The 57,671-nt window shown below is 42.6% G+C and carries 58 protein-coding genes, 1 riboswitch and 2 other annotated features (2 of these 61 cut by a window edge); of the genes, 52 read left to right on the top strand and 6 right to left on the bottom strand.

Annotated features, from left to right (window positions below; genetic code table 11):
- The 13 genes from mutM to MHB79_RS13030 form a co-directional block, all read left to right on the top strand.
- A protein-coding gene (mutM, locus tag MHB79_RS13090; protein WP_003216358.1) for a DNA-formamidopyrimidine glycosylase crosses the window boundary here: on the top strand, positions 1-623 show its 3' portion. Its footprint begins 211 nt before the window's first position; the window shows 623 of its 834 coding nt (coding positions 212-834); the start codon falls outside the window, past its left edge; the stop codon is at positions 621-623.
- A 174-nt stretch (positions 624-797) separates the two neighbouring features.
- Positions 798-1,430 carry a sporulation membrane protein YtaF gene (gene ytaF, locus MHB79_RS13085; protein ID WP_106029040.1) on the top strand — a complete coding sequence of 211 codons (633 nt, stop codon included), beginning with the start codon at positions 798-800 and terminating at the stop codon, positions 1,428-1,430.
- A 14-nt stretch (positions 1,431-1,444) separates the two neighbouring features.
- Complete coding sequence (coaE, locus tag MHB79_RS13080) at positions 1,445-2,050, top strand: dephospho-CoA kinase (RefSeq protein WP_050943596.1); 606 nt, start codon at positions 1,445-1,447, stop codon at positions 2,048-2,050.
- Positions 2,051-2,219: 169 nt separating this feature from the next.
- Positions 2,220-3,242 carry a glyceraldehyde-3-phosphate dehydrogenase gene (locus tag MHB79_RS13075; protein ID WP_226803823.1) on the top strand — a complete coding sequence of 341 codons (1,023 nt, stop codon included), beginning with the start codon at positions 2,220-2,222 and terminating at the stop codon, positions 3,240-3,242.
- Between the two features lie 234 nt (positions 3,243-3,476).
- Positions 3,477-3,857 carry an adenosylmethionine decarboxylase gene (gene speD / locus MHB79_RS13070; protein WP_003216492.1) on the top strand — a complete coding sequence of 127 codons (381 nt, stop codon included), beginning with the start codon at positions 3,477-3,479 and terminating at the stop codon, positions 3,855-3,857.
- A 186-nt stretch (positions 3,858-4,043) separates the two neighbouring features.
- Positions 4,044-4,430 carry a hypothetical protein gene (locus tag MHB79_RS13065; RefSeq protein ID WP_003216254.1) on the top strand — a complete coding sequence of 129 codons (387 nt, stop codon included), beginning with the start codon at positions 4,044-4,046 and terminating at the stop codon, positions 4,428-4,430.
- Between the two features lie 4 nt (positions 4,431-4,434).
- Positions 4,435-4,893 (top strand): transcriptional regulator NrdR, encoded by a 459-nt coding sequence (gene nrdR / locus MHB79_RS13060; protein WP_003216720.1) that lies wholly within the window; start codon positions 4,435-4,437, stop codon positions 4,891-4,893.
- A 102-nt stretch (positions 4,894-4,995) separates the two neighbouring features.
- A complete protein-coding gene (locus MHB79_RS13055) occupies positions 4,996-6,420 on the top strand; it encodes a replication initiation and membrane attachment family protein (RefSeq protein ID WP_050943597.1) in 1,425 nt (474 codons plus the stop codon).
- A 17-nt stretch (positions 6,421-6,437) separates the two neighbouring features.
- A complete protein-coding gene (gene dnaI, locus MHB79_RS13050; RefSeq protein WP_034620615.1) occupies positions 6,438-7,367 on the top strand; it encodes a primosomal protein DnaI in 930 nt (309 codons plus the stop codon).
- 33 nt (positions 7,368-7,400) lie between these two features.
- On the top strand, positions 7,401-8,039 hold the full coding sequence (locus MHB79_RS13045; protein ID WP_340989929.1) for a TVP38/TMEM64 family protein: 639 nt from the start codon (positions 7,401-7,403) through the stop codon (positions 8,037-8,039).
- 60 nt (positions 8,040-8,099) lie between these two features.
- Positions 8,100-8,969 (top strand): putative sporulation protein YtxC, encoded by an 870-nt coding sequence (gene ytxC / locus MHB79_RS13040; RefSeq protein WP_050943599.1) that lies wholly within the window; start codon positions 8,100-8,102, stop codon positions 8,967-8,969.
- A gap of 43 nt (positions 8,970-9,012) precedes the next feature.
- Positions 9,013-9,261: a binding site (T-box leader), on the top strand.
- 45 nt (positions 9,262-9,306) lie between these two features.
- Positions 9,307-11,247, top strand: coding sequence for a threonine--tRNA ligase (gene thrS / locus MHB79_RS13035; protein ID WP_050943600.1), 1,941 nt, complete (start codon positions 9,307-9,309; stop codon positions 11,245-11,247).
- Between the two features lie 170 nt (positions 11,248-11,417).
- Entirely contained in the window at positions 11,418-12,338 is a 921-nt protein-coding gene (locus MHB79_RS13030; protein WP_340989928.1) for a methyl-accepting chemotaxis protein, read from the top strand.
- Between the two features lie 57 nt (positions 12,339-12,395).
- On the opposite strand, the gene MHB79_RS13025 is transcribed toward MHB79_RS13030, so the two are convergent.
- The gene (locus MHB79_RS13025) at positions 12,396-13,175 is read right to left on the bottom strand and encodes an HAD family hydrolase (RefSeq protein ID WP_113387222.1); all 780 of its coding nucleotides are present in this window, start codon (positions 13,173-13,175) and stop codon (positions 12,396-12,398) included.
- 175 nt (positions 13,176-13,350) lie between these two features.
- Here MHB79_RS13025 and MHB79_RS13020 point away from each other — a divergent pair, with 175 nt between their 5' ends.
- The 8 genes from MHB79_RS13020 to MHB79_RS12985 all read left to right on the top strand — a co-directional run bounded on the left by MHB79_RS13020 (position 13,351) and on the right by MHB79_RS12985 (position 18,927).
- Positions 13,351-15,108, top strand: a complete 1,758-nt coding sequence (locus tag MHB79_RS13020) for a sensor histidine kinase (RefSeq protein ID WP_284906667.1) — start codon at positions 13,351-13,353, stop codon at positions 15,106-15,108.
- Complete coding sequence (locus tag MHB79_RS13015; RefSeq protein ID WP_340989927.1) at positions 15,105-15,842, top strand: LytR/AlgR family response regulator transcription factor; 738 nt, start codon at positions 15,105-15,107, stop codon at positions 15,840-15,842. Before MHB79_RS13020 ends, MHB79_RS13015 begins: the two co-directional genes overlap by 4 nt.
- A 137-nt stretch (positions 15,843-15,979) precedes the next feature.
- On the top strand, positions 15,980-16,423 hold the full coding sequence (gene lrgA / locus MHB79_RS13010; RefSeq protein WP_284906670.1) for an antiholin-like murein hydrolase modulator LrgA: 444 nt from the start codon (positions 15,980-15,982) through the stop codon (positions 16,421-16,423).
- A 14-nt stretch (positions 16,424-16,437) separates the two neighbouring features.
- Positions 16,438-17,133, top strand: a complete 696-nt coding sequence (gene lrgB, locus MHB79_RS13005; protein WP_170966027.1) for an antiholin-like protein LrgB — start codon at positions 16,438-16,440, stop codon at positions 17,131-17,133.
- Positions 17,134-17,262: 129 nt separating this feature from the next.
- Positions 17,263-17,394 (top strand) — a sequence feature (ribosomal protein L20 leader region).
- A 71-nt stretch (positions 17,395-17,465) separates the two neighbouring features.
- A complete protein-coding gene (infC, locus tag MHB79_RS13000) occupies positions 17,466-17,981 on the top strand; it encodes a translation initiation factor IF-3 (protein WP_034620611.1) in 516 nt (171 codons plus the stop codon).
- A gap of 24 nt (positions 17,982-18,005) precedes the next feature.
- Positions 18,006-18,206: a 50S ribosomal protein L35 gene (gene rpmI / locus MHB79_RS12995; RefSeq protein ID WP_003216324.1), complete on the top strand. Its 201-nt coding sequence runs from the start codon at positions 18,006-18,008 to the stop codon at positions 18,204-18,206.
- A gap of 31 nt (positions 18,207-18,237) precedes the next feature.
- Positions 18,238-18,597, top strand: a complete 360-nt coding sequence (rplT, locus tag MHB79_RS12990) for a 50S ribosomal protein L20 (RefSeq protein ID WP_003216409.1) — start codon at positions 18,238-18,240, stop codon at positions 18,595-18,597.
- Between the two features lie 63 nt (positions 18,598-18,660).
- Complete coding sequence (locus MHB79_RS12985; protein WP_003216616.1) at positions 18,661-18,927, top strand: DUF1294 domain-containing protein; 267 nt, start codon at positions 18,661-18,663, stop codon at positions 18,925-18,927.
- Between the two features lie 17 nt (positions 18,928-18,944).
- Here the strand turns inward: MHB79_RS12985 and MHB79_RS12980 are convergent, their stop codons facing one another.
- Positions 18,945-19,349: a hypothetical protein gene (locus MHB79_RS12980; RefSeq protein ID WP_003216690.1), complete on the bottom strand. Its 405-nt coding sequence runs from the start codon at positions 19,347-19,349 to the stop codon at positions 18,945-18,947.
- 179 nt (positions 19,350-19,528) lie between these two features.
- Here MHB79_RS12980 and MHB79_RS12975 point away from each other — a divergent pair, with 179 nt between their 5' ends.
- Together MHB79_RS12975 and cstA are read left to right on the top strand one after the other, a co-directional pair.
- Positions 19,529-20,617: a M42 family metallopeptidase gene (locus MHB79_RS12975; protein ID WP_050943605.1), complete on the top strand. Its 1,089-nt coding sequence runs from the start codon at positions 19,529-19,531 to the stop codon at positions 20,615-20,617.
- 352 nt (positions 20,618-20,969) lie between these two features.
- A complete protein-coding gene (gene cstA, locus MHB79_RS12970; RefSeq protein WP_050943606.1) occupies positions 20,970-22,766 on the top strand; it encodes a carbon starvation protein CstA in 1,797 nt (598 codons plus the stop codon).
- A 41-nt stretch (positions 22,767-22,807) separates the two neighbouring features.
- On the opposite strand, the gene sspI is transcribed toward cstA, so the two are convergent.
- Positions 22,808-23,029, bottom strand: a complete 222-nt coding sequence (gene sspI, locus MHB79_RS12965; RefSeq protein WP_003216243.1) for a small acid-soluble spore protein SspI — start codon at positions 23,027-23,029, stop codon at positions 22,808-22,810.
- 113 nt (positions 23,030-23,142) lie between these two features.
- Here sspI and MHB79_RS12960 point away from each other — a divergent pair, with 113 nt between their 5' ends.
- The 3 genes from MHB79_RS12960 to pheT all read left to right on the top strand — a co-directional run bounded on the left by MHB79_RS12960 (position 23,143) and on the right by pheT (position 27,728).
- Entirely contained in the window at positions 23,143-23,886 is a 744-nt protein-coding gene (locus MHB79_RS12960) for a TrmH family RNA methyltransferase (protein ID WP_137055308.1), read from the top strand.
- A gap of 377 nt (positions 23,887-24,263) precedes the next feature.
- Positions 24,264-25,298, top strand: coding sequence for a phenylalanine--tRNA ligase subunit alpha (gene pheS, locus MHB79_RS12955; protein WP_050943608.1), 1,035 nt, complete (start codon positions 24,264-24,266; stop codon positions 25,296-25,298).
- A gap of 15 nt (positions 25,299-25,313) precedes the next feature.
- On the top strand, positions 25,314-27,728 hold the full coding sequence (gene pheT, locus MHB79_RS12950; protein WP_340989924.1) for a phenylalanine--tRNA ligase subunit beta: 2,415 nt from the start codon (positions 25,314-25,316) through the stop codon (positions 27,726-27,728).
- A 38-nt stretch (positions 27,729-27,766) separates the two neighbouring features.
- Here pheT and rnhC read toward each other — a convergent pair whose 3' ends face one another.
- Positions 27,767-28,690, bottom strand: a complete 924-nt coding sequence (gene rnhC / locus MHB79_RS12945; protein WP_340989921.1) for a ribonuclease HIII — start codon at positions 28,688-28,690, stop codon at positions 27,767-27,769.
- 134 nt (positions 28,691-28,824) lie between these two features.
- Here rnhC and zapA point away from each other — a divergent pair, with 134 nt between their 5' ends.
- The 15 genes from zapA to MHB79_RS12870 all read left to right on the top strand — a co-directional run bounded on the left by zapA (position 28,825) and on the right by MHB79_RS12870 (position 45,713).
- Complete coding sequence (zapA, locus tag MHB79_RS12940; RefSeq protein WP_012010831.1) at positions 28,825-29,082, top strand: cell division protein ZapA; 258 nt, start codon at positions 28,825-28,827, stop codon at positions 29,080-29,082.
- 7 nt (positions 29,083-29,089) lie between these two features.
- Positions 29,090-29,623 carry a CvpA family protein gene (locus MHB79_RS12935; RefSeq protein ID WP_003216761.1) on the top strand — a complete coding sequence of 178 codons (534 nt, stop codon included), beginning with the start codon at positions 29,090-29,092 and terminating at the stop codon, positions 29,621-29,623.
- A 114-nt stretch (positions 29,624-29,737) separates the two neighbouring features.
- Complete coding sequence (polX, locus tag MHB79_RS12930; protein WP_335343176.1) at positions 29,738-31,450, top strand: DNA polymerase/3'-5' exonuclease PolX; 1,713 nt, start codon at positions 29,738-29,740, stop codon at positions 31,448-31,450.
- Between the two features lie 21 nt (positions 31,451-31,471).
- Entirely contained in the window at positions 31,472-33,829 is a 2,358-nt protein-coding gene (locus tag MHB79_RS12925; protein WP_340990605.1) for an endonuclease MutS2, read from the top strand.
- Positions 33,830-33,843: 14 nt separating this feature from the next.
- The gene (locus MHB79_RS12920; RefSeq protein WP_008345990.1) at positions 33,844-34,248 is read left to right on the top strand and encodes a DUF350 domain-containing protein; all 405 of its coding nucleotides are present in this window, start codon (positions 33,844-33,846) and stop codon (positions 34,246-34,248) included.
- Positions 34,249-34,411: 163 nt separating this feature from the next.
- Positions 34,412-34,867 carry an immunity 63 family protein gene (locus tag MHB79_RS12915; protein WP_340989919.1) on the top strand — a complete coding sequence of 152 codons (456 nt, stop codon included), beginning with the start codon at positions 34,412-34,414 and terminating at the stop codon, positions 34,865-34,867.
- A gap of 101 nt (positions 34,868-34,968) precedes the next feature.
- Positions 34,969-36,690: an AMP-binding protein gene (locus tag MHB79_RS12910; protein ID WP_226803814.1), complete on the top strand. Its 1,722-nt coding sequence runs from the start codon at positions 34,969-34,971 to the stop codon at positions 36,688-36,690.
- Between the two features lie 167 nt (positions 36,691-36,857).
- The gene (locus MHB79_RS12905; protein ID WP_003216590.1) at positions 36,858-37,442 is read left to right on the top strand and encodes a TetR/AcrR family transcriptional regulator; all 585 of its coding nucleotides are present in this window, start codon (positions 36,858-36,860) and stop codon (positions 37,440-37,442) included.
- A 26-nt stretch (positions 37,443-37,468) separates the two neighbouring features.
- On the top strand, positions 37,469-38,248 hold the full coding sequence (locus MHB79_RS12900) for an enoyl-CoA hydratase (protein ID WP_003216795.1): 780 nt from the start codon (positions 37,469-37,471) through the stop codon (positions 38,246-38,248).
- 31 nt (positions 38,249-38,279) lie between these two features.
- A complete protein-coding gene (locus MHB79_RS12895; protein WP_012010823.1) occupies positions 38,280-39,053 on the top strand; it encodes an electron transfer flavoprotein subunit beta/FixA family protein in 774 nt (257 codons plus the stop codon).
- A gap of 44 nt (positions 39,054-39,097) precedes the next feature.
- Positions 39,098-40,075 (top strand): electron transfer flavoprotein subunit alpha/FixB family protein, encoded by a 978-nt coding sequence (locus MHB79_RS12890; protein WP_003216494.1) that lies wholly within the window; start codon positions 39,098-39,100, stop codon positions 40,073-40,075.
- Between the two features lie 75 nt (positions 40,076-40,150).
- A complete protein-coding gene (locus MHB79_RS12885; protein ID WP_113387212.1) occupies positions 40,151-41,629 on the top strand; it encodes an alpha-N-arabinofuranosidase in 1,479 nt (492 codons plus the stop codon).
- Between the two features lie 245 nt (positions 41,630-41,874).
- On the top strand, positions 41,875-42,189 hold the full coding sequence (gene trxA / locus MHB79_RS12880) for a thioredoxin (protein ID WP_003216330.1): 315 nt from the start codon (positions 41,875-41,877) through the stop codon (positions 42,187-42,189).
- Between the two features lie 139 nt (positions 42,190-42,328).
- Positions 42,329-44,101, top strand: coding sequence for an excinuclease ABC subunit UvrC (uvrC, locus tag MHB79_RS12875; RefSeq protein ID WP_050943614.1), 1,773 nt, complete (start codon positions 42,329-42,331; stop codon positions 44,099-44,101).
- Positions 44,102-44,164: 63 nt separating this feature from the next.
- A riboswitch (Lysine riboswitch) is annotated at positions 44,165-44,342 on the top strand.
- A 141-nt stretch (positions 44,343-44,483) separates the two neighbouring features.
- Entirely contained in the window at positions 44,484-45,713 is a 1,230-nt protein-coding gene (locus MHB79_RS12870; protein ID WP_061409010.1) for an aspartate kinase, read from the top strand.
- 165 nt (positions 45,714-45,878) lie between these two features.
- Here MHB79_RS12870 and MHB79_RS12865 read toward each other — a convergent pair whose 3' ends face one another.
- Entirely contained in the window at positions 45,879-46,322 is a 444-nt protein-coding gene (locus MHB79_RS12865; RefSeq protein WP_003216293.1) for a YslB family protein, read from the bottom strand.
- Between the two features lie 280 nt (positions 46,323-46,602).
- Here MHB79_RS12865 and MHB79_RS12860 point away from each other — a divergent pair, with 280 nt between their 5' ends.
- The 5 genes from MHB79_RS12860 to MHB79_RS12840 all read left to right on the top strand — a co-directional run bounded on the left by MHB79_RS12860 (position 46,603) and on the right by MHB79_RS12840 (position 51,156).
- Entirely contained in the window at positions 46,603-47,211 is a 609-nt protein-coding gene (locus MHB79_RS12860) for a succinate dehydrogenase cytochrome b558 subunit (RefSeq protein WP_003216544.1), read from the top strand.
- Positions 47,212-47,248: 37 nt separating this feature from the next.
- Positions 47,249-49,009 (top strand): succinate dehydrogenase flavoprotein subunit, encoded by a 1,761-nt coding sequence (gene sdhA, locus MHB79_RS12855; protein ID WP_003216403.1) that lies wholly within the window; start codon positions 47,249-47,251, stop codon positions 49,007-49,009.
- Position 49,010: 1 nt separating this feature from the next.
- Positions 49,011-49,775 carry a succinate dehydrogenase iron-sulfur subunit gene (sdhB, locus tag MHB79_RS12850; protein WP_003216443.1) on the top strand — a complete coding sequence of 255 codons (765 nt, stop codon included), beginning with the start codon at positions 49,011-49,013 and terminating at the stop codon, positions 49,773-49,775.
- Positions 49,776-49,896: 121 nt separating this feature from the next.
- Positions 49,897-50,358 (top strand): acyl-CoA thioesterase, encoded by a 462-nt coding sequence (locus tag MHB79_RS12845; RefSeq protein WP_340989917.1) that lies wholly within the window; start codon positions 49,897-49,899, stop codon positions 50,356-50,358.
- Positions 50,359-50,436: 78 nt separating this feature from the next.
- Positions 50,437-51,156: a biotin--[acetyl-CoA-carboxylase] ligase gene (locus MHB79_RS12840; protein WP_340989915.1), complete on the top strand. Its 720-nt coding sequence runs from the start codon at positions 50,437-50,439 to the stop codon at positions 51,154-51,156.
- Between the two features lie 27 nt (positions 51,157-51,183).
- Here the strand turns inward: MHB79_RS12840 and MHB79_RS12835 are convergent, their stop codons facing one another.
- Positions 51,184-52,314, bottom strand: coding sequence for a 2-methylaconitate cis-trans isomerase PrpF family protein (locus tag MHB79_RS12835; protein ID WP_340989913.1), 1,131 nt, complete (start codon positions 52,312-52,314; stop codon positions 51,184-51,186).
- Positions 52,315-52,449: 135 nt separating this feature from the next.
- On the opposite strand from MHB79_RS12835, the gene MHB79_RS12830 reads away from it, so the two are divergent.
- From MHB79_RS12830 to MHB79_RS12805, 6 genes are all read left to right on the top strand, one after another.
- The gene (locus MHB79_RS12830) at positions 52,450-53,310 is read left to right on the top strand and encodes a LysR family transcriptional regulator (protein ID WP_061409004.1); all 861 of its coding nucleotides are present in this window, start codon (positions 52,450-52,452) and stop codon (positions 53,308-53,310) included.
- 153 nt (positions 53,311-53,463) lie between these two features.
- The gene (locus MHB79_RS12825; protein WP_113387207.1) at positions 53,464-54,780 is read left to right on the top strand and encodes a CitMHS family transporter; all 1,317 of its coding nucleotides are present in this window, start codon (positions 53,464-53,466) and stop codon (positions 54,778-54,780) included.
- 205 nt (positions 54,781-54,985) lie between these two features.
- Entirely contained in the window at positions 54,986-55,210 is a 225-nt protein-coding gene (gene gerE, locus MHB79_RS12820) for a spore germination transcription factor GerE (protein ID WP_003184172.1), read from the top strand.
- Positions 55,211-55,359: 149 nt separating this feature from the next.
- On the top strand, positions 55,360-55,800 hold the full coding sequence (locus tag MHB79_RS12815; RefSeq protein WP_003216546.1) for a MarR family winged helix-turn-helix transcriptional regulator: 441 nt from the start codon (positions 55,360-55,362) through the stop codon (positions 55,798-55,800).
- Positions 55,801-55,807: 7 nt separating this feature from the next.
- Positions 55,808-56,626 (top strand): glutamate racemase, encoded by an 819-nt coding sequence (gene racE / locus MHB79_RS12810; protein WP_340989910.1) that lies wholly within the window; start codon positions 55,808-55,810, stop codon positions 56,624-56,626.
- Between the two features lie 101 nt (positions 56,627-56,727).
- A protein-coding gene (locus tag MHB79_RS12805) for a GerMN domain-containing protein (RefSeq protein ID WP_212046196.1) crosses the window boundary here: on the top strand, positions 56,728-57,671 show its 5' portion. 118 nt of this gene lie beyond the right edge of the window; 944 of the gene's 1,062 nt are visible here — the first part of the coding sequence; the start codon lies at positions 56,728-56,730; the stop codon falls past the right edge of the window.

Raw genomic sequence — 57,671 nt, 5'->3', positions numbered from 1 at the left:
TGGTCTCCCATTTAAGGATGGAAGGGAAATATCGTGTACATGAAGCGCATGAGCCTTATGATAAACACGTACACGTCGTCTTTACGTTTACAGATGGGACGGAGCTTCGGTACCATGATGTGCGTAAATTTGGCACGATGCATTTATTTCAGCCGGGTGAAGAGGAAAGGGAACTCCCGCTATCACAGCTGGGATATGAACCATTCGATGAACAGTTTACTCCTGAGTATTTATGGGAGCAATTGAAAAAAACAACCCGCGTGGTCAAAACAGCACTGCTTGATCAAAAGATTGTCGTAGGACTTGGTAACATTTACGTAGATGAGGTCCTGTTTAAATCAGGGATTCATCCAGAAACGAAAGCGAATCAGCTCAGCCTGGAATCTTGCAAAGTGCTTCACAAACAGATCATCGATACGCTTCAGGTGGCGGTAGATGCGGGAGGAAGTACAATTCGTTCTTATATCAACTCACAAGGAGATATTGGCACATTTCAATTGCAGCTTCTTGTATATGACCGGCGGGGAGAGCCTTGCCAAACATGCGGAAGCATCATTGAGAAAACAGTAGTCGGAGGGCGCGGTACACACTTTTGTGTGACCTGCCAAAAACGTCCTCAATAAAGCTTAGCCATGAGCATGCTTCCTTTTTGCAATGCATACGATAAAAAACATTCATTTTTCAGCAAGGTGTAGACTGACACACAGCCCACCTGCTCTTCATATAGTGAAGAAGAGTCTAAGAACGCCTAGAGACTCTTGATCATCGTTGCATGAACAGAAAGGAAGAGTTCAGGTATGATTTCGATTTCGCTCCTGTTTTTAGCTATTGCAGTCAGCATCGACAGCTTTTCTGTAGGCTTTACGTATGGTCTCCGCAAAATGAGGATCCCATTTAAAGCCATCGTCATTATTGCATGCTGCTCAGGGATTGTGCTGCTCATTTCTATGCTGATTGGCAGCTTGCTGACGACATTTCTCCCTGTCTCAGTGACCGATAAACTGGGGGGAGGCATCTTAATTGCCATTGGCCTTTGGGTCCTGTATCAATTTTACAAACCAGCGAAAGAGCGTGATTTGCTTCTTCATGAAAAGACATTGCTCAATGTGGAAGTGAAATCACTTGGGCTTGTCATTCACATTTTAAGAAAGCCGACAAGTGCAGATATAGACCGATCTGGGACGATTAATGGAATAGAAGCGGTACTTCTTGGAATTGCTTTATCCATTGATGCATTTGGCGCAGGGATTGGCGCAGCGATACTAGGCTTTTCTCCAATTGTCATGAGTATCACGGTCGCAGTGATGAGCTCACTTTTTGTATGTATCGGTCTGCGTGCCGGTCATTACTTGGCAAATTGGCGCTGGATCGATAAACTCGCATGCTTACCAGGGCTTCTGCTCATATTAATTGGGGTTTGGAAGCTGTAAAAGGAGGAAATCAATTGACGCTTGTCATTGGATTAACCGGCGGGATTGCTAGCGGAAAAAGCACAGTCTCGCAGATGATAAAAGAGCAGGGCATCCGGGTTGTGGACGCAGATGTGATTGCAAAAGAAGCGGTCGCCAAAGGAACACCCGCCCTTCATCATATCGTTCAAACCTTTGGTGAGGGTGTCCTCCTGCCAAATGGAGAGCTAGACCGGCAGCAGCTGGGAGCCATTATTTTTTCTAATGAAGAGAAAAGAAAGCAGCTAAATGCGATCGTTCACCCAGAAGTGCGAAAGGAAATGCTCAGGCAGCGAGATGAAGGAATCGACAGCCGAGAAACATTCGTTGTCCTGGATATCCCGCTTTTATTTGAGAGTCAGCTGGAAAGTCTCGTCGACCGCATTATTGTGGTGTATACAACACCAGAATTACAGCTATCACGACTCATGAATCGAAACGACCTTAGCGCGGAAGAAGCGCTGAATCGGATTCACTCTCAGCAGCCTCTTGAGGAAAAATGTAAGAAAGCAGACCGGGTGATAGAAAATACACAAGATCTTGCTTTTATTAGAAAGCAATTGCAGAACATATTAAATGAATGGGAACATACTGATAAGTAAGAGTACATACACGTACTCTTCTTTTTTTATGCTTTTATATTTCTCATGAAAAGAACAGCCCTTTTTAGAAAATATACGTTTATATACTGGCAATTACAATCTAATGTGATATACTAATTTCATAAATAAATTTATTGAGTATAACACATAATAGAGGAGTGACCTGTTCATGAAGGTAAAAGCAGCGATCAATGGGTTTGGCAGAATTGGACGCATGGTCTTCAGAAAAGCAATGCTTGATGATCAAATTCAAATTGTAGCGGTGAACGCAAGCTATCCTGCCGAAACGCTAGCACATTTAATTAAATATGATACAAATCATGGACGTTACGAATGCGATGTGATAGCAGAAGATGACGCACTGATTGTAAATGGGAAAAGAGTGCTTTTGCTCAATAACAGAGACCCAAAGCAGCTTCCGTGGGGAGAGCTTGGGATTGATATCGTCATAGAAGCAACCGGAAAATTTAATTCAAAAGATCAAGCGATGGGCCATATAGATGCCGGAGCGAAAAAGGTCGTACTTACAGCTCCAGGTAAAAATGAAGACATTACAATTGTGATGGGTGTCAATGAGGATGATCTTGATCCTGAAAAGCACGTCGTTATTTCAAACGCATCTTGTACAACAAACTGTTTAGCACCAGTTGTCAAATTGTTAGATGATGAATTTGGCATCGACAACGGTTTAATGACAACGGTTCATGCGTATACAAATGATCAAAAAAATATCGATAACCCGCATAAGGATTTGCGCCGGGCAAGAGCATGTGCCCAGTCCATTATTCCAACGACGACGGGTGCCGCTAAAGCGCTTTCTTTAGTGCTGCCGCACATGAAAGGGAAATTGCATGGACTTGCACTTCGCGTGCCAGTTTCCAATGTATCGATGGTTGATCTTGTTGTCGACTTGAAAAAAGATGTCACAGCAGAAGAAGTCAATGCAGCCTTCTCAAATGCATCAAAAACTTCTCTTTCCGGTATTTTAGATTACACGGATGAGCCGCTTGTTTCTACAGACTTTAATACGAACCCTTATTCAGCTGTCGTAGATGGACTGACAACGATGGTGATGGGGGATAGAAAAGTAAAAGTTCTTGCATGGTATGACAATGAATGGGGTTATTCATGCAGAGTGGTGGATCTTGTGAAGTTTGTCGGATCGCAGATGAAAGAGCTTTCTGCTGTTTGAAATGAAGAAGACGAACGTCCCTTTTCAAGGAATGAGAGAAAATCCCATTGAAAACACAGCTTGCAAAATGGGTCTAAACAAAGTATACTATTTTTCGTGAACTTCTTGTTCGCAGACTCATTCGGGTATACTTAAAGGGTTAGGACCTCTTTGGACTAACTTTCCCCCGTGGTATATGTCCGGTCCGGCTGCTTAGAACTTCACTCTTTCATTCTTGTTTAAGGGGGGTCCATGATGGAAACAATCGGACGTCACGTTATCTCCGAGCTATGGGGATGCGACTGTGATAAACTGAACGACATGGATTTTATTGAAAAAACGTTTGTAAATGCAGCTTTGAAATCAGGAGCTGAAGTAAGAGAGGTTGCTTTTCACAAATTTGCACCTCAAGGAGTAAGTGGAGTTGTCATTATTTCTGAATCTCATCTGACAATTCACAGCTTTCCTGAACATGGTTATGCGAGCATAGATGTTTATACTTGCGGCGACCTAGATCCGAATATCGCAGCAGATCATATCGGAGATGAATTAGGTGCTGAAACAAGAGAAAACATTGAAATTCCTCGAGGCATGGGACCTGTACAAGTGAAACAGGCGCAAGCCAAAGCACTGTAAACATAAAAAAAGATCGCAATGGGAGCTGGCCAAAAGCATTGAAATGCCTTTGTGTTATGCTCCTTTTTATATTTGTTTGATAGAGAAAATCCAACATTCCCCAACTCGCCTATACTTTTGTTCTAGGAAAACAAAGGTTTTTTTTATAAAATAAAGAAGAGGCATTATGGCAAAGGGGATACGTAGATGATTTTAGGACAAAAGTTCAAACGGTTCATGTCAAACCATACAGAAACATCTGACGAGCATCCAGTGTCAGAACTGAAAAGCCATTACTACAAATCGACGAATGCGCAAGTTTTTCAAGCGGTGGAAGCCATGCTTTCTGGGCACGCTTCCTATCAAGTGACATCTGTTTCAGCAGAACGAGGTGAAATCAGCGCAAACATCAGTATGCCGAAAAAAGCCTTTCTCGTAGCGACTGTCATTTCAATTCGTCCTTTTGAAACAGCTGTCGATTTTAATGTGACAACAGAAACAGCCTTGCCAACAGATTTTGGCTATAGTGAGAAAACGGTTTTTTCCCTTTATGATGAACTAGACAAACAACTTCCAAGAATAGATCGGAGCTGATGAAATGAAATGTCCCACATGTCAGCACCTTGGCACAAGGGTGCTTGATTCAAGACCAGTAGATGAAGGGAAATCCATCCGTCGTAGAAGAGAGTGCGAAAGCTGCCAATATCGCTTTACGACGTTTGAGAAATTAGAAGAATTACCACTGATTGTGGTGAAAAAAGAAGGAATTCGAGAAGAATTCAGCCGCGAAAAGATGCTGAGAGGACTCATAAAAGCATGTGAAAAGCGACCTGTTGCTTTAAAGCAGCTGGAGGATGTCTGCTTTAATATTGAAAAAGAACTGCGTAATCAAGGTATGTCAGAAGTGAAAAGTGAGCTTGTAGGTGAAATGGTGATGGACGAGCTGGCAAAAATTGATGAAGTGTCTTACGTCAGGTTTGCCTCCGTTTACCGGCAGTTTAAAGATATCAACGTCTTTATTGATGAATTAAAAGATTTATTAAAGAAAGAACGCTAAAAAAGAGCTGAAGATACTTCATGCTCTTTTTCCTGCGTAAAGCGTAAAACGCAAAAAGGGTGTACAATAGAAACAATTGCAATTCATGGGGAGGATCAGCATATGACAGAGCATTGGAAGGAAGTGCTAGCCGTCGATCCGTATGTCGTCAAAAGCGCTTCATTGCTCGGTGACATCGATAGACAGCTCATCACTCTTTTATATCAGCCGCTTATAGGCATGTCCGCTTTCAGCTTATATATGACGCTGTGGGGAGAGCTGGAACAAAATCGTATGTGGGGGAAACCCGCACCTCATCGGCAGCTCATGGTCATGCTGCAAACGAATTTGAATGATATTTTTGAGGAACGTTTAAAGCTTGAAGCGATTGGTTTACTCCGCACATATGAACAGGAAACGGAAGAAGGCAGACTGTTTACATATGAGCTTGTGCCGCCGTTAAGACCAGATGAGTTTTTCCAAGATGGTATGCTGAATGTTCTGCTGTACCATCGTGTAGAGAAAGCGAAATATATGCAGCTTCGTGATTATTTCTCATATCCCGGTGTTCCGGCAGAGGCAAAGAACATCTCGCGGTCGTTTGAAGAAGTTTTTCACGTATTGCAGCCAGGTGAACGCAGGATGACAGAAGAAATCAATCAGGCGTCATCACTTGATCAGGGCTATGAATATGTGACCGTTGGATCGAGTCAGCCGGCTCCTCTCTCAGACGAATCCTTTGATTTCGATTTATTGTTAGCAGGCATGTCTGATATGATGATTCCAAGAAAGGCTTTGACAAAGCAGGTGAAAGAAACCATTAAGAAGTTAGCCGTTGTATACGGCATCACCCCGCTTCAAATGCAAAATATTGTAGCAGGCGCCTGTGGTTCGGATCAAATGATCTCAACAGAAGAGCTGAGAAAAGCGGCAAGAGACTGGTACCAAATTGAATACAGAGGCGAGCAGCCAAAACTCATTGATCAAAAACAGCCGAGACACTTGCGTCAAGATGCTTCAAAAGCGCCAGTGGCAGATACGCCGGATGCCAAATTGATTGAAAAGCTTGATCATATTTCGCCTAGGGAACTGCTAAAAGATATGGCTGACGGCATTGAGCCAACATATGCCGACTTAAGAATTGTCGAAGATATTATGCTTGAGCAGCAGCTAGAGCCAGGTGTCATGAACGTTTTGATCTACTATACATTACTGAAAACAGATATGAAGCTGTCGAAAACATATATGCAAAAAATCGCCGCTCATTGGGTGAGAAAGAAAATTAAAACCGTAGCGGCGGCCATGAAAATGGCCAAAGAAGAGAACAGGCAAATGACAGAGTGGGCGCAGCAGAAAAAGCAGCGTAGCACATACGGATCAGGGAAAGTTGTCCGTGAAGAGAAGCTTCCTGACTGGATGAAAGAAACCGAAACGAAAGAACAGCCTGCAAAAGAACAAACAGACAGCCTGTCGACAGAAGACCTCGAACGAGAAAAAGAAAAACTGTTAGATCAGTTTAAAAATATGAAAAAGTACAATGCACATTAAGATGAGGTGAGATGAGGATGAAACCGATCGGTCGTTCATTTGAACAGCTAAAAGGGCGCGTAGATTTTCGTGTGAGATACAATCAGATTAAAGAGAGTGTGTTATCTGATGAAGATGTAAAAGCCTTTTTACAGGAGCACCAAGAAGACATACACGAAGACATGATCAATCGCAGCTTGAACCGGCTTTTTGAATATGTGCAGCAGTCGAAGGGCTGTTCATATTGCTTAGATGAAGAGAACGTCAATGCGATTTTAGACGGTTATCACCCGAAGCTTGTGATCAAAGGTCAGAGTATTGATATTGAATATTCCCCTTGTCCAGTCAAGCTGCGGCTCGATAGACAGAAAAAACAGCAAGAGCTCATGAAAAGCATGTACATTCCGCAAAATGTTCTTCAAGCGACGTTCGCTGATTTGAACGTTGTGGGAAGACAGGAAGTCATTCAAAAAGTAGGGCAATTCCTGCAAAGCTATGATGAGACGGGCAAAGGGAAGGGCTTATATTTACACGGAAAGTTTGGAGTAGGAAAAACGTATATTCTGGCAGCCATTGCGCAGCAGTTAGCGGAGAAGGAATACCCATCTCTCCTTGTGTACGTGCCTGAATTTGTGAGAGAGCTAAAAAATTCGTTAGCCGATCATACACTAGAATCAAAACTGAACATGGTCAAATCCACCCCTATTTTAATGCTTGATGATATTGGGGCAGAGTCGATGACAAGCTGGGTTCGAGATGAACTACTCGGAACGATTTTACAATACCGTATGGCAGAGCAGCTGCCGACTTTCTTCTCTTCTAATTTCTCACCAAGTGAACTGAAGCATCACTTTACGTACTCACAGCGCGGGGAAAAAGAAGAGGTCAAAGCCGCTCGTTTAATGGAACGGATTCTCTATTTAGCAGAGGCAGTCTTGCTCGAAGGAGAAAACCGCCGTCATTTATAAAAGCGTCTATCACCTGAAGGAGGAGCAAATGAAATGAACAAAAGAAAATGGCTGCTTTTTCTCGTGATTGCAGGTCTCGCTGTTTTACTTTGGTGGCTGAACAAACAGCATCTTCAGCTGGCGCCAAAAGATGTGAAAAATTGGGTGCTTCAATTTGGGATGCTGGCACCCTTTGTTTTTCTTTTCTTATCTCTTTTTCGCCCGTTTGTTCTCGTCCCTATTACGGTTTTTTCGCTGGCAGCAGGTTTGGCATTTGGCAGTGTTCTTGGGACGATTTATGCCCTCGTTGGTGCTACCGCCGGAGCAACATGCTCCTTCCTGCTTACCACAACCTTTCGTGCAAAAAAGAAGGAAACACAATCAAGCAGCCGGAAGCTGAAAGCGGTGACGTCCCGCATTCAGGAGCATGGGTTTCTTTACATTTTGTTATTGCGAATTGCCCCAATCCATTTTGACTTTGTCAGCTATGCGGCAGCAGCTTCACGTGCAAATTATCGTGCATTTACGGCAGCTACCTTTTTAGGCTTAATACCGGGTACAGTTGCATTAAATGTCCTTGGCTCAAGCTTTGTCAGCGGCAATTATGCCGCTTTAGCAATCGTTTGTTTGATTTATCTAATCTTTATCTCAGTTCCGCTCATTTTAAAAAGAAAGATGCCTGATTTATTTTAGGCGTCTATTTTTTATGTTCTCCCCATATATATGTAACAGATGTCGTTAGGGGGGACAAACATGCTTGAAATAATCTTTGAAGATGAATATGATACCGCCGCTTTTTTACATCTTGCTGAACACTTGGACAGTCGGCATCACATGTCAATTCAACAAGGGAAAGACCGGCTTCTCATAGAGGCGAAGGAATCAAAGGAAGGACTTGAGTCCATTGTGCGGCCATTACTGGTTCACTTTTTTTTGGAATGCAAAGAAAATGAGCGCATGCGCAGCATTCTTGAAAACACGTATTTATTTAAAGATCCTGAAGAGCAGCACCAAATTCTTTCAATTGCCCACAGCATCATGAACGGGGATTTAGATGATATTCCCGGCATTCATCAAGAACCGTCAAGAGAAGCCCTGTTAACAAAGGAGCTCGAGACGATTTCTTTACAGCAAGGTATTTTTTCAATTGGTTCATTTATGACATTCAGACTGTCAGAGTATGACAGGAGGCTGAAGAACTATGTTGAAGTCTCCATTGAAGAATACAAAATGGAACAAGAATATCAAAACTTCATTCAATCGCTTCGAGACTATGTGATGGCAAAAGAACCGAAGCTCGAAAAAGTACATGTTGTGCATCAGGATCGCCTGATGATTTGGGAATTTCGGTACGCTTCTGAGCGTGATCAAAAACAATACATAGACAGACAGTTTGTAAGAGAGCATCCAATGTATATTGATTCGCAGCTGATTGCACCACTCGTATCCATAGCGCCCAAAAAGATTGACCTGTTTACAAATGATACAGGTCACTCGATGGTACAGACCATTCAAAATATTTTTCAAGAAAGGGTCGAGGTATTCCCGGCTCATTCATTTCAAGAACACAATGTTCAATTTGTCCATGACCATTTGGAACAGAAAAGTGAAAAGCTTTCTTGATTTTCACGAAAAAACGTTTTATAATACGGTGTAACTTCATACAAAGACCGTATTGATAAGGACATGAACAAATGAACACCCGCTTAAAGAGAGGGAAGCCGCGGCTGAAAGCTTCCTAGCAGAGGACCATTTGCTTTACCACCTTTGAACATCAGCTGTGAACGTTTTAGTAATGGCTGACGGGAATTCCCGTTATCGAACCACAAGCCGTGTTTGCTTATGAAAAAGTAAGCTGCAAATACGGGAAAAAGGGTGGAACCACGATTCCGTTTTATTCAACCTCGTCCCTTTCCAGGGGGCGGGGTTTTTATATTGCCAAAAAAAGGAGTGACCAGAGATGTCAGAACAAATTCAACTTACATTTCCAGATGGAGCAGTCAAGGAGTTTGACAACACAGCTACAACAGAAGACATCGCGGCATCAATTAGCCCAGGCCTAAAGAAAAAAGCGCTTGCCGGTAAATTGAACGGCAAAGAAATAGATCTGCGTACGCCGCTACTAGAAAGTGGAACAATTGAGATCATCACAGATAAAAGTGATGAAGCACTCGACATTATGCGCCACAGCACAGCTCATTTGCTAGCACAGGCAATCAAACGCCTGTATGGAAAAGAGCATCACGTTCAGTTTGGCGTAGGTCCTGTGATTGAAAATGGCTTCTACTACGATGTGGACATCGATGTTGCCATCACACCGGAAGATTTACCAAAGATTGAAAAAGAAATGAAAAAAATCATTAACAGCAATCTGCCAATCGAGCGAATTGAAGTATCAAGAGAAGAAGCGAAAAAACGCTTTGAAGCGATTGGTGATCAATTAAAGCTTGAGCTGTTAGAGGCGATTCCAGAAGGTGAAGCTGTCACGATTTATGAGCAGGGTGAATTCTTTGACCTCTGCCGCGGCATTCACTTGCCATCAACAGGGAAAATCAAAGAGTTTAAGCTGTTAAGCCTTGCAGGTGCATACTGGAGAGGTGACAGCAACAATCAAATGCTTCAGCGTATTTACGGTACAGCTTTCTTCAGCAAAGATGATCTAAATGAGCATCTACGCCTGCTTGAAGAAGCGAAAGAACGCGATCACCGTAAACTAGGAAAAGAGCTGAAACTGTTTGCGAACTCTCAAAAGGTAGGTCAAGGTCTACCGCTTTGGCTGCCAAAAGGCGCAACGATCCGCCGCGTTATTGAGCGTTACATTGTCGATAAAGAAGTACGCCTTGGTTATGAGCATGTGTATACACCAGTTCTTGCAAATGTTGAATTGTATAAAACATCAGGGCACTGGGCGCATTATCAAGAAGACATGTTCCCTGTGATGGAAATGGACAATGAAGATCTTGTTCTTCGTCCGATGAACTGTCCTCACCATATGATGATTTACAAAAACGAGCCGCATAGCTATCGCGAATTGCCAATTCGTATTGCAGAGCTTGGTACAATGCACCGTTATGAAATGTCAGGTGCTTTATCCGGCCTTCAGCGTGTTCGCGGTATGACATTAAACGATGCCCATATCTTTGTACGTCCAGATCAAATCAAAGACGAATTCATTCGTACAGTTCGCCTAATTGAAGAAGTGTATCAAGACTTTGGCTTGAATGACTACACATTCCGCTTATCTTACCGTGATCCAGAAGATACTGAGAAGTATTTCGACGATGATGCCATGTGGAATAAAGCGCAATCGATGCTAAAGGATGCAATGGACGAGCTTGGTCATGACTATTATGAGGCAGAAGGCGAAGCGGCATTTTATGGTCCGAAGCTTGACGTTCAAGTGAAGACAGCTCTTGGAAAAGAAGAGACACTGTCTACTGTACAGCTTGATTTCTTACTTCCAGAGCGCTTCGATCTCACATATATCGGAGAAGATGGCAAGCACCATCGTCCAGTCGTGATTCATAGAGGTGTTGTTTCTACAATGGAGCGTTTTGTTGCCTTCTTAATTGAAGAATACAAAGGAGCCCTACCAACTTGGCTGGCACCTGTACAATTCCAAGTCATCCCGGTTTCACCTTCTGTCCATTTAGACTATGCGAAAAAAGTACAAGAACGTTTGCAGCTTGAAGGTCTTCGTGTAGAGCTTGACAGCCGTGATGAAAAAATCGGATACAAAATTAGAGAAGCGCAAATGCAAAAGATTCCGTACATGCTAGTCGTCGGAGATCAAGAAGCAGAAAATGGCGCAGTCAATGTAAGAAAATACGGAGAGCAAGATTCAGAAACAATGGATCTTGAAGCCTTTGTGAAACATGCAGTAGCAGAAGCGAAAAAATAATCTTTTTCAAGCGAAGCAGTCAGTGATCTTTCTCCTTAGATCACTGGCTTTTTCTTTTTGGGAAAAATTCTCCACTAGTGATCCAGTCCCTTGAATGATACGTTTAGATAGTATGAAAGTATGGGTAAGTATGTACTATTGGTTCGAGTTAAATTGGGGGTATGAAAGCGATGATGAAAACAACAAACACTTTATCATCACAAGTATTGGAGCGATCAGCAGTACTTCGTGCATTGGAACACTCACTGGCGATGATTGAATTTGATGTGACAGGTGAAGTGCTATGGGTCAATGATATTTTTGCAAAAGCCATGGGATATTCAAAGCAAGAGATGATTGGTTTAAAACATAGACAGTTTTGTCCTCCTCATATTGCAGAACACGCAAGCTATCAAATGTTTTGGAAGCGTTTGAAAGAGGGGCAAGTCTTTCAGGAAAAGGTGCAGCGGAAGACGAAGAATGGTGACAGTTTATGGCTTGAAGCGACATATACACCTGTCCGCAATGAAGAGGAACGCGTAGTGGGTGTTGTGAAAGTCGCAACAGACATAACAGAAAGAGAAAGCACGATGAAACAGGTCGTAGGCGATTTAAAGGACATGTCTGCGAAATTAATGGAGCGAGCAGAAGTGGGCATCCAGCATAGTCAAAGAGTCAATGTCTCCTTTGATCATATAGCAAACGAAACAGATCAAAATATGAGCTTACTAGAAGGATTAACAGAGCAGGTAGAGTCCATCAGCTCCATCACTACAACGATTAACAGCATTTCCTCACAAACCCAGCTCCTTGCATTAAATGCGGCGATCGAAGCAGCCCATGCAGGTTCCTATGGAAATGGCTTTAGTGTAGTGGCGGCAGAAATTCGAAAGCTTGCAACTGATGCAAAAGAAGCGATCGTCAAAGTAGATCAATATGTAAAGGCGATTCATGCGGAAGTAGAGAAGGTCAGTAGCGGAACGAGCCGGGCCAAGACAACGGTGTTTACAAATCGCGATCTTGTAAAGCAGGCAAGCGAGGAATTTATGAATGTAGGAGAAGCAGCCCGCAGCTTAGACAAGCAAGCGCAAAGTCTAGCGGGAATTGTGTAGTTTGAGCACACAAAAAACACCCAATCTCGTTAGGAGAAGGGTGTTTTCTCGTTTGTTCTATTTTAATATATCAAACAATTCATGTAAGTCTTTGATTTCATAATCTGGCGTTACATCTGTTTCGTTCTTTTTGCCATGTCGATTGATCCAAACGGTTTGAATCCCGGCTCGAGATGCCCCAAGAATATCTGTTTTTGGATTATCTCCCACCATGATCACATCGTCTTTTGTTAGATTTAACAGCTGAAGGCAGTGCTCAAAGATGCCAGGGTCAGGTTTGCCTTTCCCGTAATCTCCTGAAATGACAATTTCATTAAAATAAGGTGCAAGCTCAGGAACACCTGCCAGTTTTTCTTTTTGAAGACTAGGATCTCCGTTTGTTAAAAGGAGCAATTCATAGCTGCCTTTCAGACGGTCTAAAACAGGGTACGTTTCTTCATAGACAAATGGGCGTTTTCTCCGCTCTGCTGCAAAGAAATCAGCCAAATATTGTCCAAATGCCTTATCGTCAATTCCTGCTTCTTTTAAGCCATTGGTCCAAGCGTTCTTGCGATACTCTGGTGCAAGGGCATTCAATTTTTGAAAGCCTTCGCTAATCGGTTCACTAAAATTGGACCACAGTCCTTCGAAAGGATTAATTCCGATCATGACAGTATAATCATATGTTTCATAGGACGAATACAGCTTTCTTGCTTCTTCACGTACAATCTGTTCAAATGTTTCTGGATTCAGTCCATATTTCTTTTCCGCTTCGCGGCATGTTTCCTGAAAAGTGGTGTGAATGCTTTTTTCATCCCAAAGCAAAGTATCATCTAAATCGAAAAATACGGCTTTCATGATCTTCTCCCTTGTTATGTATGTGTTACCTTCAATTGCAAGTGACGGCTCAAGTTCATTTTACAATAGAAGATGAGGGCAATAAAGAAAAGATTTGAGAGATATTTGAACATTGACCGCACATGATAGAATAGAAAGACAGTAAATAATACATACATCAATTGAGGTGGCAGGTTTGCTTCATTTAATTATTATGATGATCGAGCGTGTTGGGATCATCGTTATTTTAGGGTTTGTGCTTGCCCATGTGAAGGGCTTTCGCAATCTATTGCTTCATAATGAAGGGTTTCGAAAAAAGGCAGTCCTTGTCTTTATTTTTGCTTCTTTTAGTATTATCAGCAATTACACAGGAATTGAAATCCAGCAGCAGATGGTCATGAATCATGAGTTTTCCTATCATCTCGGCTCGTCAAGCTCAATTGCCAATACGAGAATCATGGGAATCGAAATGGGCGGATTAATAGGAGGGCCGTTTGTTGGCATTGGCGCAGGGCTTCTAGCTGGGATTCATCGCTATTCATTAGGAGGAAGCACGGCACTCAGCTGTGCGATTTCTTCGATTTTAGCCGGTGTGATTGCAGGCTATGTCGGCAGCAGGTTTAAGCGGAAGAATCGAATGGTGACACCTCGCCAAGCCGCACTTTTTGGTGTGGCAATGGAGTCCTTGCAGATGATCATTATCCTTCTATTTGCAAAGCCATTTGCTGATGCTTGGGGGCTTGTGAGTATTATTGCCCTGCCGATGATTTTTGTGAATGGAATTGGCAGCTTTATCTTTTTATCGATTTTACAGTCAGTCATTCGGCAAGAAGAGCAGGCAAAGGCGATGCAGACACACCGTGTATTTTCAATCGCCGATCAAACGCTGCCTTTCTTCCGCCAAGGGTTAAATGAACAGTCATGTAAAAGCGTGGCGAAGATCATTCATCGATTAACAGAAACAGATGCGGTCTCCTTAACCGATACAGAAAAGATTTTAGCGCATGTTGGAGATGGGACAGATCATCATATTCCATCGAAAAGCCTCATTACAGGACTGTCGAAACAAGTATTGATGAGCGGCAAAATTATGAAGGCACATTCGAAAGATGAAATCAATTGTTCAGTCACCCATTGCCCGCTTCAAGCGGCGATTGTGCTGCCCCTCACCTCCAATGGTCAAACGATCGGAACGTTAAAAATGTATTTCAATTCTCCGGTCGGATTAAGCAGGGTAGAGGAGGAGCTTGCAGAAGGCTTGGCGATGCTGTTTTCCACACAGCTTGAGCTTGGGGAGGCAGAAACCCAAAGCCGTCTGCTAAAAGATGCAGAGATCAAAGCGCTTCAAGCGCAAGTGAATCCGCACTTTTTATTTAACGCCATTAATACCATCTCTGTCTTGTGCAGAACGAACGTAGAGATGGCTAGAAAGCTGCTGCTTCAGCTGAGTATATATTTTCGATCCAATTTGCAAGGCGCCCGCCAGCTGCTCATTCCACTTCATAAAGAAATTCAGCATGTAGAAGCCTATTTGTCACTTGAACAAGCAAGGTTTCCAAATAAATACCACGTGACCTTTCAAATTGAAAAGGAGCTAGAGCAGGTGATGATTCCGCCATTTGTGCTTCAGGTGCTTGTTGAAAATGCAGTGAGACACGCATTTCCTAAACATCAAACGAGCTGTGAAGTCATCGTATCTGCTGTGATGAAAGATGGGCATGTCAATATGAAAGTGACTGATAATGGACAGGGAATCGAGAATGACAAGATGGCTCAGTTATTAAAAGCGCCTGTTGAATCCAAAGAAGGAACAGGTACGGCTCTTTTTAATTTAGATCAGCGGTTAAGAGGGATTTTTGGCAGACAAGCCGCTCTATCTATTCATAGCGGCCAAGGCACTGACATCTCATTTCGCATTCCAATGGACTATGTAAAAGAGGATGATTTTCGTTGATAAATGTATTAATCGTAGATGATGAAGTGTTAGCAAGAGACGAATTAAAATACTTATTACGCAGAACGAAAGAGGATGTTCAAATAGAGGAAGCAGAAAATATAGAATCAGCTTTTGACCGGATGGTGGATCATAAGCCGGACCTGCTCTTTTTAGACATTGATTTATCTGGTGAAAATGGATTTGATATTGCCAAAAGGCTCAACCGGATGTCTGATCCGCCAGCGATTGTATTTGCGACAGCCTTTGATCAGTATGCGCTGAAGGCATTTGAGGTAAGTGCGCTTGATTACTTAACAAAACCATTCGATGAAGAGCGGCTTTTCCAAACGATCCAAAAGTTTAAAAAGTGGAAATCTGTTGAGACGCAAGACCACCAGCTATCAGATGAGAAAATCCCCCATCAGCAAAAATTAGCCATCTCAGTCGATGATTCAATTGTCATTCTGCAAGTAGAAGAGATCATGTATGTAGGGCTTAGTGAGGGGAAAAAGGTTGTAAAAACAAAGGATCACATGTATGAGGTCACAGAACCGCTTGTGGTCATTGAAAAGAAACTCCCTGAGGCTTATTTTATGAGGGTTCATCGAAGCTATATCGTGAACACCTCTCATATGAAAGAAGTACAGCCGTGGTTTAATTCGACGTATAATCTGCATATGACAGACGGGTCGATTATTCCTGTCAGCCGCACTTACGCCAAAGAACTAAAGAAGTCGCTCCTGCTAGATTAGGACGGCTTTTTTTATTTGTATTTCAATACTCGTTTTCTGCATTTCATTCATTGAATCCGGCGAGTTTGATTGTAAACGCTTCATTCATTTATTTCATGCCATATACTGAGGGCAGTCGAAGAAAGAGGTGAAGGGGCATGAGTGCCACTAAAGTATATGGATTTCTATCTCAAGCATTTATCTTTGCAACCGTAATGTTCGTTTCTAATCTCATTTCAATGTATTTACCAATTCCGATGCCTGCATCTGTGATCGGTCTGGTTCTATTATTTGTTTTGCTGACAACGAAAATCGTCAAACTGGAGCAAGTGGAGCAATTAGGTACATCATTGACAGGGCTCATTAGCTTTCTATTTGTTCCCTCTGGTATCTCGGTTATTCAATCACTAGGTGTCATGCAAGAAGTAGGTGTGCAAGTCGTCGGTGTCATTATCATTGCAACGATTATGTTACTTGCAGCGACAGGGCTATTCACGCAGCTTCTCATGCAATTATCAGACAAACCACAGAAACGTAAAGAGACAAAGGAGAGCAAATCGGCTCCTTCTCATTCTAATAAACCAGCTTCAAGCACGCATTAAAGGAGGGATGCAGGATGGGTACAAGTACGATGAGTCCTTATTTTGGTATAGTCGTCTCATTGGTCGCCTTTGGAATCGGTACATTCTTATTTAAAAAATCAAAAGGCTTCTTCTTATTTACACCACTTTTTGTCGCCATGGTGTTAGGTATTTTATTTTTGAAAATTGGCGGTTTTTCCTATGCAGATTATAATGAGGGCGGCAAGATTATCAAGTTTTTCTTAGAGCCTGCGACGATTGCTTTCGCTATTCCGCTTTATAAGCAGCGCGCATTGCTTAAAAAATATTGGTGGCAGATTTTATCCGCTATTTTTGTAGGATCACTTTGCTCCATTACAATTGTGTATGTCGTAGCAAAAGGCATTCATCTTGATGCGGCTGTAATGAAAAGTATGCTCCCGCAGGCAGCGACGACAGCGATTGCTCTTCCGATTGCAAAGGATATTGGCGGAATTGCAGATATCACAGCCTTTGCGGTCATATTTAATGCAGTCATTGTGTATGCACTAGGTGCTTTCTTCTTAAAATGGTTTCGAATTAAAAATCCAGTGGCAAAAGGGCTTGCACTCGGTACATCAGGACATGCACTTGGCGTCTCTGTTGGGATTGAGATGGGTGAAGTGGAAGCGGCCATGGCAAGTATTGCTGTTGTGGTCGTAGGAGTTGTGACTGTCATTGTCATCCCAATCTTTATGCAATTCATTCTTTGATGACGTGATTGTTTTGAAAAAGCCTTGCCCAATTCGTTTAATCATGCTAAAATGAAAAAGTTGTTTCAAGAGTTCGGTTACTTGACGGACAAATGAAAATTGTGTAGAATAATTAACGAATTGAATAGATATCACAAGCAGAAGCACCCGCTTCTCACCTGATTGACACGTGTTTGTAGTTGACAGGTTGACCGTACATTTATTTTTTCATGCAAATGTTCGCAGTGTGGGTGTTTTATATGCCCACACTTTTTGTTTGCCTGTAAAACATACAACGAAATGGTCAAAATGAATTGTGAACTCAATTCAAAATCTCATGGAGGTGGCTCACTATTAGCAAAGATCAATTAGTTAATGAAGGTATTCGTGCGCGTGAAGTTCGTTTGATCGGACAAAATGGCGATCAGCTGGGGATTAAAACCCGCCAGGAAGCTCTGGAAATTGCTACGAAAGCCAATCTTGACCTTGTGTTAGTTGCTGCAAATGCAAAACCACCTGTTTGCCGAATCATGGACTATGGTAAGTTCCGATTCGAACAGCAGAAGAAGGATAAAGAGGCACGTAAGAATCAAAAAATCATTAGCTTAAAAGAAGTTCGGTTGAGCCCGACAATTGATGAACATGATTTTAACACGAAGCTCCGTAATGCAATCAAATTCCTTGAAAAGGGCGATAAAGTGAAAGCTTCTATCCGCTTTAAAGGGCGTGCGATTACGCATAAAGAAATCGGACAGCGCGTGTTAGACCGTTTCTCTGAAGCTTGCGCTGAAGTAGCAACAGTAGAAACAAAACCTAAGATGGACGGACGTAGCATGTTCCTCATGCTTGCACCAAAAGTCGAAAAGTAAAGTAACAGAGGGAGGAAATATCCAATGCCAAAAATGAAAACTCACCGCGGATCTGCTAAACGTTTCAAAAAAACAGGTTCTGGTAAACTTAAACGTTCTCATGCGTACACAAGTCACCTGTTCGCTAACAAATCTACAAAGCAAAAACGTAAATTGCGTAAGAGCGCAATCGTAAGTGCTGGAGATTTCAAACGTATCAAACAACAACTTGCAAACATCAAGTAATTTGGAATAGGAATCATAGGAGGGAATTACAATGCCAAGAGTAAAAGGCGGAACTGTGTCGCGTCAGCGTCGTAAAAAGGTTCTTAAATTAGCAAAAGGTTATTTCGGTTCAAAACATAGATTATACAAAGTAGCAAACCAACAGGTGATGAAATCTGGAAACTACGCTTTCCGTGACCGTCGTCAGAAAAAACGTGACTTCCGTAAACTATGGATCACTCGTATCAATGCTGCAGCTCGTATGAACGGTCTTTCTTACAGCCGTTTAATGCATGGCCTAAAGCTTTCTGGTATCGAAGTAAACCGCAAAATGCTTGCTGACCTTGCTGTGAATGACCTAAGTGCATTCAATCAGCTTGCTGATGCTGCAAAAGCACAACTAGACAAGTAAGTCATATGAAAGATCATTCCGTCGAGGGGTGATCTTTTTTGCTCATCATGTGAGGTGAAATGAATGAATATCGCGTTGATTGTGCTGCTGATCTTGGTAAATGGCTATGGTTTCTTTCTCATGGGAGAGGACAAGCGCCGGGCAAAAGCGCATAAATGGAGAATTTCAGAGGCGCACTTATGGAGTGCTGCCGTGCTTTTTGGGGCTGCTGGATCGTATCTAGGGATGCAGTATTTCCGTCATAAAACAAAGCATCCTGCCTTTCAAATTGGCATGCCAGTGTTAATCATGGTGCAGTTGATCATATTAGGATATATCAAGTTCATCTGAAAAAGGAGCAGACGCCATCAAGACGGCGTGTCTGCTCCTTTTTTTTGTTTGATTTTTTTAATGGGCTGATCCCAATCAATTTTTGTTTGAGGATAACGTTCGATAATGTTTTCCTCCAATTTTTCAAAGTCTTCTAATGTAAATTCACTTAGCTTCTCAGGTGACTCCGTCCAAACGTAAATGGAGTGGACAAATAGAGGATGATCCTTAGAAGGAACATGCTTCTCCCCTTCAAACAAGACACCTTTATAGACGAAATTAAAATTTTTACGTGCATTTTGTTGTTCGTCCATAAAATAAAAGCCTTCTTTTAATTGTGCTTGTTTCAGCTTTCTTCTCGGATTTGAGAAGAATTTTACCGCCATGTAGAAGATGTAGACAAGCAGTGCAACAAGAGCTAGTCTAATGAGGATTACAAACATGACAGGATGCACCTCCAATACCGTTATCTGATGTACTACGAATGAAAAGGCCAAAAGGTTTCAACTTTTTTTAAAAAAATATTTCGGAAAACGAAAAAATATTCATAAAAAGATCGTATTGAACGAAAAAGGTTTTGTATAATAAGAATGCACCATGAAGATAAAGGAGGATATATGGAATGACAAAGCTAGATCAAACATTAACTATGCTGAAAGACCTAACGGATGCAAAAGGGATTCCAGGAAATGAACGTGATGTCAAAAAAGTCATGCAGACATACATAGAATCATATGCAGATGAAGTCTCTAGTGACCGCCTTGGCAGCTTAATTGCTAAGAAGGAAGGAAACGCAAACGGACCTAAAATTATGCTTGCTGGTCACTTAGATGAAGTAGGATTCATGGTGACAAAAATTGATGACAAAGGCTACATTCGCTTCCAAACTGTCGGCGGATGGTGGTCGCAGGTCATGCTCGCGCAGCGTGTGACGATTGTAACGAAAAAGGGAGACATAACAGGTGTGATTGGCTCAAAGCCGCCGCACGTCTTGTCACCTGAAGCTCGAAAAAAATCGATTGAGATTACAGATATGTTTATTGATATCGGTGCATCAAGCAAAGAACAGGCAATGGAGTGGGGCGTTCTGCCTGGAGATCAAATCGTCCCTTATTTTGAGTTTACAGTGATGAATGATGAAAAAATGCTCCTTGCAAAAGCATGGGACAACCGTATCGGCTGTGCAGTTGCGATTGATGTCATGAAGAACTTACACAATACTCAGCATGAGAATATTGCTTACAGTGTTGCAACTGTACAAGAGGAAGTTGGCCTGCGTGGTGCCAAAACAGCAGCGGCTACAATCCAGCCTGATATTGGATTTGCCATTGATGTTGGTGTAGCAGGAGACACACCGGGCATTACTGAAAAAGAAGCAACAAGCAAACTTGGCAAAGGACCAACGATTGTTGTATTTGATGCTTCTATGGTATCTCATAAAGGGCTTCGGGATTTTGTTGTCCAAACAGCGGATGAATTGAACATTCCGTACCAATATGACTCTATGCCTGGCGGCGGGACAGATGCTGGCGGTATCCATTTAACAGGTCATGGTGTGCCATCACTATCGATCGGGATACCAAGTAGATATATTCATACCCATGCAGCGATGATTCACCGAGATGATTATGAAAATGCAGTGAAGCTTTTAACAGAAGTGATCAAAAGACTTGATCAAAAAACGGTTGAGCAGATCACGTACGGTTCTTAAGTAAGAAAGCCTTTCCTCAGTATAGGGGAAGGGCTTTTTTTATTTCATTGAATTTCCCAGGAAATGAACTGTCATTTTAAGTTACGCCAAAAGAACTGTTTTTGAGAGAAGAAGAAAAAATATTCTAGTGAATAAGGCACATGTGATCTGGCTTTTATTTTTGTAAGATGAAAGCAATAAAAAGGACAGAGCCTAAAGAATGCCCTGTCAAAAGAGAGTTTATGGAAGTAGGTGAAGCTACCTTAAGAATAAACACATTATTCTTATTTGTCAACTTGGTTTTAAAGGAAAGAAAAATCAATCAATTTATGTTATATTTGTAACAAATTGTTTGTACAAAGGGGATGGTTAAATGAATGCGGTTACAATTGTCATAGCATCTATGTGTATTTTAGCGATTGCCTATCGTCTTTATGGCACATTTATGATGGTCAAAGTCTTAAAGGTGACAGACGATCATCCTACACCGGCTCACACATTAGAGGACGGGAAGGATTATGTGCCAACCAATAAATGGGTCACATTTGGGCATCACTTTGCTGCGATTGCAGCTGCAGGTCCGTTAGTGGGTCCGATTTTAGCCGCACAATTTGGGTATTTACCGGGTCTTCTTTGGCTGTTAATTGGCGCAGTGATAGGCGGAGCTGTACATGATCTTGTCGTCTTATTTGCGTCGATGCGAAAAAAGGGGAAATCGTTATCAGAGGTAGCGAAGGAAGAGCTAGGACCTGTCGCAGGATTTTGTACAGGGCTTGCGATGCTGTTTATCATTACGATCACAATGGCAGGACTGTCTATGGTTGTGCTTCATGCGTTAGAACGTAACCCTTGGGGGACATTTGCAGTCGGAATCACGATTCCAATTGCGATGGGGGTTGGTCTTTATTATAAAAAGACAGGCAATTTAAAACTGGCGACAACTGCGGGATTTATTTTGCTGATGGTTGGTGTATTCCTTGGGCCGAATATTCAAGGAACGGCACTTGGCGATCTTTTAACACTTGATACAAAAACACTTGCTCTTGCCTTGCCGATCTATGCTTTTTTTGCTGCGGCATTGCCGGTTTGGCTGCTGCTCGCACCGAGGGACTATTTAAGCAGCTTTATGAAAATAGGTGTTTTTATCGCATTGATTGCTGGAATCTTTGTCGTCAATCCAACGATTCAATTCCCAGCCTTTACGGAGTTTGTGAATGGAGGAGGTCCTGTTTTAGCTGGTCCTGTCTGGCCTTTTATTTCAATAACCATTGCTTGCGGTGCCATATCTGGTTTCCACGCATTTGTTGGATCTGGGACAACGCCTAAAATGCTTGACCGCTGGAGTGATATGAAGCCTGTCGCTTTTGGCGCAATGCTAGTAGAATGTCTAGTTGGAATTATGGCGTTAATTGCCGCTACCGCTCTTCATCCAGGCGATTATTTTGCAATAAACAGTACGCCAGAAGTGTTCAGAACACTCGGGATGAGTGTCGAGAACCTTCCGCAGCTGAGTAAGGAAATTGGTCTTGATTTAGAAGGAAGAACGGGTGGAGCTGTGACATTAGCTGTAGGGATGGCGTATATCTTTACGGGAATTCCGTTCTTTGGTCATTTGGCGTCTTATTTTTTCCAATTCGTCATTATGTTTGAGGCCGTCTTTATTTTAACCGCTATTGATGCAGGGACACGTGTGGCACGATATTTGATTCAAGACTTCTTTGGCGAAGCTTATAAACCGCTTAAACGAAATGATTGGGTCCCTGGGTCGGTGTTCGCAAGTGCGCTTGCTTGTTTTATGTGGGGGTACTTGCTTTACTCTGGAGACATCGGGTCCATTTGGGCACTATTTGGGGTATCAAACCAGTTAATGGCATCGGTCGGTCTCATCATAGGAGCAACCGTTGTCTTAAAAATTGCAGATAAAAGGCGATATATGCTGACTTGTTTAATTCCACTTGCTTACTTATATGTGACAGTGAATTATGCGGGCTATTGGATGGTAGCAAATGTATACCTTAATCCCGAGGCAGCAGGTTACAGCGTGCTGAATGCTGTGCTGTCAATCATTATGCTGATCTTAGGATTTGTGATTATTGTGTTTGCGATTAAAAAATGGGTCGACATTTGGCGTGATCCAGCGCTTCGGATGGAAACACCGATCACTGGCTAAATGAAAAAGCCGGTTTGCTATGATAAGCAAACCGGCTTCTTTTATTGCTGCTGATGAGGCTTTAAGCCTTGCTCTAATGTTTCAAGAATCTCGTTTTTCTCGTTTTCTGATGCTTCTTGCCATAGCACTTCGAACAACACGCCAAGGCCTGGCAGCATTTTTTCCTCACCGCTTTGAATGGCATCTAAAATCGTATGCTCAAGCTGCTCTTGATTATGGCCAGTGATGTTTTGAATGACTGCGCCTCTTAAATTAAAATCCATTGCCCACACTCCTTTTTTGATGGTAATAGCCCTATTCTGTCTCAAAGACAGGTTTATTATGTAGTGTGCATGAGATATAATAAATTCATGATATTTAAAGGAGTTAAAGTCGCTTGAAATATATAGAATCAGCTAAAAACACAAACATTAAACAGTGGAAAAAGCTCCATACGAAAAAAGAACGAACGAAAACGGGGCTGTTTCTCGTGGAGGGAATCCACTTAGTGGAAGAAGCATTGAAGAGCGGAGTTGTGAAAGAATTAATGGTCACATCGCCTGATAAGCTTCCTTCTCATATTGATCCGGACATTGAACTTTATGAACTGAGCGAGGAAGCCTTTTTTGCCATGACCGAAACGGAAACGCCTCAGCACATCGCGGCAGTTTGTACAGTTCCTGTATTTGAAGAAAAGAAGTATGAACGACTTCTTCTATTAGATGCAGTGCAGGACCCAGGGAATCTAGGCACACTCATTCGGACAGCAGATGCTGCTGGACTTGATGCTGTGATCTTAGGCGATGGAACAGTGGATGCGTTTAACGGAAAAACGCTCCGTTCCGCACAAGGGTCACATTTCCACCTGCCCATTTTAAAGCAAAGCCTTCAGCAGACCATACCAGCATGTAAGGAGCAAGGCATTCCTGTATACGGAAGTGCTTTAAATAAGGCGAAAGCGTATAGAAGCGTAACGGCAGAAGGTTCGTTTGCATTAATTGTGGGCAATGAAGGCGCGGGTATAAACCCAGAGATTCTGCAAATGACAGACCATAATTTATATGTGCCAATGTATGGACAGGCAGAATCATTAAATGTGGCTGTTGCAGCAGCTGTTCTTGTCTATCATTTGCGTGGATAGTGTTGCAACATGCGCTTATTTTCACTATAATGAAACTAATATTTTAAAAACCATGATAGAGGAAGATTGTTTCAAGGAGCGGCCTTATAGGGAGAATGCATCGTAGACTGAAAGTGCATTTAAGGAATGCTGAAACAGGAATTCACCTCTGGAGTTGTCACCGGGACCGCAAGCTTTGCGTAAAGGTGAACCGGATTCGTTTGATTCCGTTATGTCAATGAAGCTTATTCGCACATGTATTTGTGCTTAACAAGGGTGGTACCGCGACCACAACTCGTCCCTTCTTTTCTAGAGGAGACGGGTTTTTTTATTGTCTTCAAACGATCAAACAGCCGTTTATCCAGACGGTTTTGTATATCAAAAGGAGGATTACACTCATGCAAGAAACGTTAAAACAGCTTGAATTAGAAGCGATAGCGAAGGTTGAAGCAGCTAGCTCGCTCAAAGAAGTCAATGACATTCGTGTTCAATATTTAGGGAAAAAAGGGCCGATCACAGAGGTGCTTCGCGGAATGGGCAAGCTTTCCGCAGAAGAAAGACCAAAAATGGGCGCACTCGCAAACGAAGTGAGAGAGCAGATTGCTGGTGCTATTGCTGAAAAAAATGAACAGCTAGAAAAAGAAGAAGTGAAGAAGAAACTTGCGTCACAAACGATCGATGTTACATTGCCAGCAAGCCCAATCAAAATGGGGGCAAGACATCCATTAACGATTGTTGTCGAAGATATTGAAGATTTATTTATTGGTATGGGCTATACCGTTGAGGAAGGTCCTGAGGTAGAAACGGATTATTATAACTTTGAAGCGCTGAATCTTCCAAAGGAGCATCCGGCACGTGATATGCAGGACAGCTTCTATATTACCGAGGATACACTGCTTAGAACACAAACGTCACCAGTTCAAGCACGTACACTCGAAAAATATAAAGGACAAGGTCCTGTGAAGATCATCTGCCCTGGAAAAGTATATAGACGTGATAGTGATGACGCGACTCATTCACATCAATTTATGCAGATTGAAGGGCTTGTTGTCGATCACAATATTAGCATGAGTGATTTAAAAGGTACGCTTGAGACAGTCGCAAGAAAAATGTTTGGTGAAGATCGTGAAATTAGACTGCGTCCAAGCTTTTTCCCATTCACAGAACCATCTGTCGAAGTGGATGTGTCTTGCTTTAAATGCGGAGGAAAAGGCTGTTCTGTATGTAAAGGAACAGGCTGGATTGAGATTTTAGGAGCTGGGATGGTTCATCCAAATGTCCTGAAAATGAGCGGATTTGATCCAGAAACTTACCAAGGCTTTGCTTTTGGAATGGGTGTTGAACGGATTGCGATGCTCAAATACGGCATTGATGATATTCGCCATTTCTACACAAATGATATTAGATTCACAAAGCAATTCAAGCAGGACTAAGAGGAGGAAATCAACATGTTTGTTTCATATAAATGGTTAGAAGACTATGTCGATTTAGAAGGCATTCAGCCGGATGAATTAGCAGAAAAAATCACAAGAAGCGGAATTGAAGTGGAAGCCGTTGAATATAAAGGTGAAGGCATTAAAGGAGTTGTCGTTGGACACGTCGTGGAGCGAGAACAGCACCCAAATGCCGACAAATTAAACAAATGTCTCGTAGATATCGGAGAAGACGAACCGGTTCAAATTATTTGCGGAGCTCCGAATGTGGATAAAGGACAATATGTGGCTGTCGCAACGGTTGGCGCAGTCCTTCCTGGGAATTTTAAAATTAAAAAAGCAAAGCTGCGCGGCGAAGAGTCTCATGGCATGATTTGTTCTCTGCAAGAATTAGGTGTAGAAAGCAAACTCGTACCAAAGGAATATGCAGAAGGTATTTTTGTTTTCCCAAATGACGTCAAGCCCGGAGATGATGCCCTTCAGGCACTTCAATTAGACGATGCGGTACTTGAGCTTGGCTTAACGCCAAACCGTGCGGATGCCCTGAATATGCTAGGTGTCGCCTATGAGGTTGCAGCCATTTTAGGGAAGGATATCAAACTTCCTGATACAGCACATGACACGTCTTCAGAAAAAGCAGCAGACTATATTTCAGTGAAAATTGAGGATCAAGAAGCGAATCCACTTTATGCTGCGAAGATCATTAAACATGTAAAGATTGGACCAGCACCGCTTTGGATTCAAACAAGATTGATGAATGCAGGCATTCGCCCAATTAACAACGTCGTCGATATTACGAACTTTGTACTGCTTGAATACGGTCAGCCGCTTCATGCATTTGATTATGACCGCTTTGGTTCAAAGCAAGTGGTCGTACGTAAAGCGACTGATAGCGAAAGCATTCAAACACTTGATGAGCAAGAGCGTACACTTTCATCAAAGCATCTTGTGATCACTAATGGGACGAAAGCGCACGCTGTCGCAGGCGTCATGGGCGGTCTTGAATCAGAGGTGCGTGATGAAACGACAACAATTCTTTTAGAAGCGGCATATTTCAACGGTCAAACAGTCCGTCAAGCATCTAGAGACTTGGGGCTTCGCAGTGAATCAAGTACACGATTTGAAAAAGGACTTGATCCGCAGCGTACGAAATCAGCAGCCGAAAGAGCAGCGCAACTGATCAGCATCTATGCAGGTGGTGAAGTGCTAAGCGGGACTGTGGAGGAAAACCACCTTGAAACAAGTATGAATGTCATCCAAGTATCTACTGAGCGTGTGAACAAGGTGCTTGGCATGAGCATTTCAAAAGAAGATATGATTCAAATTTTCAACAAATTGGGCTTTACAGTAGGCGAATCAAATGACGTTCTTGTTGTAACGGTTCCTTCTCGTAGAATGGATATCACGATTGAAGAAGACCTCACTGAAGAAGTTGCGAGATTATATGGCTACGATAATATCCCGTCTACACTGCCTGCGACAGCTGGTACAGTTGGCGGTCTCACGCCATATCAAGTGAAGCGCAGAAAGGTGAGACGCTTCTTAGAAGGCGCAGGTCTTTCTCAAGCGATCACGTATTCATTGACAAATCAGCATAAGTCTACAGCTTTTGCATTGAATCCAGCTTATAAAACGAGACTTTCCCTGCCAATGAGTGAAGAACGAAGTGTGCTTAGACAAAGTCTTCTGCCAAACTTACTTGATTCTGTTGCATATAACTTGGCAAGACAAGCTGATTCATTTGGTTTTTATGAAACGGGTTCTGTGTTCTTAGCAGGAGCTGAAGGAGCAAAACCGGTGGAAAAAGAGCATGTCGCTGGTGCGCTGACAGGCTTATGGCATAAAAATCTTTGGCAGGGCGAGAAAAAAGCTGTCGATTTTTATGTAGCGAAAGGAATTGCAGAAGGTCTATTTGAAAAGCTTGGTGTATCAGACCAAATCACATATGTTCAAGCAGAGCGTGAGGGTCTTCACCCAGGTCGTACAGCAGATGTTCATTTAAATGGAAAAGTCATTGGGTTTGTTGCTGCACTTCATCCAGTTATTGAAAAGGAATTAGATTTAAAAGAAACATATGTCTTCGAGTTTGATTTAACAGATGTGATGACGTCTGAATCGAAGGATATGAAATATACAGCAATTCCGAGATTCCCTGCTGTGACAAGAGATATTGCACTTGTTGTAGATCAGCATATCTCAAGCGGACAGCTGGAGCGCGTCATCTATGAGGCAGGCGGGGATTTACTGACTGATCTATCCGTCTTTGACGTGTATGAAGGTGAACATATGGAAGAAGGCAAAAAATCTGTTGCATTCTCTCTCCAATATTTAAATCCGGAACAAACATTGACAGAGGAAGAAGTCACGGCTGTTCATACAAAAGTATTGAAAGCATTAGAAGATACGTATCAAGCCGTCTTGCGCGGTTAAAGAAAAAAGAGCTAAGGCCATATGGGCCTAGCTCTTTTTTATAACCATTTTTTCGCTTTTTGTGTGTTGGCAAAATGCAGCTTTGTAAATTGACGTAAAGCCTCTTCGCCGTGCAGCTTGATGAGCTTTGCAGCCGCCTTGTCTACATGAGGACCGGCTCCTTTTGGAATGTCAAACCCTGCTGCTTTAGATAACTTATCCATTTCAATTAAAAAAGAGTACCTTGCAATAATGGATGCGGCAGCAACTGACAAATGAATGCCTTCTGCTTTTGTGCTAAAGTACGTCCGTTCCCGAATAATTTTTTTTCCAGCAAGATGCTTGAAATAAATACCCGGTTCTGCAAATTGGTCAATTAAAATAGCTTCAGGCTGTTTCCCATCTAATTTCTCCAGCACAGAGGTGATGACTTGGTTGTGAAGGAGCGCCTTCATTTTTCCTTGGCTCATGCCCTTTTCCTGCATCGCATTGTACTTTTCATTTCGGAGTACGAGCAGGCTGAACGGAATGGTTTTGATGAGATCTTTGGCAATGTTGATAATTTGCGGGTCTTTTAGGCCTTTTGAGTCTTTTACGCCAAGCTCTTTCATGAGAGCAAGCTTGCTTGAATCGACATAGGCGGCACAGACCGTTATCGGTCCAAAATAATCACCTGTTCCTACTTCATCTGAACCGATGACGGACATAGAAGCAATCCCTGACGGCGGACTGTATTTTGTGACAGCAGGTGCTTTTGGGCTTTTCGTATCAGCTGCTTTTAAATGGCTGAATTGACTGGCTTCAGCTTCAGCCTTTTGTCCTTGAAATAGCACTTTTCCAGATCGATAGGCTGTAATTGTACAGCCAGGAACCTTTGCTTGAAAAAGGGCGCCTGATGGTAACGTATCAGTTAAGTGGTGCGCATACGCGCTCTTCATTTTTTTAAGGTCTTCTGATGTTGCTTTTAAGACGGATTGGGGCACAGTGGATAACTCCTTTTTACCTTGATATCATTGATTTCTAAAGTGTACCATAACAGGGAAGGGCTCGTCTTTCCATTCAATGTCTAAACATGTTATGATAGAGACTAGGATTCTCGTGGAATGGAGGAGAAACGTTGTCTGACGGCGGTAAAACGAAAACAACAGTTGAGATTTACGGACAGTCCTATACGATCATCGGTCAAGAAACGAAGATGCATATGCGACACGTTGCTTCAATTGTTGATGATAAAATGAGAGAAATAAATGAAAAAAACCCATACCTTGATATAAACAAATTAGCTGTACTGACAGCAGTCAATGTCGTCCACGACTACTTGAAATTAAAAGAGCAATACGAAAAACTAGAGATTCAGCTTAAAGAAAAGGAATGAAATTACCGTGATCGATATCATCATTTTGTTTTTGCTTCTTATGGGAACGCTTGTCGGTCTAAAACGCGGGTTTATTCTTCAATTTATTAAATTGATCAGCTTTGTTGTTTCTATCTTAGTGGCTTCCATGTTTTATCAGTCACTTGCACCACAGCTTACGTGGATTCCAGCACCTAATTTTAGCGGCGGTCAAGCGCAGCTCGCTTTCTTTAGTGGGAATCTAGAAACAGCTTATTATAATACCATTGCGTTTATCATTCTGTTTATCTTGACCAAAATCCTGCTCGCCATCATTGGCGGATTGCTCACAACCATTGCAAGTATACCTGTGATTAAACAGGTCAACAAACTGCTTGGCGGTGTTTTAGGATTTCTTGAAACCTATCTATTTGTATTTATTCTCTTGTTTGTCGCTGCATTACTTCCAGTCGATGCACTGCAAACAATGTTGAGCAAATCCATATTAGCAGATGCGATCGTAAGCAACACCCCTTATCTGTCCGGTCTTGTTAAAGACTTATGGACGACGTATGGAGTTTAAAAACTTCTCCTTTCTTGGAGAAGTTTTTTCTCATTCCATGACAGAAAGTTGTAGGATGAAGGAAAAGTTTGTATATTTATAAAGGAAGATGCCAAAGCGGCTGGAGGATGAGAGATGAATAAAAAAGATATTATCAAACTTCTTGAAACAATTGCAGTATATATGGAGCTAAAAGGAGATAATCCTTTTAAGATTTCTGCCTTTCGTAAAGCAGCAGCGGCACTGGAGCAAGATGACCGCAGCCTTTCTCAAATAGATGATCTACTAGCATTACCCGGCATTGGAAAAGGAACCTTTGCTGTGATCACTGAGTATATCGAAAAAGGACAATCAGAAACACTCGAACAATTAAAAAAGGAAGTGCCTGAAGGACTTGTCCCGCTTTTGAAATTGCCAGGACTCGGCGGCAAAAAGATCGCTAAGCTTTACCAAGAGCTTGGCGTCCATGATGCACAGTCTCTAAAAGAAGCATGCGAAGCGGAAAAGGTACAAGCGCTTGCTGGTTTCGGCAAAAAAACAGAAGAAAAGATTCTCGCAGCTCTTGAGGAAGCAGGAAAGCAGCCGGAACGACTACCAATTGGCTTTGCATTAGATGTGGCAGAGCGGATTGATTATGCGCTTGAAGAGATGAAAGGTATCATCCGTTTTTCAAGAGCCGGCAGTTTAAGACGTGCACGCGAAACCGTCAAAGATTTAGATTATATCATTGCAACAGACAATCCTGAGCAAGTCAGAGAGCAGCTTGTTGCACTTGATGATGTGAAAGATGTCATCGCAAGCGGTGATACGAAGGTATCTGTTGTGCTTGCCCTTGATTTTGAGATCAGTGTCGACTTCCGGCTTGTGACAGTAGACCAATTCGCAACTACACTGCACCATTTCACTGGCTCAAAAGATCACAATATTCGAATGCGTCAGCTTGCGAAGGAACGCGGAGAGCGCATTAGCGAATATGGTGTGGAAACAATTGAAACTGGAGAAGTAAAAACGTTTGAAGACGAGAGCGCTTTTTATGCACATTTTCAACTTCCGCTCATTCCGCCAGAAATTCGTGAAACCGGAGCGGAGATTGATACGTATAAAGAAAGTATGCAGTTTGTAGAACTGAAAGATATCAAAGGCGACCTACATATGCACTCGACATGGAGTGACGGAGCCTTCTCTATTCGTGAAATGGTGGAAGCATGTATCGCAAAAGGCTATGAATACATGGCGATTACAGATCACTCGCAATATTTAAAAGTAGCCAACGGCTTAACAAAAGAACGTTTGCGTCTGCAAGCAAAAGAAATTGACAAGCTTAATCAGGAATTCGAGCATTTTCACATTTTCAAAGGGGTCGAAATGGATATCCTGCCGGATGGATCGTTAGATTATGATGATGACTTTTTAAAAGACATGGATTTTGTCATTGCGTCTATTCATTCTAGCTTCTCTCAGCCGGAAGAAGTCATTATGGAACGCCTTGAAAATGCCTTGCGTAATCAGCATGTCGATTTAATTGCACATCCAACAGGCCGTTTGATCGGCAGACGGGATGGCTATGCCTTAAATATAGATCAACTCATAGAGCTTGCGAAGAAAACGGGCACTGCACTTGAGCTCAACAGCAATCCGTCAAGACTTGATTTAAAAACAGAGCATTTAATCAAAGCAAATGAAGCGGGTGTGCACATCATGATCAATACAGATGCGCACAACATCGCCATGCTGGAACATATGGAAGTCGGTGTAACAGCTGCAAGAAAGGGCTGGACACCAAAAGCAAATGTCGTGAATACTTTTACTCTAAACGAGATCAAAAAGTTTTTAACGCGTGACAGGTAGTCGTTAGGAGGCTGGACCATGCTGCAACAAAAAGTGTTAGCATCATTAGAATTTCATAAAGTAAAAGAAAAAGTGATGTCCTATACCGCATCCACATTAGGAAAAGAAAGAGCGCAGGATTTAACACCTCTGACGGATATAGAAACCATTCAGCATTTGCTGGAAGAGGTAGCAGAAGCGCAAGATGTGATCCGCTTAAAGGGATCAGCGCCATTTGGCGGGTTAACAGATATTAGACGCGCAGTGAAACGGGCAGAAATCGGCAGTACATTAAGCCCTTCTGAGCTGATGGAAATCGCAGGGCTATTATATGCGGTGAAAAATATGAAGCACTTTCTCACGTCCATGTATGAAGATGGAGTAGATATACCGCGCCTTCAGACATATGCTGAGACACTGATATTACTGCCTGAAATCAGAAAAGAAATCGAAAGCTGTATTGGTGATAATGGAGAAGTGCTTGATCATGCAACTCCTGCCCTTCGTTCATTACGCATTCAATTACGCTCACTAGAATCAAAGGTCCGCGATAAATTAGAATCGATGATTCGTTCACAATCGGCTTCGAAAATGCTGTCAGACACAATTGTCACCATTCGTAATGACCGGTTTGTTATTCCGGTGAAACAAGAGTACCGCTCGAATTACGGCGGAATTGTTCATGACCAGTCTTCATCAGGGGCGACCCTTTTTATTGAGCCGCAAGTGGTCGTGGATGTAAATAACACCTTGCAGCAAACCCGTTTAAAAGAGAAGCAAGAGGTTGAAAAGATCCTGCAAATGCTGACAGAGAGCGTGTCAGAGCACATTGGGGAACTGCTTCACAATGTAAAGGAACTGCAGACGCTAGATTTTATTTTTGCTAAAGCTAAATATGCAAAGACAGAAAAAGCCACAAAACCTGCTGTGAATGATCAAGGAGAAATCTATTTAAAACGAGCAAGACATCCTCTATTGCCCCGGGATCAAGTTGTCGCAAATGATATTGAGCTCGGTAAAGATTTTTCAACGATCGTGATCACTGGACCAAATACAGGGGGAAAGACCGTTACTTTAAAAACGCTAGGTCTTCTGACGCTGATGACACAGGCGGGCCTCCATATTCCAGTTGAAGAAGGCTCTGAAGTGGCTGTGTTCGACCAAGTCTTTGCTGATATTGGAGACGAACAATCCATTGAACAAAGCTTGAGTACGTTCTCATCTCATATGGTCAATATTGTCGATATCTTAAAGCATTTGACTTCTAATTCTCTCGTCTTATTTGATGAATTAGGGGCAGGAACAGACCCAGCTGAAGGTGCGGCACTTGCGATGAGCATATTAGATGAAGTGCATCAAACGAATGCACGTGTCATCGCAACGACTCATTACCCCGAGCTGAAGGCATATGGGTATAACCGGGAAGGCGTCACAAATGCAAGCGTGGAGTTTGATATTGAAACCTTATCACCAACGTACCGCCTGCTCATCGGTGTGCCTGGACGAAGCAACGCATTTGAAATTTCAAAGCGTCTTGGTTTGCCAGATCACCTTATAGACCGGGCAAAAGCAGATATGCATGCAGAGCATAATGAAGTAGACCAAATGATCGCTTCATTAGAAGATAGCAAGAAACAAGCAGAAGAAGAACTGCATGAGACAGAAGTCTATAGAAAAGAAGCAGAAAAGCTTCATAAAGAATTGCAAAGACAAATTCTTGAATGGAATGAGCAAAAGGACAAACTGCTTGAAGAAGCTGAACAGAAAGCGAAAGAGAAAATTGAACAAGCATCAAAAGAAGCAGAAGATATCATTCAAGAGCTCCGTTCAATAAAAAGTGAGCACCGCTCATTCAAAGAGCATGAACTCATCGATGCGCGAAAGCGTCTTGAAGAAGCTGTTCCTGAGTTTGACAGGAAAAAGAAGCCAGAGCCAGCGAAAAAAGCAGTAAGACAGCTGAAGGCAGGCGACGAAGTCAAAGTGCTTACCTTCGGGCAAAAAGGAACGTTGCTTGAACAAACAGGCGACAAAGAATGGAGTGTCCAAATGGGCATTCTGAAAATGAAGGTAAAAGAAAAAGACATGGAATTTATCAAATCAGCACCTGAATTTAAGCAAGAAAAAGCCATCACGGCAGTCAAAGGGAAAGATTATCATGTCTCGCTGGAACTCGATTTAAGAGGCGAGCGTTATGAAAATGCCTTAAGCAGAGTCGAAAAATATTTAGATGATGCTGTATTAGCTGGTTATCCGCGCGTGTCTATTATTCACGGTAAAGGAACTGGCGCCCTTAGAAAAGGGGTTCAGGAATTATTGAAACAGCATCGAAGTGTGAAAAATGCTCGTTTTGGCGAACAAGGTGAGGGAGGATCAGGCGTCACCATCGTCGAATTAAAGTAAAAAGGAGAAAACGCATGAAAGCCTTTTGGGAAAATGAACTTGTGGAAATTGCCGCCTATTATAGCGTGGCCGTCCTGTGTCTCGTCTTATTTCTAACCATTTTTGAACTCGTCACCTCCTATAAGAATTGGGAAGAGATTCAGCGGGGGAACTTAGCCGTTGCCATGGCAACAGGCGGGAAAATCTTTGGGATTGCGAATGTATTTCAACATTCAATCGCACAGCACAATTCCCTTCTTCAAATGATTGGATGGGGCGTATACGGCTTTGTGATGCTGCTTGTCAGCTATTTCATTTTTGAATTTTTAACACCACGTTTTAAAGTAGACAAAGAGATTGAAAATGATAATAGAGCGGTCGGGTTTATTTCACTCATCATTTCAGTTGGGCTGTCTTACGTAGTAGCAGCCGGCATTTAAGGAGACGACATGGAAAAGCTAGCAAAAGTATTAATCGTAGTTGCCTGCACTTTTGCGGTCATTGGTGCCGTTTATCTGTTCCTGTGAAATGAAAAAAACAGGCGTTAGAAAGCTGTCAGGGAATCCCTTGGCAGCTTTTATCTCATCAAAGGCGGCGAATGACATGAAGCACATTCTGCAAAAAGACGAACTAATCAAGCGCATTGATACTTGTCTTCAAATGACATCCCTTCCAAGAGACATATACAAACCGTATATTGCACGTCCATTTCAAACGTCAGGATTTTTTGATGATTTGAGTCCCTATATTCAAATCGATTCGAGTGGTTATATCCTCATTCAATATGAACGAGGCATTCAAATGCTGCATAAAAGAACAAAAGTGGCGGATGAAGTCATTTACTGGATTTTAGAAGACACGATTTTTCTCACGGTTTATATCGACATGATGAGGAAGTATCAAGTCGACAACATCCAGACGCATTTACCGAATGACCCTAGTATCCATCAACAGATCGTAGAAAGAGTCAACGACTCATTTCGTGCAATCGGTGGATTATATAAACAGTGGCATCATGAAGGAAAAAGAGCCTCTATCGAAACACCGGCGAAAAAGTAAACATATGCAATTGAACCAAGCCCTATTAGAAAAAAGCAAACTGCCCTAAGGAAAAGTTTGCTATAATATAATAGTACGAAAGTTCAGGAAGGAGGGTTTTTATGCAGTCAGATAAACGTTGGCTTCTGCATTACCCGAATCAAATTCCCCACGAACTCACCATCCCAAATGAAACATTACAATCTTACTTATTCAGCTCCGCAGAGGCTGCACCTGAGCATACAGCCATTCATTTTCTAGGAAAGAACATCACCTATGAACAGCTGCAAGAAGACGTATTGAAACTAGCCAGTCATCTGCTGAAAATTGGCGTGAAAAAAGGCGACAGAGTAGCGATCATGCTGCCGAACTGTCCTCAATCGGTCATTTCTTATTATGCTGTTTTAATAGCAGGCGGCATCGTTGTTCAAACAAACCCGCTTTATACGGAGAAAGAACTGGAATATCAAATAGAAGACAGCGGCGCCAAAGTGCTGATCACGCTAGATTTGTTGTATCCAAAGGCTTATAAAATGAAAGCGCTGACAAGTATGGAGCACTTAATCGTCACCAAACTACAAGATTATTTACCATTCCCGAAAAACATACTGTTTCCTATTGTGCAAAGAAGAAAAAATAAAATGGTCATCCAAGTGGAGAAAAATGACACCATTCATCACTTCGCGCAGATTATGAAAGAATCGGAAGGTGAACAGCAGATACCCGCACTTGCCTTTGATCCGAAAGAGGATATCGCTGTTTTGCAATATACTGGCGGAACGACCGGGTTACCAAAAGGCGTCATGCTCACACATGAAAATATTTTAGCGAATACTGAAATGTGCGCTTCCTGGATGTATAAAACGACCAGGGGGAAAGAACGCATCCTCGGCATCATTCCGTTTTTTCATGTCTACGGAATGACGACCGTCTTAAATCTTGCTGTCAAAGAAGGGCATTCAATGATTCTACTTCCGCGATTTGACGCAGCTGATACCCTCAAAACGATTGAAAAACAGAAGCCGACGCTCTTTCCAGGTGCACCAACTATGTATATCGCCTTGCTGCATCATCCGAACATTGAAAAGTATGATCTATCGTCCATCACTGCATGTCTAAGCGGCTCAGCGGCACTTCCTGTTGAAGTCAAACAAAGCTTTGAAAAATTAACAGGAGGACGCTTAGTGGAGGGGTACGGACTTTCAGAAACCTCACCCGTCACTCATTCTAACTTTTTATGGGGAGCGAACAAAACAGGCAGCATTGGCTGTCCGTGGCCTAATACAGATGCCGGTATTTATTGCGAGGAAACCGGAGGCCTCAAAGAACCATATGAGCATGGAGAAATCATTGTTAAAGGCCCTCAGATCATGAAAGGATACTGGAATCAGCCAGAGGAGACAGAGGCTGTATTACGAGATGGCTGGTTTTTCACCGGAGATATAGGGTATATGGATGAGGACGGTTTTTTCTATATCGTCGACCGGAAAAAAGATGTCATCATTGCGAGCGGCTATAATATTTACCCAAGAGAAGTCGAAGAAGCCCTTTATGAGCATGAGCTTGTACAAGAAGTCGTCGTCGCAGGTATTCCAGATCCGTACAGAGGAGAAACAGTGAAAGCATTTATTGTAACAAAAAAGGATGCCTACTTAACAGAGGACGAACTTGATCGCTTTGTCAGGACGAGAATTGCCTCATTTAAAGTACCGCGCGTGTATGAATTTAAAGAGTCACTGCCTAAAACAGCCGTCGGGAAGATTTTGCGCAGAGTATTAATTGAAGAAGAAAAAAGAAAGCACGCTTCTTCATCTGAAACGCCTGCCGATCAACCGAAAACATAACGGCTTCATCATCCGGTCCATCGGCCGGATGATTTGAATGTTGACCGCCTCCTCTGGTATGCTAAAGGTGGAAAAGAAAGAAGAAGATCACTTGACAAATCGCCCGTTTCTTTTTAACATAAAGTTATGAATGAATACTCATTCAATCCAGAAAGGGACGAAGCACATTGAAGCAGAAAAGACCGAAGTACATGCAAATTATTGATGCAGCAGTTGTGGTGATTGCAGAGAACGGCTATCACCAATCACAAGTTTCAAAAATTGCGAAACAAGCAGGGGTAGCAGACGGAACCATTTATCTTTATTTCAAAAATAAAGAGGATATTTTGATCTCATTGTTCAAAGAAAAAATGGGACAATTCATCGAACGAATGGAAACAGATATTCAAAAGAAACCGTCGGCGAAAGAAAAGCTTCTACTGCTTATTGAGGAGCATTTTCGTATGCTTGCGCAAAATCATCATTTGGCTCTTGTGACACAGCTTGAACTCAGGCAGTCAAACCTTGAGCTGCGGCAAAAAATCAATGAGGTGCTGAAAGGGTATTTAAATATGCTCGAGTCGATATTAGCAGAAGGAAAGAAAACAGGAGAATTCAGACAAAATCTAGATGTCCGCTTAGCGAGACAAATGGTATTTGGGACGATTGATGAAACCGCTACAACATGGGTCATGAATGATCAAAAATATGATCTTCCTGCACTCGCAGAAAACGTACGTGATCTACTCTTAAACGGAATACATCAATCTTAAAGACATTTTGAAAAAGGATGATTGACATGGAAAAGATACTCACCTTACATCATGAAGGACAGACAGCACTTATCACGATTCAGCATCCACCAGCAAACGCCTTATCTTCTCAGCTGCTCACCGAGCTTAATGACATGTTTGACCAGCTCGAACAAAATGAAGAAGTAAGAGCCATTGTGATCCACGGGGAAGGAAGATTTTTCTCAGCAGGAGCTGATATTAAGGAATTTACGACGTTACAGGAAGAGTCTGACTATTCAAGCCTTGCAGACAGAGGGCAGCAGGTCTTTGAACGGATTGAACAATGTCCAAAACCGGTCATTGCCTCAATTCACGGAGCGGCATTAGGCGGGGGCCTTGAGCTTGCCATGTCTTGTGATATCCGAATCGCAACAAAGGATGCGAAGCTTGGATTGCCGGAACTAAACCTCGGCATCATTCCGGGATTCGGCGGTACGCAGCGCCTGCCGCGCTATGTTGGTTCTGCTAAAGCGCTGGAAATGATGGGTACAGCTGAACCGATTACAGGTGAAGAAGCATTTGCCTGCGGACTTGTTTCAAAGCTGGCAGAAACAGAGGAAGAGGCGCTCGAAGCAGCCAAAACACTTGCGTCAAAATTTGCAACGAAAAGTCCAAAATCACTCGAGTATGTGCTGGATTTATTGAACGCAACAAAATTGTATTCATATGATGGCGGAATGAAGCTAGAAGCCAAAAAGTTCGGTGAGATTTTCCAATCGAATGACGCCAAAGAAGGCATCCAAGCCTTTATCGAAAAGCGCAAACCGAATTTTAAAGGGGAATAAAGGATTCAAACGAAACAAGGGGGAGAAATGGATGAATATATTTGTTTTGATGAAGCGTACGTTTGACACGGAAGAGAAGATTTCCATTCAGTCTGGTGCAATTCAAGAAGATGGAGCAGAGTTCATTATTAATCCTTATGACGAGTACGCCATAGAAGAAGCCATCCAGCTTCGCGACGAGCACGGGGGAGAAGTGACCGTTGTGACAGTTGGCAGTGAGGATGCGGAAAAGCAGCTGAGAACAGCGCTTGCTATGGGCTGCGATCAAGCCGTTTTATTAAATGTGGAAGACGACTTAGAAGAGTGGGATCAATATTCAGCTTCTACGATTCTTTACCATTATTTAAAAGACAAAGAGGCTTCCTTGATCTTAGCAGGGAATGTGGCGATTGACGGTGGCTCTGGACAGGTTGCCCCGCGTCTTGCTGAATTACTTGGGTTTTCATATGTCACAACGATTACAAGTATTCAAATTGACGGCGGCTCTGCTTCGATTGAACGAGATGCAGAAGGTGATGTGGAAGTCATTTCTGCTGAGCTCCCGCTTGTCGTCACTGCGCAGCAAGGTCTCAACGAGCCTCGCTATCCATCATTACCAGGCATTATGAAGGCAAAGAAAAAGCCTTTAGAAGAATTGGAACTGGATGATTTAGATCTGGATGAAGACGATGTGCCATATAAAATCAAAACAATTGAACGTTTCTTACCGGAGAAAAAAGAGGGTGGCAAGGTGCTGAGCGGTGAGCTTCAGGATCAAGTCAAAGAACTGACAGATTTATTAAGAAATGAAGCAAAGGTCATCTAAACATCCACTTTTCGATATCACGAGAACAAGGGGGAACTTGAAAGATGAGTAAAAAAGTTGTTGTACTTGGAGAAAGTCGTGACGGTAAATTAAGAAATGTGACATTTGAAGCGATTGCTGCCGCTCATCAAGTGGCAGATGGCGGTGAAGTCATTGGCGTGTTAATAGGGGATGACGTCAAAGACCAAGCGAATGAACTGCTATACTATGGAGCGGATCATGTCATGATTGTGGAGCATCCGCACCTTTCATATTATACGTCAGATGGTTTTGCGCAGGCACTTCAAGCCATATTAGATCAGGTTGACCCAGATGCCGTCCTCTTTGGCCATACGTCTATCGGAAAAGACTTGTCGCCGAAAATAGCTGCACGCTTGCAGACTGGTTTAATTTCAGATGCGATTGATGTAAGCGTTACCGGAGAACATCTTGTTTTCACAAGACCGATTTACTCTGGAAAAGCCTTCGAAAAAGTGATTTCAACAGATCGTCTGCTTTTGGCCACCATACGCCCGAACAACGTGGCACCTCTTGAGCGGGATGCCTCACGAAGCGGTGACATTACACCGGTTTCTGTCGATATTCAGAACCTGCGAACGATCGTGAAGGAAGTCATTAAAAAAACGTCAGAAGGTGTAGATTTATCTGAAGCAAAAGTTATCGTCGCCGGGGGACGCGGGGTCAAGAGTAAGGAAGGGTTTGAACCGCTGAATGAACTCGCTGAGACGCTGGGCGCAGCAGTCGGTGCCTCGCGTGGTGCCTGTGACGCAGACTACTGTGATTATGCCCTGCAAATTGGGCAAACAGGCAAGGTCGTCACACCTGATCTCTATATTGCGTGCGGGATATCAGGAGCGATTCAGCATTTAGCCGGGATGTCTAACAGTAAAGTCATTGTGGCGATTAACAAAGACCCAGAAGCTGAGATCTTCAAAATTGCCGATTACGGAATCGTCGGTGACTTGTTTGAAGTGGTACCGCTTTTGAATGAAGAGTTAAAAAAGATGAATATCCACTCGTAACGCTCATACACTCAGAATGCCTAGGTATTCTGGGTTTTTTTGTATGTAATCAATACACAAAGGAGCGGTTGATAAGTGAAGGGAACAGTAAAAGTGAATGACGTGATCGGACGTATTTCTAAACACATCTATGGACATTTTCAAGAGCATTTAGGAAGAGGGATTTATGATGGGATTTGGGTCGGAAAAGATTCAGAGATCGATCATATTGAGGGGATTCGTACGGATGTGCTAAAAGCCCTTCAAGCATTACATATTCCGGTGCTTAGGTGGCCGGGCGGCTGCTTTGCAGACGAGTATCATTGGGCAAATGGTGTAGGTGATCTCAGCGAACGAAAGCCGATGGTGAACACTCATTGGGGTGGTACGGTTGAATCCAATGAATTTGGTACACATGAGTTTATGAAATTGTGTGAGCTGCTTGAATGTGAGCCTTATATTTGCGGAAATGTGGGAAGTGGGACTGTTCAAGAATTAGCAGACTGGGTCGAGTACATCACCTTTCCAAAGGGAACACCTATGTCTGATTGGCGCATTCAAAATGGAAAACAAGAACCTTGGGATTTGACCTATGTTGGTGTAGGAAACGAAAGCTGGGGCTGCGGCGGGAATATGACGCCTGAATACTATGCCGATTTATATAAACGATATCAAACGTATGTGAGAGAGTTTGCAGGTCAATCCATATACAAAATTGCGTGCGGAGCCAATTCAAATGATGTGAATTGGACAAAAGTATTAATGGAGCGCGCCGCACCTTGGATGGATGGACTCAGTTTGCATTACTACACTGTACCTGGTACGTGGGAGAAGAAAGGGTCAGCGACTGAATTTGATGAAGATGAATGGTTTATTACGTTGAAAAAAGCCTATGAGATGGAACGGCTTGTCGTGGATCATGGAGAGATCATGGATCGTTATGATCCAGACAAGCGAATCGGGATGATCATTGATGAATGGGGGACATGGTATGACCCAGAACCAGGAACAAATCCAGGGTTTTTGTATCAGCAAAACACACTAAGAGACGCACTTGTTTGTGCCCTTCATTTTCATATCTTTCATCGTCATTGCCAGCGGATTCATATGGCGAATATTGCCCAGACGGTCAATGTTCTGCAAGCAATGGTGTTAACGGAAGACGAAAAGATGCTTCTGACACCTACGTATCATGTGTTTCACATGTTTCAAGTGCATCAAGAGGAAGAAGCACTTGAAGTGGAATTCGTGTCAACGCCTTATGAACGCAGAGGAGAAAAAATACCTCAGGTTAGCGTGTCAGCTTCGCGTTCGTCAGATAAGATGCATATTAGCTTCTGTCACCTGAATCCGCATGAACAAAACGAAGTATCCCTTGCCATTGAAGGTGTGGATGCAGAAACGAAAGTCACGGGCCGCGTGCTGACAGCAAACCGCATGAATGCGCACAACACATTTGATGATCCTCATGCTGTCCAGCCAGCAGAGTTTCAGCAATTTGCTGTAAAACCCGGTGAGTTGAGCATAGAGCTGCCGCCAATGTCTGTGGTGATGATTACGATTGATCTCGCTTGATCGCATATTTAGATGTTTGATGAGCAGGATGTTGGGGCATCATACATTGTAAACGAAGCGGAAAGGGAGTTATTTATATGCTTAGAACGATTCTCATGATTATCGGTGCAATTGTTGTCATTGGTGCGATTGTACGGTTTGTTTTTTAATTCATTTCATAAAAAATGATTCGTAAGCATTTCATTCGCAAGTCACATTGGTAGATGCTATACTAAAAAGCATAATTTACATTGGAGGAATGAATAATGGCAATCGTAAAAGCTACTGACGCAACATTTTCACAAGAAACTGCAGAAGGTGTTGTTATTGCGGACTTTTGGGCACCATGGTGCGGACCTTGTAAAATGATTGCTCCAGTTCTTGAAGAACTTGATCAAGAAATGGGCGATAAAATGAAAATTGTAAAAATTGATGTAGACGATAACCAAGAAACTGCTGGTAAATACGGCGTGATGAGTATCCCAACACTTCTTGTTTTAAAAGACGGTGAAGTGGTAGAAACTTCTGTTGGTTTCAAACCAAAAGAAGCACTTGCTGAGCTTGTTAACAAACATCTATAAACCTGTCTATGCCCAATCGGCATACTCACTAAAGCGGTTCTCGTAAAGACGAGAGCCGCTTTTCTTTCAACATGGTATAAAACAAATGTTCGTGATACACTAGAAGGAGTGAAAGAGGAAAACAAGGACGGATGAAAAGATGAACAAACTGATCAAAGAAAAGCTATCGGTCTTGCCAGATCAACCAGGCTGCTATTTAATGAAAGATCGGCAAAATACAGTCATTTATGTGGGGAAGGCAAAGGTCTTAAAAAATAGAGTACGCTCTTATTTCACTGGATCTCATGACGCCAAAACGCAGCGGCTTGTCAGTGAAATTGAGGACTTTGAATACATTGTCACCTCTTCTAATATCGAGGCACTCATTTTAGAGCTGAATTTAATCAAAAAATACGACCCAAAATACAATGTCATGCTCAAGGATGACAAAACGTATCCTTTTATTAAAATTACGAATGAACGGCATCCTAAGCTGATCGTCACACGCAATGTGAAGAAGGATAAAGGGAAATATTTCGGTCCATACCCGAACGTACAGGCAGCAAGAGAAACGAAAAAGCTGCTCGACCGTTTATATCCTCTCAGAAAATGTAGCACCCTCCCTGACCGTGTCTGTCTCTATTATCATCTTGGACAATGTCTCGCGCCATGTGTGTATGACATTTCTGAAGAAACGAATAAGCAGCTCGTGGACGAAATCATAAGGTTTCTAAACGGAGGACATCAGCAAATCAAAAAAGAACTCACCGAAAAGATGCAGGAAGCCGCCGAACAATTAGAGTTCGAACGGGCAAAAGAACTGAGAGACCAAATCGCTTACATCGACTCAACGATGGAAAAGCAGAAAATGACGATGAGCGATTTATCAGATCGAGATGTTTTTGCATATGCCTATGACAAGGGCTGGATGTGTGTCCAGGTCTTCTTCATTAGGCAAGGGAAATTGATTGAACGCGATGTCAGCCTGTTTCCTATGTATCAAGACCCTGAGGAAGAGTTTCTCACATTTATGGGACAATTTTATGCAAAGAACAACCACTTTCTGCCGAAGGAAATTTTGGTGCCAGATAGCGTAGATCAAGAGATGATTGAACAATTGCTTGAGACGAACGTTCATCAGCCGAAAAAAGGAAAGAAAAAGGATTTGCTTTTACTTGCCCATCAAAATGCCAAAATTGCCTTAAAAGAAAAATTTTCGCTCATTGAGCGTGATGAAGAGCGGTCCATTGGTGCAGTGAAGCAGCTTGGAGATGCACTAAATATTTATATGCCTTACCGGATTGAGGCATTTGATAACTCGAATATTCAAGGTGCAGACCCGGTTTCTGCCATGGTCGTCTTTCAGGACGGGAAGCCGTATAAAAAGGAATACCGAAAATACAAAATTAAAACCGTCACAGGTCCAGATGATTATGCATCGATGCGTGAAGTCATTAGAAGGCGATATACCCGCGTGTTAAAGGATGAGCTCCCGCTACCAGATTTGATTTTAATTGACGGGGGAAAGGGACAGATCAATGCAGCGATAGATGTGCTTGAAAATGAATTGAATCTGTCTGTTCCAGTAGCAGGTCTAGTCAAAGATGAAAAGCACCGGACATCCAATTTGATGATGGGCGATACACTGGAAATTGTTGCACTAGAGCGAAATAGCCAGGCCTTCTATTTATTGCAGCGCATTCAAGATGAAGTGCACCGGTTCGCGATTAGCTTTCACCGGCAGCTGCGCGGAAAAAATGCATTTCAATCTATTTTAGACGATGTGCCAGGTATCGGAGAAAAGCGTAAAAAACAGCTTCTTAAACATTTTGGCTCTGTGAAAAAGATGAAAGAAGCCTCTATCCAAGACTTTCAGGAGGCTGGTATCCCGAAACAAACGGCCGAGCTTTTAATGGAAGCTTTAAAAAAATAGATTGTACTTTTTCCAAAAGTCTGTTAAGATTGTGACTAAATTTAATAAATGAACGTGTTGTTTGTTGAAGATAGAGGTGCGAACTTCAAGAGTAAGCCTTCAGAGATCGATGGGATCTAGGAAGAGGGCTAAAAGGGGAGCGTCGCCGAAGTGAATAAAATCCACTCATTTTATTCGCTGGCTGTACATTGAAGAAATGTAGGGCTGTCAAGAATGTATTTCTTGGAGGGCTATCTCATTGTTTGCATCGTTTGATGATGATTATAAAGCAATGGGAGATCTGTTCTCTCATTGCTTTTTTTATTTGCAGTGAGCAGGCAGTCTCCAAAGCCGCTTCTTGCCTCTTCTCTCACACGTGATCTTTTGAAAAAGGGTGGTAGACATGGGACTAATTGTACAAAAATTTGGCGGAACGTCTGTTGGATCGACAGAAAAAATTCGCAATGCTGCAGAAAGGGTCATCGCTGAACGCGAGGCCGGACATGATGTGGTTGTGGTTGTGTCGGCAATGGGTAAATCAACGGATGTTCTAGTAGACCTAGCGAAAGAACTCACAGATCATCCGAGCAAAAGAGAAATGGATATGCTGCTCGCAACTGGAGAGCAAGTGACCATTTCCTTATTAACGATGGCGCTGCAAGCAAAAGGTTATGATGCGATTTCCTTTACAGGCTGGCAGGCTGGTATGAAAACAGAGCAGGTACACGGTAACGCAAGAATCGTGGACATCGATGAATCAAGAATAAAAGAGGAATTAAGTGCTGGGAAAGTCGTTGTTGTGGCAGGATTCCAAGGAATTGCAGATGACCTGCATATCACAACACTTGGACGCGGTGGATCAGATACGACGGCTGTAGCACTTGCTGCCGCACTAAAAGCGGATAAATGTGATATTTACACAGATGTACCAGGAGTATTTACGACAGATCCGCGCTATGTACCGGCCGCGCGGAAGCTTGCAGGTATTTCATACGATGAGATGCTCGAACTGGCTAATTTAGGAGCTGGTGTCTTGCATCCGAGAGCTGTCGAATTTGCGAAAAATTATCAAGTCCCACTAGAAGTCCGTTCTAGTATTGAAAATGAATCGGGTACGTTAATTGAGGAGGAATCATCCATGGAACAAAATTTAGTCGTCAGAGGCATTGCATTTGAGGATCAGATTACACGCGTGACGGTGTGCGGTCTTTCAAGCGGTCTCACCACATTATCGACCATTTTTACGACACTTGCGAAACAAAATATCAATGTGGATATCATCATTCAGTCCGTCACAAGCACCAATCAGACGTCGATCTCTTTCTCTGTGAAAACGGATGATTTGTCTAAAACAGTTGAAGTGTTAGAAGAATATAAAGGAGCACTTGGCTACGAACAGATCGAGACAGAAAGCAAATTAGCCAAAGTATCTATCGTTGGATCTGGTATGGTCTCAAATCCAGGCGTAGCCGCTGAAATGTTCGCTGTGTTAGCGGAAAAAGACATACAAGTGAAAATGGTCAGTACGTCTGAAATCAAAGTCTCAACAGTGGTTGGCCGTGACGATATGGTCAAAGCCGTTGAAGCACTGCATGATGCGTTTGATTTATCAAAGGTAGCTGCCCATTCTTAAACAGGCAGGGAGGTGTATCTCTTAAAAGAGTGCACCTCTTTTTTATATCCGAAACCCCCATACTAGAAAGGAAAACGTACGTAAACCCATTCACTAAGTATGCTATGATAGAAGAAGGCAAACAAAAAAGGCGTGACCTAAAGTCCGCGCCTTTCATAAAGAGTGTTAGCTAGGGTCTCTTAAATCCCATTTAACGGTTAAAATGACTTTATCAGCACGCTTTTTCACTTGTTCATAAGATTCAGCCACGTGCTCGTTGAGAAGCTGGATTTGTTCAGCAATAAAACCTGCTTCCATCTGAAAGCATGGCTCCTTTTGATAGGTAAGTCGATTTGATACTAGTGGACCTTCGAGCTCAAACTCAATTTCCTGTTTTTTCGAATGGACCATCGTGAGAGTTCCCCATCCGGCATCATGGAAAAATTCGGGGATTTTCTCCCATGACTCTTGAGGGAATTTACGAGCAAGCAGCTTACCCGCAAAATACATCATAGATGAATGATCCTGACCCAAAATATCAGGCAGCAGAACTTCGCGTATCAGCTCGTAGGCAAATCCATTGACTTCAATTTCTTTTAGCTGTTCTAAGTTAGATTCGAATTTATTCATTGTACGGCTCCCCTCTTTCAACAATTTATTATAGCTTATGTGAGCATATGATGACAGAGTTTTCCCTGAAGTCTAAGAAATTCTTATTGTAGTAAAACGAATTTTGATTTAAAACTTTTAAATTTCGGAAAATTTTAATTTATGTACGCGGTTTCTTGACGCTTTTTTGACATAGGAGTAAAATGAAATTGTCAATAAATTTGAATAAAGTGCTTACAATTGAAAGAAGCGGGGGTAAGACAATTTTCAGCAATTGCACTTTTTACTAGGGGGTAAAGTAATGTCGGGGAACAAAGAATTTTTTTATCGGAGATTGCATTCTTTGCTTGGCGTCATTCCGGTCGGTCTATTTTTAATTCAGCACTTAGTGATTAACCACTTTGCGACGAATGGACCAGAGGCGTTTAACAAAGCTGCACACTTTATGGAACAGCTTCCATTCAGATATGCACTTGAGCTGTTCGTGATTTTCTTACCACTGATCTATCATGCTGTTTATGGGGTGTACATAGCCTTTACGGCACAAAACAATACGTCTCGCTTCAGTTACTTAAGAAACTGGTTGTTCAGACTGCAAAGGGTTTCAGGTATCATCACATTGATTTTTGTGACTTGGCATGTATGGGAAACACGAATTCAAGCTCAGCTTGGAGCTGAAGTGAACTATGACATGATGGCGAATATTTTAAGCTCTCCATTTATGCTAGGCTTCTATATTGTCGGCGTTTTATCTACTATTTTCCACTTTGCTAATGGCTTGTGGTCATTTGCTGTCAGCTGGGGAATTACTGTTTCACCACGCTCACAAAGAATCTCCACATATGTGACATTAGGTATATTTATAGCGCTTTCATATGTAGGGCTAAGAGCAATTTTCGCTTTTGTTTAAGAGGAAATAGATTAGTAGAAGAGGGAGAGGGGCTACAATGAGTAATTCTAGCATCATCGTTGTCGGAGGCGGCTTAGCTGGTCTCATGGCAACTATTAAAGCAGCAGAAGCGGGAACAGCTGTTAAACTATTTTCAATCGTACCTGTAAAACGTTCGCATTCTGTATGTGCACAGGGCGGAATCAACGGAGCGGTGAATACAAAAGGTGAAGGGGATTCACCTTATGAGCATTTTGACGACACGGTGTATGGCGGAGACTTCTTAGCCAACCAGCCGCCAGTTAAGGCAATGTGTGAAGCAGCGCCGTCCATTATCCATTTACTTGATCGGATGGGTGTGATGTTTAACAGAACACCAGAGGGATTATTGGACTTCCGCCGCTTCGGGGGAACACAGCACCACCGTACAGCATTTGCTGGAGCTACAACAGGCCAGCAGCTATTATATGCACTTGATGAGCAGGTTCGCCGCTATGAAGTAGCAGGACTTGTCACGAAATATGAAGGCTGGGAATTCCTTGGCGCTGTGTTAGATGACGAGGAAGTATGCCGGGGCATTGTCGCGCAGAACTTAACAACAATGGAAATTGAATCCTTCCGTTCAGATGCAGTGATCATGGCAACAGGCGGTCCTGGAATCGTGTTCGGAAAATCAACGAACTCCATGATTAACACTGGATCTGCTGCATCTATCGTCTATCAGCAAGGGGCTCATTATGCAAATGGAGAATTCATTCAAATTCATCCAACAGCGATCCCTGGAGATGACAAGCTTCGTCTCATGAGTGAATCGGCTCGTGGTGAAGGCGGACGTGTTTGGACATATAAAGACGGGAAGCCTTGGTACTTCCTGGAAGAAAAATATCCAGCATACGGAAACCTTGTACCGCGTGATATCGCAACACGTGAGATCTTTGACGTATGTGTCGAGCAAAAGCTTGGCATCAACGGAGAGAACATGGTATATCTCGATCTTTCTCATAAAGATCCAAAAGAACTTGATATTAAACTTGGCGGCATCATTGAAATCTATGAAAAATTCATGGGTGATGACCCGCGTAAACTTCCAATGAAAATTTTCCCTGCTGTTCATTACTCAATGGGCGGATTATGGGTTGATTATGATCAAATGACGAATATCAAAGGTCTATTTGCTGCCGGAGAATGTGATTACTCTATGCACGGCGGAAACAGACTTGGTGCAAACTCACTGCTTTCAGCCATTTACGGCGGAATGGTCGCTGGACCAAATGCTGTGAAGTACATTAGTGGTCTTGAAAAGTCTGCGGAAGACCTATCTTCTGCAACATTTGACAGCGCCGTGAAGAAAGAGCAGGAGAAATGGGACAACATCCTCGGCATGGACGGAACAGAAAATGCGTACGTGCTTCATAAAGAGCTTGGAGAATGGATGACGGATAACGTCACAGTTGTTCGTTACAATGACAAACTCTTAAAAACAGATCAGAAAATCGAAGAACTAATGGAGCGCTACAAGCAGATCAACATCAACGATACAGCTTCATGGAGCAACCAAGGCGCTGCCTTCACACGTCAGCTTGACAACATGCTTCAGCTGGCAAGAGTCATTACGATCGGGGCTTACAACAGGAATGAAAGCCGAGGCGCACACTACAAACCAGACTTCCCAGAGAGAAACGATGAAGAGTTCCTAAAAACAACGATGGCTACGTTCAAAGGAAAAAATCAAAAGCCTGCATTCCACTATGAGGACGTCGATGTATCGTTAATTGCACCTCGTAAACGAGATTACTCGAAGAAAAAGGTGGAGAAATAAGATGAGTGAAAAAAACACGATTCAATTCATAATCACACGTCAAGATACAGCAGATGGAAAGCCTTATGATGAAGAATTCGAAATCCCTTACCGCCCAAATATGAACGTCATTTCCGCACTCATGGAAATTAGACGGAACCCGGTCAATAAACAAGGGAAAAAAACAACGGCGATCAACTGGGATATGAACTGTCTTGAAGAGGTGTGCGGAGCTTGTTCTATGGTCATTAATGGAAAGCCGCGCCAATCATGTACAGCCTTGATTGACAAGTTAGACCAGCCGATTCGTCTTCAGCCGATGAAGACATTCCCGGTTGTGAGAGATTTGCAGGTTGATAGAAGCCGGATGTTCAATTCCTTGAAAAAGGTGAAAGCATGGGTACCGATCGATGGCACGTATGACCTTGGTCCTGGACCAAGAATGCCTGAGAAAAAACGTCAATGGGCTTATGAGCTTTCGAAATGTATGACATGTGGTGTCTGCCTTGAAGCTTGTCCAAACGTGAATGATAAATCTTCCTTTATGGGACCTGCACCGCTTTCGCAAGTTCGTTTATTTAACGCACATCCGACAGGTGCGATGAATAAGTCTGACCGTCTAGAAGAAATTATGGGAGACGGTGGTCTTGCGAACTGCGGGAACTCCCAAAACTGTGTGCAGTCTTGTCCGAAAGGAATCCCGCTGACAACGTCAATTGCTGCACTTAACCGAGATACAACTTTACAAGCATTCCGTAACTTCTTCGGAAGCGATCACGCAGAATAACATCACATTCAGTCCTCTTTGCCAATCATGATGAGTGTTTAAGAGGCTGGATGCAACATATAAACAAATGCCTCTTCCAATACGGGAGAGGCGTTTTGTTTCCAAATAAGGAGATGATCAAGTGAGATTGCCGTCATATATTGAAGAGCCGTTTGAAGAGTGGAGGGCATCCTTTCGATTTTATGTCGAAACCACTGTTCGTTTTTCAGAAACGGATATGTTTGGCCATATGAACAATGTCACCCCTTTTGTGTATTTTGAAGAGGCGCGCATTGCCTTTTTTCAAAAAACAGGAATTGTTGATAAACGGATGAAACGTGTGAGAGAGACCATGACAGTCGTCGCTAATCTGCAATGTGATTACATCAAGCAGGTAGAGATTGGAGAGAGGCTTCGTGTGTATGTCAAGCCGGAAAAGGTAGGATCAAGCTCACTCATTCTTCATTACTTAGGAGAAAATGAGCAGCAGGAACCATGCTTTACAGGGTCAGTCACGATGGTGCAAATTAGTAAAGATGCAGGCACATCTGTCCCATTTACTGAAGAAGAAAAAAAGACATTTCAGGCGCAGCGAAATGAGTAGCATGATGCCTTATCAACGTGCACACTTCATTTTGTTATAATAAAAGCATCATATCAAGAAGAAACAAGAGGAGAACACATGAAGATTTTTCAATATGACACCATTGATAGTACAAATAATGAAGCGAAAAGGCTCATGCAGCAAGGAGAAAAGCCCTCATTTGCTGTCTATGCACGCCAGCAGACAGCAGGAAGAGGCAGACTCGGGAGGCCATGGGAAACGCCTGTAGGGAATGTGGCGGTAACCATGACAGTCATGCCGCCAGAAGAACTCTCCACTCAATCAACGATCGCTCCGCTGACAGCACTAGCAATCTATGATGTGCTGAAACCACTCATGAGAGCGGACGATCAGCTGGCGATCAAATGGCCGAATGATATTCTCATTAATGAAGCAAAGGTATCCGGCACATTAATAGAAGCAGACCGCAGCGCCATTTATATTGGTGTCGGTATCAATGTAGAAACGAAGCCGGAGCATGTCCCGTACAAAACCATTTGCCTATCTGAACTGACAGAGCTAAAAGCCGATCAGCTTGTGAAGGACCTTGCCACGGCTTTTGAAAAATATCATACACGCTGGAAGAATGAAGGGTTTGAAGCACTCACTGCCCTCTATAACAAACGGTTATATCGACTCAACAAGCCGCTTCGCATTTCGTTAGATCGTGAAAAACAAACATGGGAAGAAGGCATTTGCAGCGGTGTTAACCGCTTTGGTCATCTTCAGCTAAAAGATGATAAAGGACAGATCAAAGCTCATTCTGCGGGAGATATTGATGCCCCGCTTCAACATTAAAAAAAGCAGACGATGTTCTCGTCTGCTTCAGGCTTCTCTTTTTATACGAGGCTGCACAATATAATCTTGTTTCGTAAAGACAACCCCGTCTAGGATTTCTCTTGCGGTTCGAATGACTTTGACTCTGTTTTGAGACACGTCAATGTCCGTTTGCATAATTCCGGCAGGATGCCCGATTCGAAGCGTATCATGTTGTCCATCATAAAGCTGTGCAGGAAGTGTTTGTTCCATAAAACAGCTGGCTGACACACAGACAGAGCCGGTAATGGCAAGCGCTTGGTGTGGTCTTTGCATTGATAGCATGCGTACGATGATGTCCATATCGGCTGCTCGTCTCATCACTCCATTTGTATCGACATAATCAGCAGGTTCGCTAATAATCGCAAGCTTCGGAACCGCTGGTGACTGTAATGTTGCCATGTCTTTTGGCGCAAAGTGACACATTTCAGCAGCGATGGAACGAATCTCTTCTAAATCATCCAGTAATGCGTCTGAAAATTCCTCAGGCAATTCGGTTCCTTTTAAATGAAGATCCTTCGCACGGACAAAGGCAATGGGATTTGCGATGTCAACGATCGAGATCGGAATCTCCCCGAATTTTGTCTGAATCATATCCATGCGGTTCCCTGTCGGAAAGGTTTTACCTGTTACAGCGCCTTCAGGTTTTTCAAATGATAGATAGATGGGAGATCCTGTCCCTTTTACTCCTGGAATTTCTACATCTCCCTCAAATTTCACTTCGCCGTTTTCAACCTCAACCTCTGCTACAATGACTTTATTGGTGTTGGTATTGAGGATACGTACAGTCGTAATGGGCTCAACCGCTTGAACAAGTCCTTTAATGATGGCGTATGGTCCAACCGCTGATGAGATATTCCCGCAGTTTCCTTTAAAGTCGACATATCTCTCATTGATGCTGACTTGTGCAAACGTATAGTTCACATCCACATCTGGACGTGTGGCTTTATCGATAATGGCCACTTTGCTTGTTAAAGAATTACCGCCGCCGATTCCATCGACCTGCAACCGGTCAGGGCTGCCCATAATGTCTAGTAGAAATGCCTCGAGCTCATCGTGTTCAAATGGTGAATTGTTTGCTTGAATGAATACCCCTTTACTTGTACCGCCTCGCATCATTGTGATTGGAACTTTTCTCATTGCTCTCACCCTCAATTTTTAATGAACTGTTTATCTAATCAAAATGGTAAAGTATAATAAGAAATAAGTTAAATACATTATTTTAAGAGGAATCAATAAAATTTTTTTATAACTAGTGAAAAAGGAGGGCACACCATGGATGAGAAAGACTGGCGGTTTTTAAAGGTGCTCTATGAAGAAAAGAACATCACAAAAGCGGCGGAAAAATTATTTGTCTCTCAGCCTGCCTTAAGCTATCGGTTGAAGCAGCTTGAAGAGGAGTTTGATATGAAGCTTTTCTTTAAAAGAAAACGAGGCATTGAATTTACGTCAGAAGGCGAGTACTTGGCTGCATATGCAAATGACATGCTCAAACAGCTTCAGCAAACAAAAGATGGCATGCTCAACATGCAAAAAAAGGTCAAAGGGACAATCCGGTTAGGGGTCTCAAGTAACTTTGCTCAGTATAAGCTGCCGGAAATTTTAAGAGAATTTTCTAAGCAGTATCCACATGTTCAATTCATGGTGAATACAGGCTGGAGCACGAAAGTCATGGATTTATTAGGCACATCAAGTGTCCATTTAGGGATTTTAAGAGGGGATTACGATTGGAATGGAGAGCGGTTTTTGCTTGATAAAGAGCGGCTTTGTATCATTTCAAAATCAGAAATCCAGCTAAAGGACCTCCCAAAGCTTCCGCTCATTGACTATCATACAGATAGTTCATTAAAACGATTGATTAACAGATGGTGGCAGGAAACGTTTACTATGCCTCCGCTTGTGACGATGGAGACAGACCGCCAGGATACATCAAAAGAGATGGTTAAGCACGGTTTAGGCTACGCCATTGTCCCGGAAATTTGCCTCAGACCAAGTGATGAGCTATTTGTAAAAGGTCTTTCGTATAAAGATGGACAGCCTGTTTTAAGAGATACATGGCTTATGTACCAGCCTGACTCCCTTCATTTATCTGTTGTGAAAGCATTCATCGAATTTTTAAGAAGCCAGCAAGGCTGATTATAAAAAGAATTTATAGAAGATACGAAAAAATCAATATTTTCATTATGAAAAAAGCTATTATATCCTTGAAATAGAAAGCGCTAACATTCAGATCACAAGTGCAAAGGGGCGCTTGCTGATCGTGTAAAGAAGAGGATGGAGGGATATATAGTGCTAGCTATTTTAGGGCTCTTAATGGTCGTGACTTTTACATTTCTTATTATGACAAAACGTATGCATCCGGTGGTGGCGTTAACCGTAGTACCGATCATCTTTGCATTGATTGGTGGGTTTTACAGTGGGTTAGGGGATATGATGCTCGATGGACTCAAAACGGTTGCGCCATCTGCTGCTTTATTGTTATTTGCCATTTTATTCTTCGGTGTCATGCTGGATGCTGGGCTGTTTGATCCACTGATTAAACTCATTTTACGTATTGTGAAAGGGGATCCTGTCAAAATTGCGTTTGGGGTAGCGATTTTGTCTATGCTTGTTGCATTAGATGGTGATGGGACGACAACTTACATGATTACCGTATCCGCTTTGCTGCCGCTTTTCTTAAGAATTGGGATGAACCCGTTGATTTTAGGAACGATTTCATTATTATCATTAGGTATTATGAGCGGTATGACCCCGTGGGGTGGTCCAGCTACTCGTGCAATTGCGGCGCTTGGCTTGGATGCAGCTGAATTTTTTATTCCATTAATTCCAACGATGGTAGCTGGCGGTCTATTCATCCTTTTTACTGCTTATGTGCTTGGGAAAAAAGAGCGGAAGCGAATTGGGGTTGCAGAAATTCAGTACAAAGAAGAGGTCTCGATCTCCCCTGAACTGGCAGCGTCAATCGAAGATGGCGTAGAAGATATAAAGAGACCGAATCTCATTTGGGTGAACTTCTTCTTGACGATTGCGGTGATGGCGACACTTGTTTTAGATATCGTACCGATTCCAGTTCTCTTCTTAATTGGATTTGTCATCGCTCTCATGATCAACTATCCAAAGGTTGAAGATCAGCGCGAGAGAATCTTATCGCATGCGGGAAATGCCTTAACGGTCATTACCCTTGTGTTTGCAGCAGGAATTTTCACAGGAATCTTTTCGGGGACAAAAATGGTGGAGTCGATTGCCAACTTGGTGATTTACTTAATTCCGGATTCTTACAGTTCATTTTTTCCGCTCATTGTGGCTTTAACGAGTATGCCATTTACATTTGTTCTTTCAAATGATGCTTATTATTTCGGGGTGCTGCCAATCTTGGCAGAAGCCGGCGCAGCTTACGGAATTGATCCAGTGGAAATTGCACGCGCCTCTATTATAGGACAGCCTGTTCATCTGCTGAGCCCTCTTGTGGCTTCAACGCTACTTCTTGTCAGTATGCTGAACAAAGATATTGGCGATTTGCAAAAATACGCATTGCTGTGGACCGTGTTAACTGCCCTTTTTACAACGCTTATTGCTTTGTTAACAGGAGCCATTTCTATCTTTTAAATACGTGTATGAAAAGGACGACGTCTCGGGTAGGAAACTCGTCCTTTTTTGTGCGGATAAAACCGTACAAAATGGACGCTCATATGCAGGAATTCTCGATTTTAACGTCACCTACCTCGGGCAGCCGGCATATGATATCTCGACTATACAGAATCCCATTCTATAGAGACTAGAGCTCTCACCTTAGCAAGGAGGGTTACAATACTTGAAGGAGAAAGAGTTTCAATCCAAGCCGCTATTAACCAAAAGAGAAAGAGAAGTATTCGAATTGCTCGTCCAAGATAAAACAACAAAAGAAATTGCAAGCGAGCTTTTTATTAGCGAAAAGACTGTTCGAAATCATATTTCGAATGCCATGCAAAAGCTAGGAGTCAAAGGTCGTTCACAGGCCGTAGTCGAGCTTCTGCGTATGGGTGAGCTAGAGCTCTAAAGTCAGCCGGTTTTCCTTCCACTCTAGGAAGGAACCGGTTATTTCTATATGGTTTCCATGAGTCTCTTCTTGCATTTTCTCTGAAAAACGAGGAAAATAGGAATGTACGTTTTAATCAAAGTGAGATGCTATAGTGAGGTATCAATGAAATGGAAACGAATGAGTTCGACCATGTAGCAGAGATTGAAAAATCATTGCGCCATATTGCTGCAATTATTAAGCAAAAAGGCAGAGAAATCCTGAACCAATATACGATTACACCTCCTCAATTTGTAGGGCTTCAGTGGCTTTATGAATTCGGAGATATGACAATAGGTGAGCTATCACAAAAGATGTATTTGGCTTGCAGTACAACCACCGACTTAATTGATCGAATGGAAAAAAGTGAACTTGTCGAACGAGTAAAAGATCCTTCTGACCGCCGCGTGGTTCGCATTCATTTATTGCCTGAAGGCGAGCGGATCATTCAAGAAGTGATTGTTAAACGCCAAGAATACGTCAGTGAACTTCTAGGGGCTTTCTCAGAAGAAGAAGCCATCGTTTTCAATCAATCCTTAACGAAACTACAGCAGCAAATGAAAAGAAAATGAGGCGATTTTGTTGGATCAACCAATCGGCGTCATTGATTCCGGCGTCGGCGGTTTAACCGTTGCAAAGGAAATCATGAGACAACTGCCAAAAGAAAAAATCATTTACGTAGGCGATACAAAACGGTGCCCGTATGGCCCTCGGAAAGAAGAAGAGGTTCTTCAATATACTTGGGAAATGGCACACTACTTATTAAGACATCATCATATTAAAATGCTCGTCATCGCATGCAACACAGCGACGGCGATCGCACTAGATGAAATCAAAGGAACGCTTGATATTCCGGTCATTGGCGTGATTCAGCCCGGCGCCCGCACAGCCATCAAGGTGACAAACAATCAGCAGATTGGTGTCATTGGTACAGCCAATACGATCAAAAGCGAGGCATACAAAGAAGCTTTGCTATCCCTAAAAGCAGGACTAGCGGTTCAAAGCCTGGCATGTCCGTTGCTTGTTCCCTTTGTGGAAAGCGGGACGTTTTTAGATCAGACAGCAGATGAAGTGGTGAAAGATTCCCTTGAACCGATGAAAGAAACAGGAATTGATACACTCATTCTTGGCTGTACACACTATCCAATTTTAAAAGAGTCGATTCAGCGCTTTATGGGCAGTGATGTGAGCATCATTTCATCAGGGGACGAGACAGCGAGAGAAGCAAGTACGATTCTTTCCTATAAAGGGCTGTTAAATACCTCTAAAGAAGCGCCTGTTCATACATTTTATACAACAGGGCAGCAGCAAAATTTTGAAAACATCGCTCGTGACTGGTTTGGCTACCTGCCAGGGAGGGTCGAAACCGTATCACTCGAACACGTCTATCAGCAATAACCCCCTTCTATTTGAAGTGGGTTATTTTTTTATGAAAAGGGTCTAATCCGCAGGAGGAGCTCGTATACATAGTAGTACAAACTACTAGAGGAGGGTGAAGTATGCTGAAAAAAGGATCTACAGCAGCTGTGACGTGTATCGCGTCAGCCATGCTTTTGTCAGGATGCGGATTGTTTCAAACAGACCAAGCGAAAACAGAGATTGACCCGCCACAAAACGTCACATATGTGAAAGAAAATAAAGAAGAGAAACAAACAGCGAAAGAAGGAAAAGAAGAGAAGAAGGCAGATACAGTCATGAGAGAATTATATTTAATTGATAAAAACGGGTATGTCGTTTCTCAATCCATTCCACTGCCGAAAAATGAGGGGAGTGCCAAACAAACCTTAGAATACCTCGTGGACGGAGGACCGATTTCTAACCTCATGCCAAATGGATTCCGGGCTGTTTTGCCGGCCGACACGAGTGTATCTGTCGACATTAAAGACGGAACGGCCGTAGTAGATTTTTCAAATGAATTCAAAAACTATAAAAAAGAAGACGAACAGCGCATCCTGCAATCGGTCACTTGGACGTTAACGCAGTTTGATTCTGTCGCCAAAGTCAAATTGAAAATGAATGGTCATGAACTAAAAGAAATGCCTGTGAACGGCACACCGATTTCAGATGATTTAAGCAGAGAAGACGGTATTAATATTCAGCACGAGGCTGCCGCTGATATGACATCGACAAAGCCAGTGACAGTTTATTACTTAGCTGAATCTGATGAACAGACGTACTATGTTCCTGTGACCAAAAGGGCGCCAAAAGATGAGGATGATCAAATTACAGCAGCCATTGATGAGCTCGTCTCTGGACCAAGCAAAAAAAGCCATTTGCTCACAGACTTTGATCAAGATGTAAAGCTGAATGATATCCCGAAAGTAAAAGACGGACATGTGACACTTGATTTCAACGAATCCATTTTCGGCAGCGCAGATGAAAAGAAAAAGGTGATTTCACAAAAAGTTCTTGATAGCATCGTGCTCACATTAACAGAGCTGCC

The sequence above is a fragment of the Bacillus sp. FSL M7-0558 genome, from assembly GCF_038003245.1.
GTDB lineage: Bacteria > Bacillota > Bacilli > Bacillales > Bacillaceae > Bacillus > Bacillus pumilus.
The sequence above is the reverse complement of the archived record's forward strand: the minus strand, read 5'-3'. Positions and strand labels throughout refer to the sequence as shown.

Coding starts and splice junctions, on each gene's coding strand:
- MHB79_RS12865 (WP_003216293.1), bottom strand. CDS start 46,322: ATGAATAAATTCGAATCTAACTTAGAACAGCTAAAAGAAATTGAAGTC.
- MHB79_RS12920 (WP_008345990.1), top strand. CDS start 33,844: ATGAAAGCCTTTTGGGAAAATGAACTTGTGGAAATTGCCGCCTATTAT.
- speD (WP_003216492.1), top strand. CDS start 3,477: ATGGAAACAATCGGACGTCACGTTATCTCCGAGCTATGGGGATGCGAC.
- pheS (WP_050943608.1), top strand. CDS start 24,264: ATGCAAGAAACGTTAAAACAGCTTGAATTAGAAGCGATAGCGAAGGTT.
- MHB79_RS12830 (WP_061409004.1), top strand. CDS start 52,450: ATGGATGAGAAAGACTGGCGGTTTTTAAAGGTGCTCTATGAAGAAAAG.
- MHB79_RS12890 (WP_003216494.1), top strand. CDS start 39,098: ATGAGTAAAAAAGTTGTTGTACTTGGAGAAAGTCGTGACGGTAAATTA.
- rplT (WP_003216409.1), top strand. CDS start 18,238: ATGCCAAGAGTAAAAGGCGGAACTGTGTCGCGTCAGCGTCGTAAAAAG.
- trxA (WP_003216330.1), top strand. CDS start 41,875: ATGGCAATCGTAAAAGCTACTGACGCAACATTTTCACAAGAAACTGCA.
- MHB79_RS12980 (WP_003216690.1), bottom strand. CDS start 19,349: ATGTTTGTAATCCTCATTAGACTAGCTCTTGTTGCACTGCTTGTCTAC.
- MHB79_RS13025 (WP_113387222.1), bottom strand. CDS start 13,175: ATGAAAGCCGTATTTTTCGATTTAGATGATACTTTGCTTTGGGATGAA.
- MHB79_RS12910 (WP_226803814.1), top strand. CDS start 34,969: ATGCAGTCAGATAAACGTTGGCTTCTGCATTACCCGAATCAAATTCCC.
- MHB79_RS13065 (WP_003216254.1), top strand. CDS start 4,044: ATGATTTTAGGACAAAAGTTCAAACGGTTCATGTCAAACCATACAGAA.
- MHB79_RS12975 (WP_050943605.1), top strand. CDS start 19,529: ATGACAAAGCTAGATCAAACATTAACTATGCTGAAAGACCTAACGGAT.
- MHB79_RS12835 (WP_340989913.1), bottom strand. CDS start 52,314: ATGAGAAAAGTTCCAATCACAATGATGCGAGGCGGTACAAGTAAAGGG.
- uvrC (WP_050943614.1), top strand. CDS start 42,329: ATGAACAAACTGATCAAAGAAAAGCTATCGGTCTTGCCAGATCAACCA.
- MHB79_RS13075 (WP_226803823.1), top strand. CDS start 2,220: ATGAAGGTAAAAGCAGCGATCAATGGGTTTGGCAGAATTGGACGCATG.
- lrgA (WP_284906670.1), top strand. CDS start 15,980: ATGAGTGCCACTAAAGTATATGGATTTCTATCTCAAGCATTTATCTTT.
- sspI (WP_003216243.1), bottom strand. CDS start 23,029: ATGGATTTTAATTTAAGAGGCGCAGTCATTCAAAACATCACTGGCCAT.
- sdhB (WP_003216443.1), top strand. CDS start 49,011: ATGAGTGAAAAAAACACGATTCAATTCATAATCACACGTCAAGATACA.
- MHB79_RS12860 (WP_003216544.1), top strand. CDS start 46,603: ATGTCGGGGAACAAAGAATTTTTTTATCGGAGATTGCATTCTTTGCTT.
- polX (WP_335343176.1), top strand. CDS start 29,738: ATGAATAAAAAAGATATTATCAAACTTCTTGAAACAATTGCAGTATAT.
- MHB79_RS12915 (WP_340989919.1), top strand. CDS start 34,412: ATGAAGCACATTCTGCAAAAAGACGAACTAATCAAGCGCATTGATACT.
- MHB79_RS12870 (WP_061409010.1), top strand. CDS start 44,484: ATGGGACTAATTGTACAAAAATTTGGCGGAACGTCTGTTGGATCGACA.
- MHB79_RS13030 (WP_340989928.1), top strand. CDS start 11,418: ATGATGAAAACAACAAACACTTTATCATCACAAGTATTGGAGCGATCA.
- rpmI (WP_003216324.1), top strand. CDS start 18,006: ATGCCAAAAATGAAAACTCACCGCGGATCTGCTAAACGTTTCAAAAAA.
- cstA (WP_050943606.1), top strand. CDS start 20,970: ATGAATGCGGTTACAATTGTCATAGCATCTATGTGTATTTTAGCGATT.
- nrdR (WP_003216720.1), top strand. CDS start 4,435: ATGAAATGTCCCACATGTCAGCACCTTGGCACAAGGGTGCTTGATTCA.
- thrS (WP_050943600.1), top strand. CDS start 9,307: ATGTCAGAACAAATTCAACTTACATTTCCAGATGGAGCAGTCAAGGAG.
- MHB79_RS13045 (WP_340989929.1), top strand. CDS start 7,401: ATGAACAAAAGAAAATGGCTGCTTTTTCTCGTGATTGCAGGTCTCGCT.
- pheT (WP_340989924.1), top strand. CDS start 25,314: ATGTTTGTTTCATATAAATGGTTAGAAGACTATGTCGATTTAGAAGGC.
- MHB79_RS12985 (WP_003216616.1), top strand. CDS start 18,661: ATGAATATCGCGTTGATTGTGCTGCTGATCTTGGTAAATGGCTATGGT.
- MHB79_RS12840 (WP_340989915.1), top strand. CDS start 50,437: ATGAAGATTTTTCAATATGACACCATTGATAGTACAAATAATGAAGCG.
- MHB79_RS12900 (WP_003216795.1), top strand. CDS start 37,469: ATGGAAAAGATACTCACCTTACATCATGAAGGACAGACAGCACTTATC.
- sdhA (WP_003216403.1), top strand. CDS start 47,249: ATGAGTAATTCTAGCATCATCGTTGTCGGAGGCGGCTTAGCTGGTCTC.
- ytxC (WP_050943599.1), top strand. CDS start 8,100: ATGCTTGAAATAATCTTTGAAGATGAATATGATACCGCCGCTTTTTTA.
- MHB79_RS13055 (WP_050943597.1), top strand. CDS start 4,996: ATGACAGAGCATTGGAAGGAAGTGCTAGCCGTCGATCCGTATGTCGTC.
- MHB79_RS12895 (WP_012010823.1), top strand. CDS start 38,280: ATGAATATATTTGTTTTGATGAAGCGTACGTTTGACACGGAAGAGAAG.
- MHB79_RS12815 (WP_003216546.1), top strand. CDS start 55,360: ATGGAAACGAATGAGTTCGACCATGTAGCAGAGATTGAAAAATCATTG.
- dnaI (WP_034620615.1), top strand. CDS start 6,438: ATGAAACCGATCGGTCGTTCATTTGAACAGCTAAAAGGGCGCGTAGAT.
- ytaF (WP_106029040.1), top strand. CDS start 798: ATGATTTCGATTTCGCTCCTGTTTTTAGCTATTGCAGTCAGCATCGAC.
- lrgB (WP_170966027.1), top strand. CDS start 16,438: ATGGGTACAAGTACGATGAGTCCTTATTTTGGTATAGTCGTCTCATTG.